Below are 43,139 nucleotides of genomic sequence, written 5' to 3'. Positions count from 1 at the left end.
TATTTCATCCATGATAGTCGACACCTTTCGTTTGTCTATCTCACACCAAGCGTTTTAGTCGGGTTGTCTATGGTGCGCGCACAGCCTTGCAGATGGCCGTGCCGGCGGTGATGATCGGTTCGTTTTCGGGGATCATCCTTGGTTTGCTGGCTGGTTACTATCGTGGCACGCTTGATCAGATCCTCTCGCGGATCATGGATGCCTGGTTGGCTTTGCCGGGCCTGCTGCTGGCGATTGTCTTTGTGGCCCTGCTCGGGCCCTCGTTGCAGACGACCGTGATTGCACTGGGGCTTGTTGGTATCCCTGGGTACTATCGTATGGTGCGAAACGGTACCCTCTCGACGCGCGAGATGCTCTATGTCGAGGCGGCTCGTACGATGGGGCTTGGTGATGGGCGTATTTTGCTGCGCCATATCTTGCCCAATCTTACCTCGCCACTGGTTGTGCTTATTACCCTGCGCCTGGGGACGGTCATTCTGGCGGGAGGCGCGCTGAGCTTTATCGGTCTCGGAGCGCAACCACCAACCTCCGAATGGGGTGCGTTATTGGCCTCCGGTCGGGATAGCATGGATCGGGCCTGGTGGGTGGCCTTCTTTCCGGGGATGGCGATTACGGCCAGTGTGATGGGGTTCAATCTGCTGGGCGATGGCTTGCGCGATCTGCTTGCCCCTGAAATGGCGCAAGACCATCGTACCCATGCCGGGGCGGATGAAGATGAATGTGGATCTTAGGGTGGAGTAGCAAGATGCATACCTATGATGCGGTCATTGTTGGCGGTGGAATTAGTGGTTTGAGTGCAGCGTATACGCTCTATAAGCGCGGCTTTGAGGTGCTGGTCATTGAAGCGCACGCTGAGGTTGGCGGCTCGATGCAGAGCATGACGACCCGTGATGGCTATGTGCTCGATTGTGGCCCCAATACGGTAACCACCAAAGATGCCCGTCTGTGGGCCGAGTTTGCTGATCTGGGGTTGCTCGATTCGTTGATCGCGGCTGATCGCAGTGGCACCAAGCGCTATATTCTGCTTGACGGCAAGCCGGCTATCATCCCCTCCTCGCCCCCCGCTCTCATCAAGACCCCGTTGCTCTCGACGGCGGCCAAGTTGCGTTTTGTTCGCGAGCCGTTTGTCTCGCGAAGTGGTGCGCCCGACGAGAGTGTCGCTGATTTCTTTACCCGTCGGCTTGGTCCTGAACCGACCGAACGCCTGATTGATCCGTTTGTTTCGGGCGTCTACTCGGGTGATCCGCGCAAAATGTCGGTCAAGGCAGCCTTTCCTTCCCTTTGGGAGGCCGAGCAGCGTGGTGGCAGCATTGTGCGTGGCATGCTGAAAGGGCGCCAGCGACCAGCCAAGGGTACCCCCAAAGGCCCAAAGATGCGCAGTGTGCTCTTTGGGTTCCCCGGCGGGATCGCCGATTGGCCGAAGGCGATTGCGCGGACGCTTGGGCCAAACCGGGTCTGGTCTTCAGCCAGGGCAACTGATCTCTTCCAGGAAGGCGCAAACTGGCGGCTGGTGGTCGAGCGCAATGGGCGTACCGAGCCGGTTGTGGCGCGGGCGGTGGTGCTCGCAACGTCGGCATTTGTTGCCGCCGACCTGATTGACGCTATTGCAAACTCGGCGGCGACGGCGTTGCGTGAAATTCCGTATGCCCCTGTCAATGTGGTGCATCTTGGCTATCGGCGTGATCAGGTCGCTCACCCGCTCGATGGCTTTGGTGTCCTGGCTCCTTCATGTGAGCAGCGCAACTTCCTCGGCATCCTCTGGTCCTCCACGCTCTTCCGTGGACGCGCCCCTGAGGGTAAGGTCTTGACGACGACGCTGGTTGGTGGCTCGTTGCGGCCTGATCTGACTGAACTGGACGATGCTAGTCTGGTCAAGACGATTGCCGCCGAGAATGCCGACGTGCTGGGCATCACTGGTCTCCCCGAGATGAGCAACGTCGCACGTTGGCCGCACGCGTTGCCGCAGTATACCTTTGGGCACACCGAGCGCATTGCTGCCCTCGAAGCGACCGAGCAACGCCTGCCAGGACTCTTCTTTGTGGGCAATTACCGGGGTGGGGTTGGCGTGCCGAAATGCTGGAAGAACGGGGCCACGATGGGCGAACGGGTCGCCGCAGCGCTGCACGCGCAGCCTGCCCAGGTGGCGGTAGAGAAATAAGTACTGAAGGGTCACGTATGGCCTACGATGAGACAAGGATAAGGATCGCAGGGAGAAGCGTATGAACATCGTAACGAACTTTCGCCTGGGGTTGCTTCATGTGGCTGTAGCTGTCTGTCTTGTGCCGATTACCGGCATTCTTAACCGGATTATGATCCACGAGATGCAGTTGATGGCGACTCTGGTGGCGGGCCTGATTGTTTTGCCCAACCTAATGTCGCCGTTGCAGCCCTTTCTCGGCCAATATTCTGATCACCATCCTCTTTTTGGCTATCGGCGCACGCCCTACATCGCGTTGGGCCTGTTGCTCTGCATTACCGGCTCGGTGCTGACCCCGATTGCCGCGCTAACGATGGATGCAACCTTCTGGCCGGGTCTGGCCTTTTCGGTTCTTGCCTTTGCGCTCTGGGGGTTAGGCTATAACCTTTCGGTGGTCTCATACCTTTCCCTCGCTAGTGATATGTCTGGCGAAAACGATCGCTCGCGTACGATTGCGGTCATGTGGTTTATGATGATCACCGCTGTCATTTTTACGGCGACTATCACCGGACGAGCGCTGGAAAACTATAGCTCTGAGGCGCTGGTTCGCGTCTTTATGGGATGTGGCCTGGTGGCGTTTGTGTTGAGTGCTATTGGCTTGATTGGCCTCGAACCACGCAATGCGGTGCTTGGTGAGCAGGCGCGGCATAGTGTGCGCGAAGCGGTCGGCGCGGTGGTGAGCAATCCCCAAGCCCAGGTCTTTTTTGTCTATCTGATGCTGTTGCTCGCCGCCATTCTTGGCCAGGATGTCTTGCTTGAGCCGTTTGGGGCGCAGGCGTTTGGTATGAGCGTCCGTGAAACGACGCAACTTACGGCGATCTGGGGAAGCGCGACGCTCTTCTCCCTGTTGCTGCAGGGGCTCTTGTTGAGTCGCTTTCTGGCCAAAAAGACGGCGGCAACGATCGGGGCAGCTGTGGCAGCCTGTGGCTTTATCCTGATCGCGTCAAGTGGTCTATTGCATATGCAACCTCTCTTCATTCTTGGTATCGTTGTGCTTGGCCTGGGAACGGGCATTGCAACGACGACCAACCTGGCCTTGATGCTCGATATGACTACCCCCGCGAATGTTGGTCTCTTTATTGGTGCCTGGGGCATGGCCGATGCTGCTGCACGCGGCGTCGGTAATGTGATGGCCGGGGCTGTACGTGATGTAATGAGTGTCACGCTCGGTAGTCCGGTTGGTGCGTATGTCACTGTCTTTACGCTGGAGGCGTTGATGCTCTGTGCGGCGCTGGTGTTGCTCCAGCGGATTGATGTATCGGCTTTCCGCGGGGAACAGCAGAAGATTACGACGCTGATTGCGGTGGCCGGTGATGCGTGAGGAGAGGCGTTGCTTGGTAACGTAGAGACGCCAAGGTCGGTTGATTGGTTGATTTGATTGGTGTCTAAGGTCTGGAGGAAGGCATGGATCCCAATGCCGAAAAGCTGAATGTGCTGCGGACGTTCAAGATTGGCTCGTTTCACATCGGGTCGGCCTTTGCCGATATGCTCACTTCAGCGGTCTGGATTGGAATAGCGCTCGGTGGCATTGTCTTTGACCTTGCTAATCTGATCACCCGCGTGCCCCATCTTGCCTATGGCTCGGTCTTTCTCCTCTCAGCGGCTGGTTTTGTCGTCTGTATCGGCATCCTGGCGCGGGTCGATGCTCCTGGTTTTGCCGCTGGATGTGTTGTGATGCAGGAGCCAGCGCTCGCGATGGCCGACGGATAAGCCTGTATACGCACATCGAGAAGCGAACGGATCACAAGGGAGTGATCGGCTCTCAGGGCCGTCGTGTGCTTCTCGCGTGCCTAGATTTGCCTAGATGTATTAAGGAATACTGAGGATCTCAGGTATGAAGCTTCTCCTTGCTGGGCTCGATCACACAACGGCACCGGTGGAGATTCGCGAACGGCTGGCTTTCAGCACGACGGACATTCCGGCGGCACTGATGCAACTGACAACCGCTCACGATGATTGCCCCGCACTGCTCTCTGAGGCGGTGATACTCTCGACTTGTAATCGGGTTGAGATCTATGGCGTCACACATGGCGCAACGACAGCGCAGAGTCTCGTGCGTTTCCTGGCTGATTTTCACGGTCTAGAGGAAGATCAGTTTGCCCAGGCGCTCTTCTTTTTTAGTGGCGAAAGTGTTGCGCGCCACCTCTGTGCGACGGCGTCTGGGTTGCGTTCACTCGTGCTGGGTGAGGCGCAGATCCAGGGTCAGGTACGAACGGCGTTTGAAGCCGCACAGTCAGCGGGGAGCATTGGGCCGATTCTGCACCGGCTCTTCCAGCATGCGTTGACGTCTGGCAAGCGTGTCCGCAGCGAGACGGCACTCGGGCAGGGGGCGGCCAGTGTGTCGCAGGCGGGGGTTGAACTCGCACGACATCGTCTGGGCAATCTGGCCGGATGTCGGATCTTGCTTGTCGGTGGCGGTGAGGTGAGTGAATTGGCTGCCCAGAATCTGCTCGCGAATGGGGCCGACTCGCTCATCATCGTGAACCGTACGTCGGCGCGTGCGCAGCAACTGGCCCGGCAGTACAACGCGATGGCGATGGGGTTCGACGATCTTCCCGAGGCATTGTCGATGGCTGATATCGTGATCAGTTCGACCGCCGCACCTGTGCCTATCATCCATCGTGAGCACGTTGCGAATGCGATGACGACCAAGGCGCAGGCGCGCGCCGTTGGTGTGTCGGGCCCACGCGAACAGCCCTGCATGCTCCTGATTGACCTGGCTGTCCCACGTGATATTGCCGGTGATGTCGCCACTGTGCCGGGTGTCCATCTCTGCACGGTTGATGATCTGCAAGAGGTGGTACGGGCGACGCTGGGCCATCGGGCCGGGGCTGTCAGTACTGCCGAGGCGATTGCAACCGCCGAGGTGGCGGCGTTTCAAGCCTGGTGTCAAACGCAGGATGCGGTGCCAGCCTTGACGCGCCTGCGCGAACGGGCCGAGACGGTGCGCAATGCCGAGCTTGATCGGGCCTTGCGTCGCCTGCGCGATCTCTCGCCCGAGCAACGCACCGTGATTGAGGGCCTTACGCGCAGCTTGGTCAACAAGTTGTTGCATCCACCTACCCGTTGCCTTCGTGATGCTGCGGCTCACGGTGATGGGCAGCGTTATGCGGCAATGGTGACGGAACTCTTTAATCTTGAGACGATGTAAGACCGTCTGGCAAGGACAGAATGCGTATGGAACGTCCGCTTATTCTTGGTACACGTGGTTCACGGCTCGCTCTGGCGCAGTCAGAGATGATGGCGGCAACGCTTCGGATGTTGCACCCGGGTCTGGTGATCGAGTTGAAGGTGATTTCAACCAAAGGCGATCGGGTGCTCGATGTGGCCCTCTCGGCAGTTGGCGATAAGGGTCTCTTTGTAAAAGAACTGGAGCAGGCATTACTCGATCACGAGGTGGATCTCTGTGTCCATAGTTGCAAAGATCTGCCTTCTCTGATTCCTGATGGGTTGACCCTTGCTGCTTTCCCCGAGCGGGTGTCGCCACTTGATGTGCTGGTGGTGCCTGACCGGGGGCAGAGCTCGCTTGATGGGGTGCTCGGGTTGGCGCGGGGCGCGGTGGTCGGTACGAGTTCGCTGCGGCGGGCCTGCCAGTTGCGGGCGATCCGGCCCGATCTGGATCTGCGTGATGTGCGGGGCAATGTTGATACGCGCCTGCGCAAATTGGCCGAGGGTCAGTATGATGCGTTGATCCTCGCGGCAGCAGGCCTGGCCCGTCTCGGTCTGCTCGAACCCGATGGTTCGCTCGAGAGCGATGGGGTGGCGTTTGTCGCCTACCCGATCCCCGCCGAGATGATGCTGCCAGCGGTGGCCCAGGGTACGCTCGCCATCGAGTGCCGCGCCGATGATCACGTCACCCTCGATCTGCTCGCGCCCCTTGATCATGCTGTCACCCGGGCGACGGCGCTGGCTGAACGCGCCTTCTTGCGTCGCCTCGAGGGCGGTTGTCAGGTGCCGATGGCTGCCTATGCCGAACGCGAGGCAGATGGCACGTTGTATCTGCGTGGTCTCGTTGGTTCGGTTGATGGCACCACCGTTGTGCAAGGCGTATGCTATGGGTCGCCTGATAAGGCTGAAGCCCTCGGCCTGGCGCTGGCCGATGATTTGCTGGCACAGGGGGCGGCGGCAATTTTGCAGCAGGTCGTCGGTAGCTAACCGGAAGAAGGGACGTCAACGATGAGCGTTGCACAACCGATGCCTCTGGACGGGGTGCGTGTGCTGGTGACGCGGGCGGCAGAACGCTCGGACGGTCTTGTTCAGCGTCTGCATAATCTGGGAGCCATCCCAGTGGTGCGTCCAACGATAGCCTATGGCCCTCCCGCCGAGCCCGCGCTGCTCGCCGATGCGCTGACCCGGTTGGTGGCAGGGGCCTATCACTGGCTGCTCTTGACCAGTGTGACCACGGTGGAGGCTGTTGCCTCTGGCCTCGGTGATCAGGTGGTTCAATTGCGTGCGCAGCCACTGTTGCAGATCGGGGCCGTTGGCCCAGCAACGGCTGAAGCGTGTCAGCGCTTCTTGGGGGTGACCCCGGCGGCTATGCCCGAGCGCTTTCTTGGGGAAGAACTGGCCGGGGTGATAGGGGAACTTGCTGGCCTCCACGTTCTCTTGCCCAACGCTGATCTGTCGCGCCCGGTGCTCGAAGAACGTCTTCGGGCCGCCGGCGCTATTGTTGACCGGGTGATTGCCTATCGCACTATCCCGGCTCCTGGTGGCGACGAATTGGCTGGGTTGCTTGAAGCAGGTCAACTTGACGTCATCCTTTTCACCAGTGGCTCGACGGCACGCTATTTTGTCCAACAGATCGGCACCAACGGGCTTGACGCCGCTCGCCATACGACGATTATCTGCATTGGCCCGGCGACCGCCGATGTCTGCCGCGAACTGACCCTCACCCCCGCCGCCGTCGCTGACCCATATACCGAAGAGGGTTTGATTACAGCGCTGCTTGACATAAAAAGCCGGGTGTTTCGCTAGTCGAACAAGCCCGCGTAGCTGATTTGTTCGACTAGCGAACAGTACCTCAAGAAAGGTTCACCGCATGGCTGGATATCCCCACATTCGCCCGCGCCGCTTACGGCGGACAGATGCCCTGCGCCGGATGGTGCGTGAGACGACTGTCCGGGTTGATCAGTTGATCGCGCCACTCTTTATTCGCCATGGGACAGGCGTGAGTCGCCCGATTGGTTCAATGCCCGGGCACGCGCAACTGTCGGTTGATCGGGCCGTCCGTGAAGCCGAGGCGCTTGCGGAACTTGGCTTGCCAGCAGTTTTGCTCTTTGGCATTCCAAACCACAAAGATGCATGTGGCAGCGAGAATTTTGATCCCGAGGGCATTGTTCCGCAGGCGGCTTATGCGATCAAGCAGGCCGTGCCGCAGCTGATCGTGATTTCGGATATGTGCTGCTGCGAGTATACCGACCACGGCCATTGCGGCCTCATCAACCAGCCGGGCGTCCCTGGGTATGACGAGCACGAGAGTGAAGGCTATCTGCTGAACGATGCAACGCTTGAGCTTCTCGCAAAGGCGTCGGTCGTTCATGCGCAGGCTGGGGCTGATGTCATCGCCCCCTCGGGCATGATCGACGGCATGATCCACACGATCCGTACGGCACTCGACGGGGCTGGCCTGATCAATACAGCGATCATGAGCTACGCCGCCAAATATGCCTCGGGCTTCTACGGTCCCTTCCGTGACGCCGCCGAGAGCCCTCCCGGCTTTGGCGATCGCAGCCAGTACCAGATGGATCCGGGCAATGCCCGCGAGGCGCTGCGCGAAGTGCGCCTTGATGTCGAGGAAGGGGCCGATATGCTCATGGTTAAACCGGCCCTCGCCTACCTCGATATTATCAGCAAAGTCCGTGCCAACTTTGATCTACCGCTGGCCGCCTACCAGGTGAGCGGCGAATACAGCATGGTCAAAGCCGCTGCCGAGCGTGGCTGGATTGACGAACGCCGCGTCGCTATGGAAAGCCTCACCTCGATCACACGGGCCGGGGCCGATATGATCATCACCTACTGGGCAAAAGATGCCGTAGGATGGCTCCGCGCCGGGGGCTAATCTTTCGTTTTTGCTTTCACTGGCGAAAACAGCCAGCTTCGCTGGCTGTTTTCGCCAGTGAAAGCATAGGTTTTGAGGGCGTCAGCCCTCAAAAAATAAAGGACACCACATGACCAGGCTACTCATTCGTGCGTGTCGGCGTGAGCCGGTCGAACGCACTCCAATCTGGCTGATGCGCCAAGCCGGACGCTATATGTCGGTCTATCGGGCGGTGCGCGAGCGCCACGGTTTTCTCCAGATGGTCAAGCAACCCGATGTGGCTGCTGAGGTGACGTTGCAGCCGATCGAGGCGTTTGGCATGGACGCCTCAATTATTTTTGCCGATATTCTCCCCCCCCTCGAGGGGTTGGGCTTGCAGTTGACTTTTGAGAAGGGTGAAGGCCCCGTTATCCATAATCCTATTCGGGTACCGGCTGATATTGCGGCGCTGCGACCGTACGAGCCCGAGGCGGCTTCTGGGTATACCCTCGAAGCGTTGCGGATCGTCCGGGCGGCGCTTCCCGAAACAACGGCGCTCTTTGGCTTCAGTGGCGCCCCCTTTACGCTGGCGAGCTATGCGATTGAGGGCGGTGGCAGCCGTGAGTATCGGCGTACCAAGATTATGATGTATCGCGACCCGGCCTCGTGGCAGACGCTGATGACGAAGTTGACCGATCTTGTGGTGGCCTATCTGATTGCGCAGGTTCGGGCTGGGGCCGATGTGGTGCAGATCTTTGACTCGTGGGCAGGCGCGTTGAGCCCCGACGATTTTGCCGAGTATGTGCTGCCCTATGTGCAACGGGCCGTCGCTGAAACCCGTGCAGCGACCGGCGTGCCGATCGTCTATTTTGGCACCGATATGAATGGCATGCTGCCCCTCCTGCGGGCGACCGGGGCCGATGTGCTTGGGCTTGACTGGCGCATCAGGCTCGCCGACGGATGGGCGCAGTATGGCTACGATGTTGCCGTCCAGGGCAATCTCGACCCGACGACGCTGCATGCCCCCTGGCCTGAAATCGAGCGACGAGCCAAAGCGATCCTCGATCAGGCCGCCGGCCGTCCAGGCCACATCTTCAATGTTGGTCACGGTATCATCACCGAGACCCCCGAAGAGCACGTCGCACGCCTCGTTGAGTTTGTGCAGAACTATCGTTATGCGGGAGAAGCCTGATCATGTCTGAACGCTACACGCGCTCGCAAGAGCTCTTTGCCGCCGCGCAGCAGGTGATTCCTGGTGGAGTCAATTCGCCCGTACGCGCCTTTCGCGGGGTTGGTGGCACCCCGATCTTCTTTGCCAGCGGCGCGGGCCCATGGCTCACCGATGTTGATGGTAATCGCTACCTCGACTATGTACTCTCGTGGGGGCCGCTCTTGCTGGGCCATGCCCACCCGGTTGTTGTCAAAGCGATTGCCATGCAGGCGGCGCACGGCACAAGTTTTGGTGCCCCGACCAAGCAGGAGACCGAGCTTGCCGAAGAGGTCATCAAGCTCATGCCAGGGATCGAGCAGGTACGCTTCGTCAATTCGGGCACCGAGGCGACGATGAGCGCCTTGCGGCTGGCGCGCGCCTATACCGGGCGCGAAAAGCTCCTCAAGTTTACCGGATGCTATCATGGCCATGCCGATATGCTGCTCGTTCAGGCTGGCTCAGGCGTCGTAACGCTGGGCCTCCCTGATAGCCCTGGCGTCACCGCAGGCGCCGCGGCGAACACGCTGACCGCCGAATACAACGATCTCGAGGCGGCCACCGCGATCTTCCGCGAACAGGGCAACGCGATCGCCGCCATCATCGTCGAGCCGATTGCGGCGAACATGGGCTTTGTCCTTCCCGAACCGGGCTACCTCGAAGGGTTGATTGAACTCGCCCACAGCTACGGTGCCTTGCTGATCCTCGATGAAGTAATGACCGGTTTCCGGGTGGCCCCCGGTGGTGCCCAGGGCCTTTGGGGCCTGAAACCGGATCTCACCTGTCTCGGCAAAGTGATTGGGGGCGGCTTGCCGGTCGGCGCCTATGCCGGGCGGCGCGAAATCATGCAGCAGGTTGCGCCGGCTGGCCCGATGTATCAGGCTGGCACCCTCTCGGGCAACCCGCTAGCGATGGCGGCGGGCCTGGCGACGTTGCAGACCGCGTTTGGCACCCACGGTGATGAACAGGCAAGCCCCTTTGCGCAGGCCGAGGAGCGGGCGCGGGCGCTCGCCGACGGTATGCGGAAGATCGGTGAAGAACTGGACGTTCCCTTGCAAGTCGGCCAGGTCGGCACCATGTTTGGTTTCTACTTCCTCAAAGAACCCGGCCTTCACGTGCGTTCATACGCCGACGCCAAGCAGATGGTCGATCCGGCCCGTTACGCCAGTTTCTTTTGGGCAATGTGCGAACGCGGTGTCTACCTGGCCCCCTCGCAATTCGAAGCGGGCTTCATCAGCGCCGCCCACACCGACGAAGATGTCGCACGTACACTCGACGCCGCCCGCGAGGTCTTGAAGGGTTAGGTTGCACCGCAGGCCTCCGCCTGCCAAGCCCTCGCTCTGTGCCGTAAAAAAAGCCAGCGTAGCTGGCTTTTTTTACGGCACAAAAGACTCCTTGGGCAGAGCTATGCCCCCAAAACCCCAGCCGGAGGCTAAATATAATACATAACATTGCCCGTGCGCTGGCGCTTGCGCTGACAGAGATCATCAAGCGTCGTTTCGCGGAGCATCCGTTCCATACGCGTGCGTAGATCGACCCACACTTCACTCACTACTTCGTGATCCTCAGGCATAGTAGGCGCCAGATCCTCACGTGTTGGTTCATCAGGCAACAGTGGGCCTTCAAGCGCGGTCAGGATCTCAAAGAGATTGATCGTCTCAGGGGCACGTGCGAGCATATGGCCGCCCTGTGGCCCGCGGAGGCTTTCGATCAAGCCGGCGCGTCGCATCGTGATCAGTAACTGATTCAAATAGTTGACCGGAATCCCCTGACGGGTGGCAATTTCTTCGCTCTGCACAAGACCTTTGCCATATTGCTGGGCCAGATCAAAGAGTGCCCGCAGGCCATAATCACCCTTGCTTGAAATACGCATTGTCTCACTTCTTGGCTCGATTTTTCCGTGTAGCTCTTTCTATGATAGCATAGCTACGGGATCTGGTCTTTGCGCAATTCATCTCAGGGTTAGCGCACCTACACGAAAACCTTTGCGCCTTTGCGCCTTTGCGTCAAAAAAAGGTTTTATTTGCAAGGTATGGCGCTTAGCTCTCGACTAGCGCAGCTACCTGGGTATTGATGGCCTCAATGATCGTGCCAAGGCGTGCGCTCGCCTTTTCGTGCGTTGTCCGCTGGTCATGATGGATCTGTTCCCACGTAGGCCGGTAGCGCTCGGGGATGTCATTTCTCAATTCATCAAGCACCGCCTCGTGCAAGTGCTCAAAATCGAGCAGCCACCAGCGAAGCAAACGCGGGCCTGGTTGTCGCCCCGGTGGGCCAAAGTCGGCCAGGATGCGCCGCAAGACGGCCTCTTCTAATTCATCAATCTGTGAGGCGAGATGTGCTGCTTCAAGGGCGAGACCCGCAAGGTTGCCCTGGGTTGGCCCTGGTACCTCGGGAATCTGCAATGCTGCCAGCGAGATTCCCTTGCGCAGCGCAGCCTGCCCGGTTGCCGATCCGATCCATGCCAGCCAGAAGGGGTCGGCATCCGCGATGATCTGGGTCGGCCCGGCGATCAGGGCCGTCGTGTCATCCCAGGCAACGGTTGCCTTATCCTCATGCACAAGAATGCGTGGTGCCGCAACTGGACGTACGGCCTCATCAGGAAGAATCCACCAGGGGGGCGCCGCGCCTGCCTCTTCTCGTGGCGGCGTCAGGCTATCCAGATGACGCGCCAGCGCCGTGTACTGGTGTATCGTTGTGGCCTGTGACGCTGGAATCGCGATGATCCAGCGCTGTTCTGCTCGAACCCGCCACGGCAACACCGCTTCAGCGCGTATCAGAGGCCGCAGCAGCGGTGCCGACGCTGGATCAAAGATAACCAGACGATCCCGTGTGGCCCGGTCGATACTGAGGCTTGCTGCGAGCGCTGGCTCAAGCCCATGATACAAGCGCTCTATGCCAGGCGTGTGACGTAACGTTTTATCATGCATAACAGATCTATCGCCTTCTTAAAGCATTTGTAAAGGTGCTGTGTGGTTGCGCGCAGCGTAGCCGTAAGCAAGCACACAAACACTTTTACAAACCCGTTGGGATGATTCTATTATACCAGTTTCGTTGTGCGCGACGCTTGCACCTTGGCGTAGATTGCTTCGATCTGCTGGGCGGCGCGATCCCAGGACAATGCCGCCACGGCACGTTCACGGGCCGCCTGGCCAAGCCTGGCAGCAAGCTCTGGCTCATCAAGCAATCGTTCAAGCTTGACCCCCAGATCTTCGGCGCTGCCGTGGCGCGCATAGATGCCTGTGTCGGCCAGGATTTCGCGAGCGACCGGTGTCTCAAATGCAACGGTTGGCAGGCCCATTGCCATATAGTTTGCGATCTTGCCATTGCCTTCGGTCAGACTCATCTTGGGTGCCACGGCAAGCTCACCAAGGGCCAGGTAGCTGTGCAGATCACGGTAGATAATCCGTCCAGGCAAGGTGACGTGGTGCTCGATGCCCAGACTCGCCGCGTAACGACGGTAACTCTGCGGATCAGGATGGCCCATAATCAAAAAATGAACATCGGGACGACGGGCAACGAGGAGGCGTGCGGCATCAATCAAGACGTTCGTTCCTTGATAGGGGGCAAGCAGTCCAATATAGACCACAATCCGTCGCCCGTCGGGAATGCCCAGTTGTTGCCGTAACTCATGCCGTTGAGCAGCCCAGGCCGACGAATGATCGTAGGGGCGAAATCGCTCGGTGTCAACCCCATCAGGAACGGCATGCAACCGGTCGTCGGTCAGGCTCCCATCGCGCCGCAACAGTTCAGCCGCATTATGGGTGGAGGTCAGGACGGCATCAGCCTGTTGATCAAGCAGTCGTTCGAGCCGTACGAGTGGCAGATAGAGGGGGCTCGTCTTCCGTAAAAAGCCGTGATCGAGCATCTCACTGGTCATGCTCCCCTGATAATCGAGGATCAGCGGAACCTTCAACAGCCGCTGCAGGGGCAAGCCAAGCGCGGCAGCCTCGTGTGTATGGGCGTGAATAATGGTCGGACGCTCTTGGAAAGCCACCCGCAGTGCGCGCCAGGCCAGACCAACATCAAGATAGAGTTTGTGGCGCGAAGAACCGACCACGGCGCGTTTGATCCAGGGCACATCCCACGAACGTCGAATATCAAGCCCGGGCATATTATCGCCGTTATGATAGGTTGCCAGGATTACCCGATGGCCGCGGCGTTGAATGGCCCGTACCTCTTCCCAGATGCGCACATGGTTGCCATAATCTGAGAAGAAACTCGTCGAGGCAAGCATAAGAATGGTCTGCAGCATAACAGGCTATCACGATTCCTACTATAGAGCGCTCGCATAGCGCCGCGCCATTGTACGGCAGCCACGCGCCCTCTGCAACTCGGATTATCCTGGGGTATACTATGGAAGGGGCAGCCCCGACCGTAATACGCAGAGCGTCTGCGGCCCCAGAAATCTCATAACCACGGGTTTTTACCGATGCAAGAGCTACGTAAAGAGTATACCCTGCGTGGGTTAGCCGAACATGAAGTTGCGGCTGATCCAATCATGCAGTTCCAACGCTGGTTCGATGATGCCATTGCCTCAGGTCTCCGTGAACCAAATGCGATGACGTTGGCGACGGTTGATCGTGATGGTCGCCCCTCGGCGCGCATTGTCTTGATGAAAAGCTTTGATCAGGCTGGTTTTACCTTTTTTACCAATTATGCCAGTCGTAAAGCACAGGCCCTCGATGCTTCCGGTCTGGCCGCACTCATCTTTTACTGGACTGACCTCGAGCGCCAAATTCGGATCGAAGGCACGGTCACCCGTCTTGACGCTGCTGAATCAGATGCTTATTTCGCCGAACGGCCCCTTGCTGCGCGCCTCGGGGCCTGGGCTTCACCCCAGAGCCAGGTAGTCGCTGATCGCGCTGAACTTGATGCCCGTTTCAATGCGGTGGCTCAACAATTCCACACCCAAGATCCGCCACGCCCTTCCTTCTGGGGTGGCTATCGAGTCACCCCCGATCAGTTGGAATTTTGGCAAGGCCGTCCGAGTCGCTTGCACGACCGGATCCTCTATCAACGCATGGCTCAGGGTTGGCAGATCGTTCGTCTTGCCCCATAGGGCGATGCATCAGACGTAATTGAGTTGCCGGTTAAAGCCAGGTAGATTATAATGGATCACGCTGCATACCATTGATCTGCAAATCCTCATTGCCCTCAGTGCTGATCGTATCCCCGAAGCATAGGTGACGAGTGTATGTAGCACCAGCGAGGAGGTTCCGTCTATTATGTTTGGCAGTTCGAAAAAAAATCAGTCGACGCCGTCAACAATGAATAGTAAGCCCGAAACCATTATCGGTGCCAATACCCGTTTTCAGGGTACGCTTACCTCTGATGGCAATGTGCGTATCGATGGCTCGGTTGAGGGTGATGTCGAGATCCTGGGTAACTTGATCGTTGGTGAGACCGGGCGGGTTGTGGCGATGATTAAAGCGCAAAACGTTCACGTCTCAGGTGCCGTTAAGGGCGAAATTACGGTGATCGAGCAACTCGAGATCTCACCAACGGGTAAAGTCTGGGGTGATATTACTGCAGGTGCGTTGCATATTGAACCCGGCGGTCTCTTCCGTGGGCAGAGTTCGATGGTCAGCAATATTGATGAGCCATTGATGCTCGAAGCGCCGCGCCCAAGCGAAACATAGGACGTGGATGAAGCGACGGTTACAGCATGCGCGTCGGCGCCTCTTTGCCCGTCCGCGCGTACGACGCCAAGCGACAGGCTTCCGCCTACGCGCTGACTCGATGCTTGGCATGTTGCACCTGAGTGGCAAAAGTGCGCTCACGGTTGGCCTCGCACTGGTGATGATGACCTTCATTGCCTTGCTCATCGTCAATTTTGTCGGTCAGGTGATGCAGAGTGGGCGCCTTGAAGCACAGCGCATCGAAAGTGAGGCTGAGCTTCAGCTGATCCATGTCGAAAACGCACGGCTCGAAGGAGCCGTTGCGTTTACTGAGTCTGATGTGTATGTGGAGCGAGCCGCCCGCGATCACCTGAGCTATGCCTATCCCCAAGATACGGTCATTTTACCGCGCCTTGTTACCCCTGTGCCTGCCGATGATCCAGTCTCAGAAGCACCTGAACCTTCTGTCCTCTCAGAAACGGTGCGTCGTGAAAACTGGCGCCTGTGGTGGGAGGCTTTCTTCCCGGCGGCATCCTAAGCTACGATTACGCACGCTACCTGGGGTACCTTGGCCCGCGCAATCGGCTCTCCGAGAGCTTCGTCATGCTCTCGTACTGGTAGCACCACAAGCTCGCCGCTGTACTGGTTGGCAACGATGAGAAAGTTGCCGTCTGGGCTTAGCGTGAAGTTGCGGGGCCAGTTGCCGCCGCATGGCTTGACTGTGGCTAGCTGCAAACTACCGTCACGTTCGACCGTAAAGATGGCAATGGTGTTGTCGCCCCGGTTTGAAACATACAGTCGCGAGGCTTGCTTGTCGAGGTGAAGATCCGCAACCCGGTTTGCGCCTGTCTTGACCGAAAGCGTGCTGATAATCTGGCGCTCAACCAGGGTGCCTCTGCCTGGATCATACCCGTAGACGGCAATGGTATTGTCCAGTTCATTCGCGACATAGAGGACGCGCCCGTTCGGGTGCCAGCAAAGGTGCCGTGGGCCAGCTCCGCGACGGGCTAGTGTATGGTTGTGCGGTGTGAGGCATCCGTGCGTTGTGTCAAGTGTATAGATCCGTAGCTGATCGATCCCGAGATCAGTCGCAATGACAAAACGTCCATCCGCACTCACGGTGCTGGCATGTGGATGCGGATGTTGTTGCCGCTCAGGATCAACACTGCGCCCCTCGTGTTGCGCTACATCACGCAGCGGCCCCAGGACGCCTTCGGCGGTGATGGGCAAGAGGCCAAGGCTGCCCCCTCCATAGTTGGCAACAACCGCCCATGTCCCACGCGGATCCAGCGTGATATGGCACGGCCAATCGCCCCCCGAGCGTTGCCATCCGAGGATCGTCAGGGTCTGTGTGGCCCGATCAAGCCGCAGGGTTGTCACCCCTCCCGGGTTGCCATCGCCTGCCCCGGTCTCACTTGTTGCCAGCACAAGGTCGCCCTCAGGGTGTAAGGCGAGAAACGAGGGATTTGTCACCCCGGCACACGCTCCCAGTGGGGTCAGTTCTCCTGTTGCGCTGGTAAGTGCGAAGAGATAGATCCCGGGCTGATCAGCTGCAGCATAGCTACCTGCGAGCAACAAGACCTGTTCTGATGCCATTCTTGTACTCCTTAGCGGGGTACCACCCCTGAAGGTGTTGCGACCGTGTTATCATACATGTGGGTTGTGCAGGCCCAATATAATACCAATGACGCTTGAAGGTACTGTATGGTCATGCTGAGCGGAGCATCTCGGCTGGTTTCCACCGCTATGACCCATTGCTTCACTCAGGACGACTATGCGCCATCCTCAACGGTCCATGGTATACGGTGTAGGTGCAAGTGTAGATGGAGTATGAACCAATGATGAAAGGACCGAGTGCAAACTGGTTGGAAGTCTTTCCTGGTGTACGGCGTCATCGTCTGCTTGCGACCGATCAGGCATATCTGATGGAGGTTGCGCTCGAAGTAGGGAGTACTGTCCCGGTACATCAGCACCCACAAGAGCAGATTAGCTATGTCGTACGCGGGCGGTTACGTTTCCAGGCCGGTGATACTATCACCGAAGCTGGACCCGGTGAAGCGGTTGCCGTGCCTGGCAACACACCCCATGCCGTCTGGGCCCTGGAAGATGCTCTGGTTATTGATACGTTTGTTCCACCACGAGCAGAGTATCTGGCGGCTGATGGTGATTAAAGCGCCATCAGGACAGGCTCATTCAGTTTGACTGGAACCAATCGGCCCTGACCTGGGGCCAGCGTACGATTAGCTTGTAAAAAAGCTCTGGCCTGTCATACAGGCCAGAGCTTGAACATGGCTCAACAGCGTAAAAGTGGATTGTAATGATGGAATAGTTTTCCTACAAAGCGTTATTCACTCGCAGTCGCATGCGCATCAAGATACATGAGCGCGTCTTCAACGGTCAGGATCTTCTCGGCCTCGGCATCACTAATCTCAACCCCGAACTCTTCTTCGATTGACATAATCAGTTCAACAAGATCCAACGAGTCGGCATTCAGATCTTTCGCAAACGAAGCACTGGGAACGATCTTGCTCTCGTCCACCCCCAACTGCTCAGCGATAATCTTCTTCAGACGGTCCTCAACTTCAGGCGAAGCCATAGATATGTCACCCTTTCTACAATTCGTCAGGTTCTGACCGATAGCGGTTGACCACAGTTCCAAGAACCCCATTCACAAAACGACTCGAATTATCGCTTCCAAACTGTTTGGCAAGTTCAACCGCTTCGTTGATCACTGCTTTTACAGGGGTCTGCTCAACCTCATCGAGCAGAAGTTCAAACAGTGCGATTCGTAAAATCGCTTTATCAACACCTGGCATCTGGAGCAAGGGCCAGTTGGGGGCCGCCTCTTCAATAATGCGATCAAGATACGAGCGATGTTCCCAGACACCAAAAACCAGACGATGCAGAAACTCCACCCCATCACCGGTTACGTGATCCTCTTCACGACGACGCTCATAAACCACATCGAGTGCATGATCCGTCGCATCAACCTCAAAAAGGATCTGGAGCGTGGCAACCCGCACGCGATGACGTAGACTACCCACAGGGAACCTCCCCGATCAGGGACAGACGTACCATCGGGCGTAGACCTGCCAGTTGATGCAACCATGTACGGTCACAGAGACTGGTGACAGTTGTTAAGCAACAGGTCACAATCACACCAGCGCTGCTGCGCGTTCTTCTTTCCACTGGCGCAACAGATCTGCGACGTAGCCAGTATGATGGCGGGCCGCCCGAAATTCCGGATCATCAATCAAGACCAGTTGGAACGGTATCGTTGTCTTGATCCCCGTAATAACACACTCGTGCAAGGCTCGCCGCATACGATTGAGCGCATCGTCACGGGTCTCGCCAAAGGTGATAATCTTGGCGAGCAACGAGTCGTAGTTGCCTGGAGGCGTATAACCCGCATAAAGATGCGAATCGACACGCACACCAGGACCGCCAGGCGGCAGATAAAACTCGATTTCACCGCCAGCTGGCAAAAAGTCGCGCTCAGGATCTTCGGCGTTGATGCGACATTCCACCGCATGCCGAGCTATTGTAATATCTTTCTGTTGGAGCGTCAAGCGTTCGCCTGCGGCAATCATCAACTGCCAGCGTACGAGATCGACCCCAGTGACCTGTTCCGTCACCGGATGCTCGACCTGGATGCGGGTATTCATCTCGATAAAATAGTAATTGCCCTCTTGATCCATCAGAAATTCCAGGGTACCTGCATTGACATACCCGATCGAGGTGATGCCGCTCAGCGCATCGCGGCCCATCCGCTCACGTACTTCGGGGCTCACAATTGGTGAAGGCGCTTCTTCGAGAATCTTCTGGTGGCGGCGCTGGGCTGAACAATCGCGTTCACCGAGATGAATCGCGTGGCCGTGCTTATCTGCAAGCACCTGGATCTCGACGTGGCGCACTTTGGTCAGAAACTTCTCGAGCAACAGATCGCCGCGACCAAAGGCCGCTTCAGCTTCAGCACGTGCTGTGGGAAACGCACGAACGAGGTCGCTCTCGTCATTGGCAACGCGCATGCCTCGTCCACCGCCACCAGCCGATGGTTTGAGCAGTACCGGATAGCCAATCTGACGGGCAAGCTCAACCGCTTCTTCGATACTCTTGAGTTCTCCCTCCGAGCCAGGTACGGTGGGGACGCCGGCTGTGCGCATTGTCTGGCGTCCAATCGACTTATCTCCCATCAGCCGCATTGTCTCGGCGGTCGGCCCGATAAATTCGAGGTTGCAGTCGGCACACATCTCGGCAAAATAGGGGTTCTCCGAGAGGAAGCCGTAGCCGGGATGCACCGCATCGCACCCGGTGATCAGGGCCGCACTGATCAGGGCCGGTGGATTAAGATACGAACGTGCAGGAGGCGGTGGCCCGATACAAACCGCCTCGTCGGCCATACGTACGGCCAGCGAGTCGCGATCAGCCTCACTAAAGGCCGCGACGCTCTTGATGCCCAGTTCCTGGCATGCCCGTATAATCCGAACTGCGATCTCGCCCCTGTTTGCTACCAGCACTTTGTTAAGCATTGTTCCGCCATTTCTGACAAGCTAGGAATGCATCACCATGCCGCCATCAATCGTTATTGTTTGCCCGGTCAGATAGGCTGCCGCATCAGAAGCCAAAAAACAGACGAGTTGTGCTACCTCACGGGCCTGACCAAAACGCCCGAGGGGAATTGTCTCGAGAATCGCTGTGCGCGTTTCGTCATTCAAGACATTGGTCATCTCAGTTTCGATAAAACCTGGTGCAACCGCATTGACCGTCACGTTGCGCCCAGCCATTTCACGGGCTGTTGCTTTGGTAAAGCCAATGATACCCGCTTTTGCGGCACTGTAGTTCGCCTGGCCGGCATTGCCTATTAACCCGATGACCGAGGCGAGGTTGATAATTCGCCCGCTGCGCTGCTTGCTCATCTGGCGCAACACGGCGCGTGTACAGACAAACACGCTGCGCAGGTTGGTGGCGATGACCTGGTCAAAGTCCTCATTCTTCATCCGCAAGAGCAGGCCATCACGTGTGATTCCCGCGTTGTTGACGAGAATGTCGAGCCGTTCATAGGTCACAAGCACCGTCTTGACCATCGCCTCAACACCGTCGCTCTCACTCACATCGGCCTGAAGCGCCATGGCTTTCCCACCGCTGGCCGTAATAGTCTCCACAACCTCGGCGGCTCCAACGGCACTCTCACGATAGTTTACCACGACTGTTGCCCCTGCTTCGGCCAGTTCAAGCGCAATCGCCCGCCCGATGCCACGGCCTGCGCCAGTCACCAGGGCAACTCGTCCTGTCAGGTCTACCTTCATCCGCGTTAACTCTCCGAGATATCAAAGAGGGTTTGCCCATCAATCAAGATGATATTTTTGCGATCACGCCCGCTCTTCATCGCATCGGGCGTGAATTCGGTCGATGTGAGCACCAGGCCTTTGTTGATCGAGCGTCGGCGCATATCCTGGATCAGACTCTCCAGCGTACCGGGGCGGACTTTGTCGGCAACGGTCAAACGTAAGATATACGCCTCACCTTCATACACCATGTCGAGATCGAGGTGTTTGTCTTTATCGGTAAACCGATAATCCGTAAATTCAAAGCCCTTCTTGCGATACAGGTTCAGCACAAAGGAGCCAAGTTGGGGCAACGAGAGCCCGCGCAGATCCTCCAACGTCCGCACAACGCCCGGTCGTTCGAGCCGCCCACCACGCTCGGCAACCTCTTGCTGCAACTGCCGATTGCGCTGCTCGGCTCGTCCAGACATGACGGTGCCGAACGCCGGAAACGGGATCAGGGCAAAGACCGAGAAGGTGGCATAGAAAAAGAGCAACTCTTGCATCGTGACCTGCGTGGGTTCACCCTCAGGATTAATTTGCAAGGCTGGCAATTCAACAAAGCCTGCTTCGCCGAGCCCACCGTAGATCAAAACAACAACCAGACCAAAGAAAAATCCGGCCACACCCAGCACCAGACCATGCGTCAACCAGTCACCTTTAACCCGACGACCAAGGTAGAGGCCCGCCATTACCGGCACAATCCCCGCAAGAATCTGCAAGATACTGCTTCCGAGGAAGAGCGCACACCAGCCGATTGCCATCATCAGGGCAATCAGGAGGGTTTGCTGCCACTCGACACGTTTGAACGAGCCGACAACGCGTTCACTCCAACTGAGCCGAGGGGTGCTTGCCTCGGGCGCACTCTGTTCGCGCTGCTCGGGCCTTGTATCAACACTCATCCGACATTGCTCCCAACATTATGAATTCTCTAAGAGTTCATCAACGGCTTCACGGAGTTTGCCAATATCGGCAAACGAGCGATAGACCGAAGCGAAACGGATATAGGCTACATCATCGAGTTCACGAAGGCGGCGCATCACCTCGTCACCGATAGCAGTACTGCTGATCTCCTGGTCGTCAATCGCCATGATCGCATTTTCCACATCGTTGACAAGTTGTTCCATCCGGGTTACGGCAATCGGGCGACGATAACAGGCGGTGCGTATCCCCCGCATCATCTTTTCGCGGTCGTACGGTTCACGTTTGCCGTCTTTTTTGACTATCGTCAAACTGACCGTCTCGACCCGTTCATAGGTCGTGAAACGTCGCCCACAGGCGCGACATTTGCGCCGACGACGTGTCATCTCACCGTCATTCAGCTTACGCGTGTCCAGAACTTCAGTTTCAGCATACGAGCATGAAGGGCAGCGCATAGGCTATCCATAAACCGCACAGTGTGTGCCATCCTGTGCATTATAGCACAGGCCCTGAGGTCACAACATCAGCCCTGCACAATCTCAACGTCGCGTTCGAACGCTTTGCGAAAGAGGCCGGTGCGCCGGTTGGCATCCCAGATGCCAACCGAGGCATCGCCATCAGCTTCAACCACGATACGGATGCTTTCGCCCAGTTCAACGCGCACCGCTCGGACGACCTGGCTTTTGCTGCGTTCCAGATACTCGGCAATGCGTAACAGCGAACTCAGCCGGGCAATGCGCTGACTATCATCGGCTGCGAAAATTTGGGCATACGGCGAGAGATCAGCCTGACCTTTGCGATGGTTGCGCACCAGCGCCCCAAGAATGGCAATCTCGCGATGGGTGAAGCCAAGCAAGGTTCCGTTATACACTAGATATTCGCTGTGTTTGTGATGGTCGTAATAGCCAACGGCTACGCCGATGTCATGAATGATCGCGGCATATCCAAGTAATTCACGTTCCCAGGCCCCGTAGCTGTGCAATGGGGCGAGTTGATCAAAGAGACTCTGGCTCAGCGAACCAACCTTGTCGCAGTGGGCCTCTTCATAGTTGCTCAGGCGGGCCAGGTTTTTGATGCTAAAAGTTCGGGGATTATTGAGCAGTGGCGGTTCAATGCCCTGCAGGAAATGGGCATAGAAAAGCCCCTCGCGCACGCCCTGACCGCTGACCGTCAGGCTCTCAAAGCGTCCACACATCATCAGTTGTTCAATGATGATCGCTCCGGCCAGGGTGACATCAGTGCGATCGGTTTTGAGCCCCGGAATCTGCTCGCGTTCGCGCCGATTCGAGCGACTTAAGACTTCAATGATGTTGCTCAGCGCTTCGCGACTCAACTGATATCCATGAACCCGGTCAAGTGGGTACTGTCGCTGTTTCTGGTCAATCCGGGCCAGGGTACGAATAGTTCCCCCCATCCCAGCCAGGCGATAATTGGGGTGAGCTTGCAACCATGTCAGGCCTGCGAATGATTCTTGCGCAGCCTGGCGGAGGTTGCGCAGATCGCGTTTGCTGATCGGATCACTGGTGACATAACGCTCGGTAAACCGCACTACGCCAGCCTGTACCGAATAGGTCTCGGTTGGTTGCCCATTGCGCACGGCCACAACTTGAGTCGAGCCGCCACCAGTGTCAAATGTGAAGCCATTGCGCAAGCCGAGCGCATTGGCCGTGCCGACAAAGCCGTAAAACGCTTCTTCCTGGGCGCTGATGATGCGTAAGTCAAGCGTTGTTTCAGCCCTCAGCGCATCCCAGAACTCGTGCTGATTCGCGGCTTCCCGGATGGCGCTGGTACCCACGGCAATGACCTGATCCACCCCCGTGCGGCGGCAGAGGGTTTCAAACATGCTGAGGGCAACCACGGCCCGCCGAATAGGTTTTGGTTGAAGCCTGCCCGTGGCGCCGACACCTTCGGCAAGGCGGACGACTTCGCTCACTTCGTCAACCAGGCGAAAGCATCGTTCTAGCTCATAGGCCATCACAATGAGACGGGTCGTGTTCGATCCAAGATCAATAATGCCGATCTTTTGCATCTGCGATCCGATTTCTATGATAGCACCGTCTGTAGCGCTGCGATGACCTGTTCGAGGTCGTCGTAACCAATGACCAGAGGGGGTAACAGGCGCAGTACATTGGGGCCTGCGGGCAAGGCGAGCACACCCTGATCAAGGAGTGCCTGGAGGTAGGGTTGCACCCGGGTTTTCAATTCAAGTCCAACCAGCAAGCCAAGGCCCCGGATTTCACGGACCGGCGGTAAGTGCAAAGCAGTCAGCCGATCAAGCAACCATGCCCCTTTCTCGGCTGCCTGGCGCGGCAGGTCTTCATCGTGGTAGGCCTGCAGGGCTGCGTGGGCCGCAGCACAGAGCAGCGGATTGCCCCCAAAGGTGGTGCCATGCGCCCCGCCCGGCAGACTCCCGTGGCGTTCGTGGATGGCGACGGCCCCCATCGGCAACCCTGCCGCAATGCTTTTGGCGAGCAACAGGATGTCGGGCACAACCCCACTATGTTCAAGCGCAAAGAGCCGCCCAGTTCGGCCAAAGCCTGTCTGCACTTCATCAATCAGTAACAAGGCCCCGTGACGATCACAGATCGTACGCGCTGCCTCAAGATAGCCTGCCGGGGCGGGGCGCACCCCCCCCTCTCCCTGGACTGGCTCAAGCAAGACCGCTGCGGTAGACGCATTGACCCGGTTGTCCAGGGCTTCGGCATCGCCATAGGGCACGTGGGCAAAGCCAGGCACGAGCGGCGCAAAAGGCTCGCGATACTTTGGTTCCCAGGTTGCACTGAGCGCACCCATCGTACGCCCATGGAACCCTCGCATCGTCGCGACCACCTCGTGGCGACCGCTCAGAAGGCGGGCAAACTTGAGGCCTGCCTCGATCGCTTCGGCCCCTGAATTGCAGAGGAAGATCCGTGCCGGAAAGGGCAGCACACCCGCGAGTGCCTGCAAGTACGCAGCGCGCTGGTCGTTGTAAAAGATCTCGGGACAACTCATCAGGGTTGCTGCCTGAGCCTGGATCGCAGCGACTACCGCCGGATGGCAATGGCCCAGATTGGCCGCCCCTTGCCCGCCAACACAATCAATGTAGACCCGGCCATCCGCATCATAAAGCCGCGCCCCTTCGCCACGTATCAGTGCTACGCCACGCTTGGGATAGAGCCCCGATGTGTGCTGCTGTTCGGTTGCGATTATCGTTGCATTGCTGATCATAGTGCTTCCCAGTATACCATATTCACTTGACAAAGCTCGCCTCTCCTGGTATATTAGTGTCGTATTTACACTAATTCAATTACATGAGGTTTGCCCAGCCTCAAGGAGAAGATACGATGCCAACAATGACCCATTTGACGGAACGGTCGGCCCAATTTCTCCGCTATCTCGAGCAGTGGTATGCGACCTTACCGACAGTTGCGTTGGCCGAGGTGATCGGGACACAGCCCGAGCGAGTGATGGTTCTTTCGGTTGATATGATCAACGGCTTTTGCAAAGCAGGCCCGTTGAGTGGGCCGCGGGTCGCCGCCTTGAGCGAACCAGTGGCGGCCTTGATGCAGCGTGTGCATGCGCTTGGGGTGCGCAACCTTGTCTTGACCCAGGACACCCACGATCCGCAGGCTCCCGAGTTTGCGGCCTACCCGCCGCATTGCATCGCTGGCACCGCAGAGAGCCAGACGATCGTCGAGCTCGCTGCGCTTCCTTTTGCCGATGAAATGACGGTCATTGCCAAAAATTCGCTCAGTTCGCACCTGGGCACGACATTTCAAGCGTGGCTCGACCAGCGTCCCGCGTTGGAAACCTTCATTATCGTGGGCGATTGCACCGATCTCTGTATCTACAGTGCCGCAATGCATTTGCGTTTAGAAGCGAATGCCTTGAATCGTCAGCGTCGCGTCTTGGTGGCTGCCGCCACGGTCGATACCTTTGATACCCCCGTAGAGGTGGCGCATGAACTCGGCATTATGGCGCATGATGGTGACTTGCACCATCTGCTCTTTTTGCACCATCTGGCGCAAAATGGCGTCGAAGTCGTGGGGTCGCTCTACTAGCCTCACCCAAAACTTGCCGAGAACGCAGACCCCGGCTATAGTGGTACTATTGAAAAAGAGCTTCATATCCTTAAAAGGAGTAGTTTCTGATGGCGGCTGGAACAACAACTGATTTGCGCAATGGTATGGTCATTCGTTACAACAATGACCTCTTTCAGGTGGTGGAATTTCAGCATGTCGCGCCAGGCAACTGGCGTGCCTTTGTGCGTGTCAAGCTGAAGAATCTTAATAATGGCAAGGTGATGGAAGATCGCTTGCGCGCCGGGGCTGATATTGATATTGTGCGGATTGAACGTCGGCCCATGCAGTATCTCTATCGCGAGGGCGAAAGTTTGATTTTTATGGATAACAGTACCTTCGATCAGATCCCTGTTACGGAAGCTATGATGGGTGATGCGGCTCGTTTCCTCAAAGAGAACGATAATGCTGATCTCGTCTATGATGCCGACCGTGAGGTCTTGCTGGGCGTTGAGTTGCCGATCTTTGTCGCACTGGAAGTCGTCGAGACGACGACTGCGGTGCGCGGTGATACGGCAACCAATGTGACCAAGGCGGCTACGCTCGAGACGGGGGCGGTGATCCAGGTGCCTGGGTTTGTCAATGAGGGCGATCGCTTGAAGATTGATACCCGGAGTGGTGAGTATATTGAGCGGGTCTAGGATCTAGAAGAAGGTTCACGATGAAGAGCTTGGTGCGCTCTCTGAGCGTTGTCTTGGTGCTGGGGTTGGCCCTTTTGCTGGCGGCCTGTGGTGGGCGTGAAAGTTCTACTGAGGGCAGTGGCGGTGGGCGTACGGGTACGGCAGGTGATGGTGTGACGATTGATCTTGCTTCTGATGGTGAAATGCTCGCCTTTGATAAAACCACGCTTACCGTCGAAGCAGGTCAAGTGGTGACGCTCAACTTCCAAAATACCTCTATTGCGCAACAGCACAACTGGGTACTCGTTGATGGCGGTGAAGATGTCTCGCGTCCGATTGCCGAGGCTGGGATTTTGGCTGGCTTGCAGGGCGAGTATTTGCCCGCCGATCGTTCAAAGATCATTGCTCATACGGGCGTGCTCAATGGTCGTGAGTCGGGTTCGGTCACCTTCACTGCCCCTTCGCCTGGTACATATCTCTATATCTGTACGGTTCCTGGACATTACCCAATCATGCAGGGGACGTTGATCGTCCAGTAGGCTTGGGGAACGATAATCCGACTTGGCTGTACGCACCAGAGGCCAGCAAAGCTGGCCTCTGGTGCGTACAGCCGATCATGTTCTGCGCGATACGGCTTCAGGTTTGTTCCTGTAGCTCCTTGCCGTAGGCGTGATAGAGCGCACGCAAAAAATGTTGCTCGGTTGTGATGATGATCGCCTGTTCGGCTTCGCTAAGTGGGAGTTGGCGCACTTCTTCGAAGAACCAGCGTACCATCGCATCTTGATGTTCAAAGGTAACGCCACGACGTGGCAAAACCCCCGAGGCCCACTCGAGTTCATTATCGGCCAGCGAGGGGAGATCAAAGAGCAAGACGGAACGCACCAGTTCATTTAACCGTTCAACAGCGACCTCCGAGAGTCGCTCGATAGGCGAGTAGTTCTCTTCGAGGCGCAGCGACCGTTTTAGTTCTGGAAACCTATCCAGCATACGTGTCGCAACACGCTGACAAATGAGGGCATGTTCTTGGCTTAGCCGATGGGCAAGCTGATCGGCAATGGTGGTGTCCATACATACATTACTTTCCAGGCATACACGAGCATGATGCTGATGCACATGTGGCTTGCCATTGGTGATCATAGTGATTATACCTCTTCACCTGTTCGCATGCCAGGGCAATCTCCTGGGGGCTGCGGATCTTTAGGGCTGACGCCCTCAACCCTGCTCTGCGCTGGTCGAATAAGCGAGCCTTGCTCGCTTGTTCGACCAGCGCAGTTAAGCTTTTTGCGCGCCGCATGCCCTCGGCTTTTACCGCCGTAGTAACGGCAGATAGGTTCGATATACGGGAAGCCCCGCTAATTCACGCAAGGCCCAGAAGGATGGCCGTCGGTAGGCTGGTTCCCCGCCAGGGAGGTAACATGCCCCTCCGGGACAACGGCTATCCTCGGTGAATGGGATATGCACGATACCCCATTGCTGGGCATTGGGCCCCTCGGCTGGCGGGAAATCTTCGTATTTGAACCAGAAGATGCGGGCCAGATCATCGCGCTGAGCCAGTTGCAGAAAGACCGTTCGGAGGAAGAGACTCTGGCCTGCGATGGTCTGGCGACTGTAGGCGACATTGTAGCCCACCTCGGTGATCCAGAAGGGCACGCTGGCACCTGCTGGGCTTGCGCCATTGGTGAGGGCTGTGCGTACCTCGTTCAGCCGCTGGTTCATGCGGGCCACATCACTTTCAATGGTGGCCAGGGTGGTGACGATTTCGACTGGATAGGGATGGTACCCTAGTCCATCAAGCGGATACCGCCCGTTGGCAAGAAAATAGTCGCGAAACGGTTCGGTGGCAAAGAGTTCGAGGAGATAGGCGATGTCGCTGATAGGCTTAGCGTCGATCTGGATGCGATTGCTGGGCAAGAGCCGTTCGCTGCCACGAGGATGCAAGCCGCCGGAAACGATGTCAAGGCCTTCACGCCAGGCCGGATCAAGTGAGGTGAAGGCGCATTCGTTGCGTTTGAAGCAACGGTAGAATTTGGTGTGCAGCCGCCCTATCAGTACCGGATCGAGCCCCTCACCACCGCCAAATTGCCCTGGCGAGACAGGCAGCCGATTTTGTTCGTTGAGGATCTGGTACGCATGAATCTGTCCTTCGTAACGCGTCGCAATCGTGAGCGCCCGATCAAGCCAGGTGCGCATGTAGCCATTGACGCCTCCGCCATAATTGGCATCAATGCTCCCCGCGACAACCAGGCCATACTCGGGGTGGCGCGGATCGACATTGATCACCAGGGCAAACCCGAGCAAGCCTAGTACCTTGAGATTGTAGCGTGGGGCTACCTGGGTAAGGAAATAGTCGTACCGGGCCAGATTCTCTTCAACACTCCCTACCTGTTCGTCAATAATGAATTCGAGGCGTACCCAGCGTACCCCCGCAGCGGCCAGTTCCTGTCCCATACGATCCTGGGCAACAGAATCGACCTCGTTGGGAAAAATCGGATTGGCGTTAAAGTCGTACCAGGGATCGCGTACGACCATTCCAATGAGTTCGCGGTCAATCAGGCCGGGCGCTTCTGCGACGTCACTGTAGACGCGGGATGGTTGGACGTACAGGCTTATCAGCATAACGACGATGAGCAGAATCATGCCTGGAATTGTTCTCTGAGCTGTCATACCTGTCTAACTTTCTCAAAACTTCGTTGACATATTCATTAAAATCTATGCTTGTGCTGGTGCAAACGGCCAGCGAAGCTGGCCGTTTGCACCAGCACAAGCGATCTTCTTGGGGGCCGCAGACCCCCGGATTTCAGCCAGAGGCAACGTCCTCCACTATTATAGCGATGAATGGCTTCCTCGTTGCGTTTTGACTTGCACAGACGCGCTACCAATGGTACGATCAGTCCTGTTCGACTCTACGTGTTGTGCGGTAGAGAGTGTATCAAGGAGGATACGATGAGTGATCTCAAGGCTCGCTTTGAGCAGGCAGCCCAGCAAGTACAGCAGTTGCCAAAGCGCCCCGATAATGATGCATTGCTGAAGTTGTATGCGCTCTACAAGCAGGGGACGCTTGGTGACGTAACCGGTTCTCGCCCGGGAATTCTTGATATGCAGGGGCGAATGAAGTATGACTCGTGGGCGAAATTGAAGGGCACCTCCAATGAGCAGGCTATGAACGATTATATTGCGCTGGTTGACCAACTGAAGTCTGCTGTCAAGTAGCGCATGTCCAGTCTGTTCGTCCGTGACCGGCCAGTGCGTCCTCAACCGTCAAAGCGCCGGTTACGTCTGGTGCTGGCCGGTTTGCTCTATCTCGCGCTCACGCTCGTGATGCTAAGCCCCTTTTTGCCTGCCTTTGGGAGGGCGATTCCTGGTGGGGCAATTGCTGCCGTTGATGGCTGGCAAAATGTCTGGCATCTCTGGTGGGTCGCCCATGCTCTGCGCAATGGGCTCGATCCGTTTTTTACGACGCTGCTCTACCATCCCGGAGGAGTGGCCCTCCATCTGCAGCCGCTTAATCTGAGCAATGGGTTGCTGGTTGCTCCAGCGACACTGCTCTGGGGATCGATCGCAGGCTATAATCTGGCGGTGGTCCTGGCTTTTGTCCTCTCGGGCCTCGCTGCCTATCTGCTCATCTTTCATCTGGTGGGTGATGTCCGCCTCGCTTTGATCGGCGGGGCGATCTTTGCGTTTTCTCCCTTTCATCTGACCCGCCTCTGGGATGGGCAACTCGAGTTGTTGACCCTCCAGTGGCTTGCTTTCTATGTGCTCGCGTTGCTCCAGTTTCTTCAGGTACCCTCATATCCCCGTGCCTTGCTGGCTGGAGCCTTGTTGGCTCTAACAACCTATACCAGTCTCTATTATGCGCTCGCAGCAGGTCTCTATAGCCTCTTTGCGGTGTTGCTCTGGTGGCCGCTGCGGGCGACGTATGCGCAGTGGTTCCAGCGGCTGATCGGTCTGCTGCTCGTTGGTGTAACGGCACTGCTCTTGCTCGTACCTTTGCTTGCTCCCGTGTTTGCGTCTCCTCAGGGTGCATACCTGACCCCCAATCCTGATGAGGTGCTCAATCGTTCGGCGAATCTGCTCGATTTTTTTCTGCCCAGCTACCTCCATCCGCTCTGGGGTGCATTCGCCTGGCAACGCGGTTCGGTCTGGCATCCCCTGACCGGCGATTGGAATGTGGCGCTGGGTTATCTTGTCTTGTCGCTGGCGTTCCTTGGTCTGGTGATGGCCTGGCGTGAAACCTGGCGCTGGGGTGCCCTGGCCGGGTTCTTCCTCTTGTTGACCCTGGGCCCAGTCCTTCAGGCTGGCCCCTGGCGGCTCAACCTGCCCTTGCCGTATTTGCTGATCGAGGCGCTCCCCGGGGCCGCCCTCGGGCGCCGTCCCCTCCTCTTTACCGCACTGATTACCCTCTTCCTGGCGATCCTGGCGGTCTATGGTCTGCGCTGGCTCTTGAGTCGGCTTGCCCCACGGATGCAGGTGCCGTTGCTGGTGGTTGTGGTTGGCTTGCTCACCCTGGAATATGCCCCGCCATTCTGGCCGCGGCTTGAGCCTGTAACCCACCCGGCTTATGCCCAACTAAATGCTTTGCCGGGGGCGGTGATGGATGTGCCACCGGCAAGTTTCAAACGCGTTGTCCCTCAACAGGTGCAGATGAGCCACGAACGGCCCATTCTCGGTGGCTATCTGGCCCGGATGCCCCTGGTGCCCCTGGTCGAGCAGATTCCGCTGATACGGCAGTTCTGGTATATGCAACCGGACGACGCCCGGCTCTTTGGTGATCCGGGTGAGGCGCTCGCGATCTTCCAGGCCTATGACGTCAAGAGCGTGGTGGTTCGCTGGGATCTTGTCCGCCCCGATCTTCGCCCCGGTGTGCGTGCGCTTTTGGCGACCTATCTGCCCGAGCTTGCCCCGACGTACCATGATGATCTGCTCTCGATCTACACCTTGCCCGACGGCCCTCGTCAGCCTTTTGGCCTCTATGGTGAAGGCTGGTATCCCCAGGAACGTGAGCCGGGACGCGCCTGGCGCTGGATGGAGGGTGAAGCAAGCCTGCGCCTGATCAATCCGTTGCCCATGGTGCAGCCGGTTGAACTTGACTTGACGATGGCGAGTTACGCTGAACCTCGTGACCTGCAACTGAGGCTTGCGGATACGCCAGCAATCTCGTACACTATTCCTGCCCAACCGCGCGAACAGCGTGTGACCTTGCATCTCCTCTTACCACCCGGCGAACAACACGTCTTTTTAACGGCACCAACAACGGTTGAGGCTGACTCACGTAGCCAGCGTGCCTTGAGCATTGTTTTGCTGAACCCGTCCCTGCGTCCGGCGAGCCGCCCCTAATGGAAAAGGAGCAAGCATGGCCTCGATCAAAGGATCGCACCGCCGTCTCAATCGTCTTACGGGCGAATGGGTGGTTGTTTCGCCCCATCGTACGGCCCGCCCCTGGCTCGGCCAGATCGAACCAGTTGCCGCGCCTCCGCAACGCTCCCATGACCCCGACTGCTACCTCTGCCCTGGCAATCGGCGGGCGAACGGCGAGCAGAATCCTCACTATACGACAACCTTTGTCTTTCAAAATGATTACAGTGCGTTGCGCCCAGATCCCCCTGAGGATCTGAGTGAACCCGTCGATCCGTTGTTGACGGCACAGCACGAGCGTGGCATCTGTCGGGTGATCTGCTTTTCACCGCGCCACGATCTGACCGTTGGCGAGATGGATCTCACGGCGATCCGGGCGATTGTTGATGCCTGGGCGGCGCAGTATGAAGAACTGAGTGCCATTGATTGGGTGCGCCATGTGCAGATTTTTGAAAATCGCGGGGCCATGATGGGGGCCAGTAATCCCCATCCCCACGGACAACTCTGGGGAACCGAGCATCTGCCGAATGAGGCGTTGAAAGAGTTGGCGCAGCAGCGGGCGTATCTGACGGCCCATAACTCGTGCCTGCTCTGTGATTATCTGGCGCTGGAACTTCAACAGCAAGAACGCATTGTCTGTGCCAACGACTATTTTGTGGCGCTTGTGCCCTTCTGGGCGATGTGGCCGTTCGAGACACTGGTCTTGCCGCGGCGTCACTGCGGGGCGCTGACCGATCTCTCGGCAGAAGAGCGTGACGGCCTGGCCTGGATGTTGCAGCACCTCAATCAACGCTATGATCGCCTTTTCCAGGTGACCTTTCCCTATTCGATGGGGTTTCATCAGCGCCCGACTGATGGCGACCCATACCCCGAATGCCATCTGCATGCCCACTTCTATCCGCCGCTCTTGCGTTCGGCAACGATTCGTAAATTTATGGTCGGTTACGAAATGCTTGGCGAACCTCAACGTGATTTGACCCCTGAGGAGGCGGCCGCACGGCTGCGCGCCCTATGAAGACTCTCAAGTGGTGGCAACAGGCGGTCTTTTATCAGATCTACCCACGGAGTTTTGCCGATGGCAATGGTGACGGCATTGGCGATTTTCCTGGCATGCTTGCTCGTCTTGACCACTTGGTCGAACTGGGGGTTGATGCGCTCTGGCTCTCGCCGCACTATCCTTCGCCCTTTCGCGATTGTGGCTATGATATTGCGAACTATACTGACGTAGCACCCGAATATGGCTCGCTCGATGATTTTCGCCGTTTTCTGACGGCAGCGCATGACCGTGGTCTACGGGTGATCATCGATCTGGTACTGAACCATACTTCTGATCAGCATCCCTGGTTTCAAGCCTCGCGTTCAAGCCGCACGCATCCGCAACGGGACTGGTATGTCTGGCGTGATGGCTCTCCCGATGGCCCGCCGAATAACTGGGTGTCGATCTTTGGTGGTTCAGCCTGGACCTATGATGAAGCGACTGGTCAATACTATTATCATGCGTTTTTGAAAGAACAGCCCGATCTCAACTGGCGTAATCCAGATGTCAAAGCGGCGATGTGGCACGTCGTGCGTTTCTGGCTTGACCTGGGGGTTGATGGGTTTCGCCTTGATGCTATTGGTACCATTTTTGAACATCCTGATCTGCTCGATCACCAGTTTCCCCTTACCCGCGAACCAATCATTGATATCGGGGTTCTTTCAGGCGAGGAAATTCGCCAGATCTTGCAGTTCCAGATCCATCAGGCTGGCCTCCACGAACTGATGCAGGAATTGCGCACGCTGGTTGATACCTATCCCGGCGAGCGCGTGCTGGTTGGTGAAGATGAGAATGTCACGTTTCACGGTGATGGTGATAACGAGTTGCATCTCGTCTTCAATTTTCCTCTGATGCAGACGCATGCGTTGACCCCGGCCCATATTCGTGACAATCAAGCCCTGCGCCTCACCGATCTTCCGTCTGGGGCATGGCCGTGCAATACCCTTGGCAATCACGATGTCTCGCGGATGTGGCACCGTTATGGCGATGGCTTGCACAATGATGCGTTGGCCCGCGTCCATCTGGCGCTGCTCTTGACCCTCAGGGGTACGCCGTTTCTCTACTATGGCGAAGAGTTGGGCATGATCGATCTGCAACTGAGCACCCTCAGTGACGTGCGTGATACGATCGCTCTGCACCAGTACCGTCTTTTGACCGAACAGGCTGACGTTGGGCATGCCGAGGCGCTCCAGCACGTCCTGGCCCGTACCCGTGACCGCTGCCGTACCCCAATGCAGTGGGATCGCTCGCGTCATGCCGGTTTCAGTCAGGCTTCATCGGCGACCTGGTTACCCGTGCATCCCAATTATTTGCAGGGGATTACCGTTGAAGATCAAACAAACGATCCTCAATCAACGCTGAGTTTCTATCGGCAGATCCTCGCGTTGCGCCGAAGAACACCCGCCCTTCTTGCCGGTGATTATCGCGTCTTGCACTCGCATAGCGAGCACTACCTTGCTTTTCTGCGTCATGACGCATCATCGGGCCAACTCTGTCTGGTTTTGCTCAACTTTTCCGCACATGTCCAGGAACTCACCCTCGCCTGCAACCGTCCTGAGGCACGGTTGCTCTTTTCCAGTGGTTCGCGCAGTGAGCCGCAGTTGCCTCTTCCCAGCGTGACGCTTGTTCCCTATGAAATTCTGATTGCTGAACTTGATCCATGCGCGCCTCATGCTTCGGGCTGAGCCTTGCGTACGGTAGCGTACAGTGCGAGCGCTCGTTCGCGCTGGACTTTATGCTCAACGATCGGTTGCGGATAGTCCCGTCCGATCTGGAGATCGGCCCGAATCTGGTCGGCTGATGCCATCCGGTGGGGTTCGTGGATGAATGTATTGGGGACATTGCGAAGTTCGGGGAGATAGCGCCGTACATAGATGCCTTCGGGGTCGAATTTTTGCCCCTGGCTGACTGGATTAAAGATCCGAAAAAAGGGCTGCGCGTCAGTGCCGGTACCTGCCGCCCACTGCCAGCCACCATTGTTCGCCGCTGGATCGCCATCAAGGAGCCAGTGCATAAAGTGACGTTCACCCCAACGCCAATCAACCAGCAAATCTTTAGTTAAAAACGAAGCTACAATCATCCGCGCCCGGTTATGCATCCAACCCTCCTGCCGCAACTGGCGCATCGCCGCGTCAACAATTGGGTAGCCCGTCTGTCCGGTTTGCCAGGCCTCGAAATGGGCTGGATCATTCGCCCAAGCCAGGGCATCGTAGGCCTGACGAAAAGCCCCGCGCAGGACATACGGATGATGATAGAGCACCTGCACATAAAAATCGCGCCAGATCAGTTCTCCAAGCCAGGTCTCGATGCCAGTGAGTGCGTTGCTACCGTCAGGATGTTCGCGTAGCGTCCGTGCTGCCGTCAGCAATTGACGTGGCGAAATGATGCCGAGCCGGAGATACGGCGAGAGGCGCGAGGTTCCATGCACCCCGGGCAGATTGCGTTGCTCAGCATATGCTGCAATGGGCGCGTCACGGTGCAGGGAGACGAAACGAGCCAGGCATGTGTTGGCGGAGTGTTCGCCAGCATCCGGCAGCGGATACGGCAATTGCATCCCAAATTGAGCGAGGGTGGGTATTGCTGATCCCCCAGGTGCAACCGGCAAAACTGCGCTCATAGTCGCCAGTTCTGGTGGGCATACATAGGGAATCAGGGCTGGTCTGGCAATAGTGTGTACTGGTTGTTCAGCGAGTAGTTGCCGCCAGCGTCGGGCATACGGCGTATAGACAGTGTAGGGACGGCCTTCTTTCGTCAGGACTTCGTGAAACTCAAAGATGACCGCGTCCTTGAAACTCTCAGCCTCGAACCCTGCCTCACGCAGCTGTGTTTTCAGCGCAGCATCACGCCGTACCGCATAGGGCGTATAATCGCGGTTCCAGTAGACCCCACGAGCGCCGGTTGCCCGCGCCAGGGCTGGCAGCACCTCAACTGGATTGCCGCGAGCCACCACAAGGGGCACCCCACATGTACGCAGATCGGCCTCGAGTTGCTGCAGATTCGCGAGCAACCAGGCCGTACGCCCCGGACTGGCAAAGCGGCTGTGGATGATCGTTTCATCAAAGATATAGACTGGCACGACAGCCCCGTCACTCGCCTTGGCTGCTGCCGTCAGCGCGGCATTGTCGGCAAGGCGCAAATCGCGCCGAAACCAGTGAATAATTGGATGCATAGATCTATTGTGACACAGGTCTTGCCTCTGTGCCAGTTCTTGACAAAAAGAACTTTTGTGCTACAATGAAAAATAAGGAGCGGACAATGCTTTTCAATGCTTTCAGTGTATTGCAATGATCACGAGAGGAACCAGGACATGATCGGGCGTAACAAAGTGCGGACGATCCACGACGCAGCCACCCTTCAGTATGCCAACGGCAAAAGTGTTGCTCGGCGTACCATCGGGAGCGGTCGCTTCAGCCCGTATATTGGTTTTCACATCGAAGCCGGGCGCGACGCGGCCCTTGATGAAGCGCTGCGCGACGCGGGCATTAGCCAGTGCGAGATCAAGCACCAGCGTCCCGGAGGGGCCGAGGTGATCAAGCACTGGGATTTCGGTGAGAGCATCGAGCTTTATCCCATTACCAGTGGGCCAGTTGCCACAACGGTGGCGGGCAGTCTTGCGGGGGGCAATGCACGTGAGACAGCATCTTCAGGTATTGGGTTGCGGTGGGCCAATGGTGAACGCAGCAAACTAGCGGTGCGAGGCTTTCTCCGCCCGCTCGTCAAGGTCGGCTATCTCCGTCTGGTGCAATTTTCGGTGCGTTCGCGGATGACCGACGAATTATTGAAAGCGCTGCTCGATCATGGTCGGGTGTGCGAACTCGCCGATCATCTGATTGACCGCACCACCCATGCCGAAGCGGTTACGTTCCATGAAATTGCGCTCCCCCTTGGTCCGGGCGAAGAGACCGAATGGGGCAAAGGCGATACGGCTACCGTTATCCCAGTGGTGAGTTACCACCCACCTGCGGTCGATCAGCCGTACATTCTAGAACGATGGCGCCCTGACATCGTTCACGAGGCGGCCTTGCGCGAATGGGAAGGCATTCAACTCTGGGCACGCGAATACGCGCTCCAGAGTGATGAACGCACTCCCCACGGCGATGAGGCTCCCAGTGCGATCGTTGCAGGGTAGGATCGTCTTCAGTCGATCCGTTGGCGCACCACACGGTAAAGCGGGGGGAGCAAGATGCGATCATAGGCGGGAAGATAGCGCACAATGCGCCCCCCAAACCCTTTTTTGAAGCGGTAGACACCGATCAATGGATCAGCCTGGGCCTCCTCTTCGAGCGCCACCCGGCTTATCTCGTCAGGCGCATTGATCATTTGACCGAATGCGTCTGGAATACCCCAGAGATCATAGTACTCACATCCGCGTGTACGCGCCCAGTTCAACGCATGCCAGGTGAGCAGATGATTGGCCCCACTCTTCATCCCAACACCGTTGGCTCCGCTGTAGAGATAATATCCGGCCCTGGCATCGGCAAAGACCATCTGTGCGGCAACTGGCTCACCGTCAACCTTGGCCACGAGCAGCAAGGCATCAGGTTGAAAGAGTTGCCAGGCGGTACTATAGTAGTCAGCACTATGCACGCTGAAATGTGCCCGTGTACCCGTCGCCTGCATGAGGGCAAAAAAGGAGATCAGGTCAGCTTCATCACCAATGCGTACTTCCACCCCATTGCGCTGCGCCCGGCGTATATCGGCCCGATGCCCCTTCGAGCAGGCAGCCCGCAGCGCCTCTTCGCTACAAGTCAGGGCAACATGAAGCGAACTACGTGGCTGAATGGTTGACACTGGTTGCAAGCCCTGGCGCAAAAACCATGTATGCCATTGCGCCGCAGCAGGATCATGCTCGGTGAGATTTGGTTCGAGCCGTAAAAAGACGGCACGTGCCCGCCGGGCGACCCGTTCGAGACCTTTGAGCAGCAGGTGATCGATCGCTGATTCGCCTGACCAGAGCGGGCCGCGTGGCGTATAGCCAATGCTCAAGCCATAGCGCGAACGGAACAACACCAACGCGCCGGCTTTCAAGCCGCCATCTGCACCTACAACAGCAAGGCGTTGCATGCGCCAACCGAACGAAGCCTTCAGTTGTCCCCAGTTGTGTTGCTGCAGCAGGCTTCCCTGGGGATGCTGCTTGACAAAAGCGTCCCACACCGAAGGTTCTGGTTCAAACAACGCCAGGCCCTGGCGTTGCTGAGGGCCTGGTGTACGCAGGGTTGGCGTTATCATCGTCGTACCCAGAGCCGTTCGGCGCCACTGCTCTCTTCACCAGCAAGCGAGGCTGTATAATGCGTCACCGTGGCTATCATTGCCGCGAGATCGCCAAAAACTGTTGCGATCTGGCTATGATACGCCTTGATCGCATCAAGCTTGCGCGCCAGGGTCACCGCATCAACTGGCATTAGGATCGGAGTAAATGCCTCTATTCCGCCCAGAACCGCCATCCGTGCTTCAAAGGCACCTGGTTTTGCCACATATGGCACATCCTCATAGAACGCAACGCTCACCCCGTTACGCGCCAACTCGGAGGCCACGCGATAGACAGCCTGATGATCAACATGATTACCCACGGCGAGAGGGGCATAGACGGTGGCATCAGGGAAGCGTTCGATCAGCTTCTCGATATGTGGCCGTACCTCACCCCCAAGCGGATCGTCTTGGGCAATCGTGCCAAAGAGGGTTGCATCATCAACATAGGCGTGAGGTACCCGATAGATCGCATCAAGCAGATCAAGCTGATAACTATCTACGCCGAGTATCTCGAGCGCTGCCTTATCTTCCTGCAAACGCAGCTGCATCGCCTCAGCCGCAGGCAACGCCCACTGTTTATGCAGCGCCTCGGCAAAACGGCTCCAGCGGGTTGTTGGGGGTGGGCTTCCACTACAAATATTGACGACCAGGGCTGGCTGTTTGCGGGCAGCAAAGCCAGCGAGCATGCTCCCGCACGATAGCGCCGCATCATCAAGGTGTGGTGAAAGCACCAGATGGCGATAGGCTTGCGTCAGTTGCTTCAGGCTCGTATAGTGGAGGGGCATGTCTCTTCCGTTGTGTGGTCAACCGAGTGCTTGCTACAATTCATCGAGACTCAACTCATCGAGCGCATCCGTCGCTGCTTCGCGACGGGCCGCATCACGCGAACGTACGAGTCGTTCAAGCACACGCTTGGCTCCTGGCCCACCAACCTGACCAAGTGCCCAGATTGCCATCAGGGCAATCTCGGTATCGTCATCCTCAACCAGGGGCAAGAGTGCTGGCAAAAGTGGGCGCCCATCCTCTGCACACTCACCGACGGCGCGTGCCGCCTCATAACGCAGGGCTGGCGAAGGACTCTGTAATTCACGCTCGATATAGGGAAGCCACGTTGGCCTCATCGAACGACCCATCGCGAGCACCGCACTCTCACGCATTGCCAGTTCGGTGTGGGCATAGGCGCGTCCAATCGCGGCCTGCGCCTCTTTTGATTCAGCAAAATACCCGAGGCCTTCAATGGCACGGCGCCGAACCTCTAGGGGTTGTTCTGGATCAATCGTGACGTTGAGCAACGCTGACAACAATCGTTGACCCACGGCTGGCTCAAGCTCCCCAACTTCAGCCTGATAGGCAAAACGGGCCAAGGCGATGGCTGCCGTTGCGCGTACAACCCCTGTGCGATCATCGGTCATGAGCATAATGAGCTGATCCATTGTTGTTTCATACTCATCTTCCCACAGCCCGACAATCGCTGTCGCACGGACATCAGCCTCGCTATCATGCAGGCATTCACGCATAATCGGACGAAAATCGAGGTCAAGATTATCTTCGCCGAGTTCGTTCAGGGCACGGAGAATCGCGATCCGGCGTTCGGCAGGGAACGTCGGCCAAGTCGCTTGGAAGAGCTTGAACCCTGCGGCATCAAGCTCTGCCAGCGACTTGAGTTCTGCATATGCGAGGGGGCGATCTTGATCGCCCAGATGACTCAATTGAAGCTCAAGAGTTGACGAACTACTCATCATCTTCATCATACCGCCCACCATAGCGGCGGCGGGTTGGCGGTACATCAGCGCGACTGACCTCTGGTTCGCGCTGCTCGTCATCCTCATCCTCATTCGCTTCAACATCCGTCCCGGTCATCGGGACATAGGTAAAGAGATCGGGCCTTGTCTCATCGGCGACAAACCCGGGGCTATGCTCGAGGAGCGAGCGGAGGAGCCTTTTTGAAGCGGGGCGTAGCACATTGTAAGCCACAAAGAAATCGTCAAGCGTAATGGCATACTGTGGTTCAGCGCGGCTCCCCACCTGTTCACCAATCACCTCGGCAACATGTTCCAGGATCATTTCGGCCTTGCGGCGCTCACCCATAGGGAAAGCCTTGAGACGATTCAAGCGACCGAGGCGACTCTGGCTAGGCAAGAGTTCCTCATCAATCGCGCAATAGAACGTCACATTGTTGAAGCCGAGCTTATTCTTCTTCTCATCGAAGGTCAGAATTCGCTCATCACTCTCACTGCCTTCCTCATAGGTCAGGGTAAAGATCCCCGGTTCATCGGTGCGCGTCAAAGTTACCCGCGCACTGGGCACGAGATGTTCGTGGAAGAACTCTTCGAGACCCTGTAGCCAGCCACCGCGGTTGCCTGTGGGATAACGCACCTCAACCAGAACCTGGCTATAGCGCTGAGGGGAGTCAAAGCGAAGCACGGCACTGCGTTGATCACTCAAGACTGGGCCAGGCAATAATGCTGCCAGGGCTGCATCAAGCGGAATAATCCCATACTCCCACTCAAAGAAGGTCAACTGATGCGTGACACTGGTCACTTCAGTTGCCGTTCCTTCATCGATGCTGTCGCGACTATCGTCAAAGCCTTCGACGAGATACGAGGTAATCTGTCCCATCTCAGCAGCCTTGATCCGTTTGCCGCCAATCACGGGTAAGCCTCGGGTTGACCAGAGGTTAGCACCCTCGACGCCAACAAATTCGAAGTCTTTTTCGCGATGCAACCGGTAATTGATCGAAAAGCGCAGCCCTTCGTAATCAGCCTGACGTGCATTATGATAAAACACGTCGTTGATCAACTCGGCATCAAGCAAGGGCTCATTCCGTTCAAGCATATACTCACGGATCTTGCGCAGGTCGTTCTTCCCCAGATTAACGACATTGGCTTCAGGGAAATAGTAGCGTCCAAAACTGACGATGCGGCGGAGGGGGTCCTGCTCGATCTTATCAGCCAACAGCTGCGCCATCGCGCTCCCATGCTCAGCCAACAAGGCCGCACTCGGTTGACGCAGATCGATCATCGTGCCATCAGGCAGCGTAAAGATCGTTGAACGATCGATGGTTTGTCGTCCTGCTGGCGGCATTTGCACTGACGGGACTGGTGCGACCGGTGCAACCGGTGCGACCGGTGTGACCGGTGCGTGCGTGATCGTCTCTCCCTCAACTGGTTCAACAACCGTCTGAGGCATGTCAGGGCGCAGCACCTCAGTTTCAACTGCCTCTTGTTGCCCTGTGGCCTGGGCGGTGATGGCTGGTTCCGTTTCAGCGAGCGTGACAACATTGGCTGTTGGCAGCCCCTCATCGAAGGGAACGACTGGTGAACTCACAAGGTCGATCGATGCAACTGATTCATGAATGGGCGCCACAAACTGCCCGGTCTCTGCTTCGTCTTCATCGCCCCCATCTTCAACTGGCGCGATGCCAACCTGAACCTGCCAGTAATCAGAGATATAGACCGGCTCAACCGAAGTAATCGCCGGGCGTGACGTTGAAACAACGACGCTAATATCATCAACTGGCAGCGGATGTTCAGGCTCGTGCAGGCGCTGACGAAAGGAATGGGTATCAATGTCCTGACGAGGCATATACGCCCCGTGGCGTGAGGTCACAAAACGCACCTCACCAGCAACTTCCTCACGGGTAAAGCGTGGATCGGCCTCAAGTGCCGTCTCAATGGCTACTGCCAGAGTTTCGTGGTCATACTGATGGCGTAGAGCAAGGAACTCCGTGAGATTGGTCAGGGTCTGTCGGATCGGTGCATGCAGGGCAAACAACGTCCCCTGGGCGATCAACAGTTGATAGATCTCATTAGCCAGATCGTGCTGCTCAACGGTGCCCATTGGTGGTGCGCCGGTCATTCGTTCTCCTCCATCACCAAGCTGCTCAGGATTTCGAGATACTGCCGCAAAAGATCATCTATATCTTTTGGTTCACCTACCGAGCGCAACCACTGCAGGAGTTTCTCCATCGCGGTATCGCCAAAGGTAATCATTTTTGCATCCATGCCTGCTCCATGTTAAGCCCTGCTCATCGGAGCGAGCAGGGCCCAGTGTGATTCATGATCCCGGTATTTTTGGCGTAACAGTCACCAATCCGCAATTATACCATGCGCATCATGGCCCTGCAACTTTAATCAGAGAGGCTATCAAGGGCATTGGCAATGGCACCGACGGTGACGCTTTCAGGCCCCAGTACTGAGGCCACGACCGGCAAGGGGCGTGCAAATTGTGGAGCGATGAAGGTGTTCACCTTCTCTGCAATAGCTTGCACAAAATCCTCGCCACCAATGCGAACAACGACACCCCCAAGCACGATCATCTCAGGATCAATCAGTGCCACCGTTTGTGCACAGCGCACAGCGATCAGATCGACTGTCTCTTGTACCACACGACGGCCGATCGTACTCTCTCCAAAGATCTGGTCAAGGTTATCAGTTTCGAGGCCATAGCGTCTCGCGCGCTGCAAGAGGCCAGTAATCGACACCAGTTCTTCGAGTGTTTCGGGGCGACCGGTACCGTCCCATCCTCGCCCAACCACAGCGTGGCCGATTTCGCCTGCCGTCGACGTTGCCCCATGGTACAGGCGGCCATTCAGCACCAACCCACCCCCGACACCACTACTTAGATGAAGATAGACAAGATGTTGACATCCGGCCCCAACGCCGAAGGTTGCTTCACCAAGGGCAATCACATTCGCATCATTATCAATCACGGTCACGGCGTCAAAGGCCTGTTCAAAGCGTTCCTGTAGGGGGTAATTTTCCCAGCCGGGTTGCCGTGGAGCCAGTCGAACCGTACCAAAACGCAAATCCACCGGGCCGCCAAAACCTACCCCAACCCGAACAAGATGATCAGGGGAGACCTCATGGGCGTTCAGTAACGCACGTGCCATTGCAATGACCCGTTCAACGACCTCATCAGGTGACTCATTGACCTCTTCGCTGGACATAGTATGGAAGGTATGGTGTTGCAGGTTGGCTAGGGCCACTCGGAGCCCATAGCTACCGAGATCGACCCCGAGCACATATCCCTGATTACCAAGGATACCCCAATGGTTATGGGCCAGACGGTCTCGGATCAACGTCTCTAACGTAGCCATGCGGCGACTCCTTTCTTGCACTCCCAAGCTGAACGCATCTGCATTGTAGCACATCTATTAATATCGTACGTCAATCCCGCTCACAAAGCTCTAAAATACATACTTGACAACTTCTTGCCACGGTGATATACTGTCAGGGCTGAAACGAACAAGGCCTCGCTTGCCGAAAGGCAATGCAGACCAGGACAAGTGGAGACAACAACCGAGCGAACCGCGCTGATGTATTGGTCAGAGACGTCGCCAGGAACTCAGAGCATTCTGAGGCTTCCTGGTTTTGTTTTCCCAGTCTGTTTTCAGCAGGCACCTTCACAACCAGATCACAGTAGCAAATACAGCAAGTCCACGTTTAATTCAATGGAGTGGGCCTGACCAATTGGTCAGTGCTTTACCATTCAACGCAGAGTTTGATCCTGGCTCAGGACGAACGCTGGCGGCGTGCCTA

At 57.2% G+C, this 43,139-nt stretch carries 43 protein-coding genes; 22 read left to right on the top strand and 21 right to left on the bottom strand.

Translation table 11 applies throughout. From position 1 onward, the window contains the following. Positions 1-92: 92 nt before the first annotated feature. The 10 genes from EYB53_RS18930 (at position 93) to hemL (ending at position 10,724) form a co-directional block, all read left to right on the top strand. Positions 93-731: an ABC transporter permease gene (locus EYB53_RS18930; RefSeq protein WP_254151141.1), complete on the top strand. Its 639-nt coding sequence runs from the start codon at positions 93-95 to the stop codon at positions 729-731. A gap of 14 nt (positions 732-745) precedes the next feature. After that, positions 746-2,158 (top strand): protoporphyrinogen oxidase, encoded by a 1,413-nt coding sequence (hemG, locus tag EYB53_RS18925; protein ID WP_135479958.1) that lies wholly within the window; start codon positions 746-748, stop codon positions 2,156-2,158. 61 nt (positions 2,159-2,219) lie between these two features. After that, positions 2,220-3,518 (top strand): BCD family MFS transporter, encoded by a 1,299-nt coding sequence (locus EYB53_RS18920; protein ID WP_135479957.1) that lies wholly within the window; start codon positions 2,220-2,222, stop codon positions 3,516-3,518. A gap of 83 nt (positions 3,519-3,601) precedes the next feature. Beyond that, positions 3,602-3,907 (top strand): hypothetical protein, encoded by a 306-nt coding sequence (locus EYB53_RS18915; RefSeq protein ID WP_135479956.1) that lies wholly within the window; start codon positions 3,602-3,604, stop codon positions 3,905-3,907. A 124-nt stretch (positions 3,908-4,031) separates the two neighbouring features. After that, complete coding sequence (gene hemA, locus EYB53_RS18910) at positions 4,032-5,348, top strand: glutamyl-tRNA reductase (RefSeq protein WP_135479955.1); 1,317 nt, start codon at positions 4,032-4,034, stop codon at positions 5,346-5,348. Between the two features lie 26 nt (positions 5,349-5,374). Further along, positions 5,375-6,352, top strand: a complete 978-nt coding sequence (gene hemC / locus EYB53_RS18905; RefSeq protein ID WP_135479954.1) for a hydroxymethylbilane synthase — start codon at positions 5,375-5,377, stop codon at positions 6,350-6,352. A gap of 21 nt (positions 6,353-6,373) precedes the next feature. After that, the gene (locus EYB53_RS18900) at positions 6,374-7,171 is read left to right on the top strand and encodes a uroporphyrinogen-III synthase (RefSeq protein WP_135479953.1); all 798 of its coding nucleotides are present in this window, start codon (positions 6,374-6,376) and stop codon (positions 7,169-7,171) included. A gap of 64 nt (positions 7,172-7,235) precedes the next feature. Further along, a complete protein-coding gene (gene hemB, locus EYB53_RS18895; protein ID WP_135479952.1) occupies positions 7,236-8,255 on the top strand; it encodes a porphobilinogen synthase in 1,020 nt (339 codons plus the stop codon). Between the two features lie 109 nt (positions 8,256-8,364). Further along, positions 8,365-9,405: a uroporphyrinogen decarboxylase gene (gene hemE / locus EYB53_RS18890; protein WP_135479951.1), complete on the top strand. Its 1,041-nt coding sequence runs from the start codon at positions 8,365-8,367 to the stop codon at positions 9,403-9,405. Between the two features lie 2 nt (positions 9,406-9,407). Next, positions 9,408-10,724 carry a glutamate-1-semialdehyde 2,1-aminomutase gene (hemL, locus tag EYB53_RS18885; RefSeq protein ID WP_135479950.1) on the top strand — a complete coding sequence of 439 codons (1,317 nt, stop codon included), beginning with the start codon at positions 9,408-9,410 and terminating at the stop codon, positions 10,722-10,724. A 128-nt stretch (positions 10,725-10,852) separates the two neighbouring features. Here the strand turns inward: hemL and EYB53_RS18880 are convergent, their stop codons facing one another. From EYB53_RS18880 to EYB53_RS18870, 3 genes are all read right to left on the bottom strand, one after another. Further along, positions 10,853-11,293 carry an RrF2 family transcriptional regulator gene (locus EYB53_RS18880; RefSeq protein ID WP_135479949.1) on the bottom strand — a complete coding sequence of 147 codons (441 nt, stop codon included), beginning with the start codon at positions 11,291-11,293 and terminating at the stop codon, positions 10,853-10,855. A 166-nt stretch (positions 11,294-11,459) separates the two neighbouring features. Further along, on the bottom strand, positions 11,460-12,347 hold the full coding sequence (locus EYB53_RS18875) for a DUF8810 domain-containing protein (RefSeq protein ID WP_135479948.1): 888 nt from the start codon (positions 12,345-12,347) through the stop codon (positions 11,460-11,462). Positions 12,348-12,457: 110 nt separating this feature from the next. Continuing rightward, on the bottom strand, positions 12,458-13,672 hold the full coding sequence (locus tag EYB53_RS18870; protein ID WP_135479947.1) for a glycosyltransferase family 4 protein: 1,215 nt from the start codon (positions 13,670-13,672) through the stop codon (positions 12,458-12,460). A gap of 177 nt (positions 13,673-13,849) precedes the next feature. Here EYB53_RS18870 and pdxH point away from each other — a divergent pair, with 177 nt between their 5' ends. The 3 genes from pdxH to EYB53_RS18855 all read left to right on the top strand — a co-directional run bounded on the left by pdxH (position 13,850) and on the right by EYB53_RS18855 (position 15,576). After that, positions 13,850-14,479, top strand: a complete 630-nt coding sequence (gene pdxH / locus EYB53_RS18865) for a pyridoxamine 5'-phosphate oxidase (protein ID WP_135479946.1) — start codon at positions 13,850-13,852, stop codon at positions 14,477-14,479. Positions 14,480-14,645: 166 nt separating this feature from the next. Further along, entirely contained in the window at positions 14,646-15,059 is a 414-nt protein-coding gene (locus EYB53_RS18860) for a bactofilin family protein (protein ID WP_135479945.1), read from the top strand. 7 nt (positions 15,060-15,066) lie between these two features. After that, entirely contained in the window at positions 15,067-15,576 is a 510-nt protein-coding gene (locus EYB53_RS18855; protein WP_135479944.1) for an FtsB family cell division protein, read from the top strand. Here the strand turns inward: EYB53_RS18855 and EYB53_RS18850 are convergent. Continuing rightward, on the bottom strand, positions 15,573-16,634 hold the full coding sequence (locus EYB53_RS18850; RefSeq protein ID WP_135479943.1) for a lactonase family protein: 1,062 nt from the start codon (positions 16,632-16,634) through the stop codon (positions 15,573-15,575). The genes EYB53_RS18855 and EYB53_RS18850 overlap by 4 nt on opposite strands. A gap of 242 nt (positions 16,635-16,876) precedes the next feature. On the opposite strand from EYB53_RS18850, the gene EYB53_RS18845 reads away from it, so the two are divergent. Further along, positions 16,877-17,209 (top strand): cupin domain-containing protein, encoded by a 333-nt coding sequence (locus tag EYB53_RS18845; RefSeq protein ID WP_254151140.1) that lies wholly within the window; start codon positions 16,877-16,879, stop codon positions 17,207-17,209. A 173-nt stretch (positions 17,210-17,382) separates the two neighbouring features. Here EYB53_RS18845 and EYB53_RS18840 read toward each other — a convergent pair whose 3' ends face one another. The 8 genes from EYB53_RS18840 to EYB53_RS18805 form a co-directional block, all read right to left on the bottom strand. Beyond that, on the bottom strand, positions 17,383-17,634 hold the full coding sequence (locus tag EYB53_RS18840; RefSeq protein ID WP_135479942.1) for an acyl carrier protein: 252 nt from the start codon (positions 17,632-17,634) through the stop codon (positions 17,383-17,385). Positions 17,635-17,650: 16 nt separating this feature from the next. Continuing rightward, positions 17,651-18,082 carry a transcription antitermination factor NusB gene (gene nusB, locus EYB53_RS18835; RefSeq protein ID WP_135479941.1) on the bottom strand — a complete coding sequence of 144 codons (432 nt, stop codon included), beginning with the start codon at positions 18,080-18,082 and terminating at the stop codon, positions 17,651-17,653. 111 nt (positions 18,083-18,193) lie between these two features. Next, positions 18,194-19,567, bottom strand: a complete 1,374-nt coding sequence (gene accC / locus EYB53_RS18830; protein WP_135479940.1) for an acetyl-CoA carboxylase biotin carboxylase subunit — start codon at positions 19,565-19,567, stop codon at positions 18,194-18,196. Between the two features lie 21 nt (positions 19,568-19,588). Next, positions 19,589-20,344: a 3-oxoacyl-[acyl-carrier-protein] reductase gene (gene fabG, locus EYB53_RS18825; RefSeq protein WP_135479939.1), complete on the bottom strand. Its 756-nt coding sequence runs from the start codon at positions 20,342-20,344 to the stop codon at positions 19,589-19,591. 5 nt (positions 20,345-20,349) lie between these two features. Then, positions 20,350-21,264, bottom strand: a complete 915-nt coding sequence (locus tag EYB53_RS18820) for a restriction endonuclease (RefSeq protein WP_135479938.1) — start codon at positions 21,262-21,264, stop codon at positions 20,350-20,352. Positions 21,265-21,282: 18 nt separating this feature from the next. Then, entirely contained in the window at positions 21,283-21,738 is a 456-nt protein-coding gene (nrdR, locus tag EYB53_RS18815; RefSeq protein ID WP_129674786.1) for a transcriptional regulator NrdR, read from the bottom strand. A gap of 68 nt (positions 21,739-21,806) precedes the next feature. Then, positions 21,807-23,312 carry a Ppx/GppA phosphatase family protein gene (locus tag EYB53_RS18810; protein WP_135479937.1) on the bottom strand — a complete coding sequence of 502 codons (1,506 nt, stop codon included), beginning with the start codon at positions 23,310-23,312 and terminating at the stop codon, positions 21,807-21,809. A 14-nt stretch (positions 23,313-23,326) separates the two neighbouring features. Continuing rightward, positions 23,327-24,490: an aspartate aminotransferase family protein gene (locus EYB53_RS18805; RefSeq protein WP_135479936.1), complete on the bottom strand. Its 1,164-nt coding sequence runs from the start codon at positions 24,488-24,490 to the stop codon at positions 23,327-23,329. A gap of 116 nt (positions 24,491-24,606) precedes the next feature. On the opposite strand from EYB53_RS18805, the gene EYB53_RS18800 reads away from it, so the two are divergent. The 3 genes from EYB53_RS18800 to EYB53_RS18790 all read left to right on the top strand — a co-directional run bounded on the left by EYB53_RS18800 (position 24,607) and on the right by EYB53_RS18790 (position 26,500). Continuing rightward, positions 24,607-25,323, top strand: coding sequence for a cysteine hydrolase family protein (locus EYB53_RS18800; protein WP_135479935.1), 717 nt, complete (start codon positions 24,607-24,609; stop codon positions 25,321-25,323). A gap of 89 nt (positions 25,324-25,412) precedes the next feature. Further along, positions 25,413-25,982 (top strand): elongation factor P, encoded by a 570-nt coding sequence (efp, locus tag EYB53_RS18795; protein ID WP_135479934.1) that lies wholly within the window; start codon positions 25,413-25,415, stop codon positions 25,980-25,982. A 20-nt stretch (positions 25,983-26,002) separates the two neighbouring features. Continuing rightward, the gene (locus EYB53_RS18790) at positions 26,003-26,500 is read left to right on the top strand and encodes a plastocyanin/azurin family copper-binding protein (RefSeq protein ID WP_135479933.1); all 498 of its coding nucleotides are present in this window, start codon (positions 26,003-26,005) and stop codon (positions 26,498-26,500) included. Positions 26,501-26,597: 97 nt separating this feature from the next. Here EYB53_RS18790 and EYB53_RS18785 read toward each other — a convergent pair whose 3' ends face one another. Continuing rightward, the gene (locus tag EYB53_RS18785; RefSeq protein WP_135479932.1) at positions 26,598-27,029 is read right to left on the bottom strand and encodes a hypothetical protein; all 432 of its coding nucleotides are present in this window, start codon (positions 27,027-27,029) and stop codon (positions 26,598-26,600) included. Positions 27,030-27,266: 237 nt separating this feature from the next. Further along, positions 27,267-28,625, bottom strand: a complete 1,359-nt coding sequence (locus EYB53_RS18780; protein ID WP_254151139.1) for a hypothetical protein — start codon at positions 28,623-28,625, stop codon at positions 27,267-27,269. A 279-nt stretch (positions 28,626-28,904) separates the two neighbouring features. Here EYB53_RS18780 and EYB53_RS18775 point away from each other — a divergent pair, with 279 nt between their 5' ends. From EYB53_RS18775 to EYB53_RS18760, 4 genes are read left to right on the top strand one after another with little or no spacing between them, the layout of a single operon-like run. Continuing rightward, complete coding sequence (locus EYB53_RS18775; protein ID WP_135479931.1) at positions 28,905-29,171, top strand: acyl-CoA-binding protein; 267 nt, start codon at positions 28,905-28,907, stop codon at positions 29,169-29,171. A 3-nt stretch (positions 29,172-29,174) separates the two neighbouring features. Next, positions 29,175-31,295, top strand: coding sequence for a hypothetical protein (locus EYB53_RS18770; RefSeq protein ID WP_135479930.1), 2,121 nt, complete (start codon positions 29,175-29,177; stop codon positions 31,293-31,295). 16 nt (positions 31,296-31,311) lie between these two features. Beyond that, a complete protein-coding gene (locus EYB53_RS18765; RefSeq protein ID WP_135479929.1) occupies positions 31,312-32,328 on the top strand; it encodes a UDP-glucose--hexose-1-phosphate uridylyltransferase in 1,017 nt (338 codons plus the stop codon). After that, entirely contained in the window at positions 32,325-34,034 is a 1,710-nt protein-coding gene (locus EYB53_RS18760) for a glycoside hydrolase family 13 protein (protein ID WP_135479928.1), read from the top strand. Before EYB53_RS18765 ends, EYB53_RS18760 begins: the two co-directional genes overlap by 4 nt. On the opposite strand, the gene EYB53_RS18755 is transcribed toward EYB53_RS18760, so the two are convergent. Continuing rightward, the gene (locus tag EYB53_RS18755; protein WP_135479927.1) at positions 34,019-35,518 is read right to left on the bottom strand and encodes a cryptochrome/photolyase family protein; all 1,500 of its coding nucleotides are present in this window, start codon (positions 35,516-35,518) and stop codon (positions 34,019-34,021) included. The genes EYB53_RS18760 and EYB53_RS18755 overlap by 16 nt on opposite strands. A 138-nt stretch (positions 35,519-35,656) precedes the next feature. On the opposite strand from EYB53_RS18755, the gene EYB53_RS18750 reads away from it, so the two are divergent. After that, the gene (locus EYB53_RS18750; protein WP_135479926.1) at positions 35,657-36,478 is read left to right on the top strand and encodes a hypothetical protein; all 822 of its coding nucleotides are present in this window, start codon (positions 35,657-35,659) and stop codon (positions 36,476-36,478) included. Between the two features lie 8 nt (positions 36,479-36,486). On the opposite strand, the gene EYB53_RS18745 is transcribed toward EYB53_RS18750, so the two are convergent. The 6 genes from EYB53_RS18745 to EYB53_RS18720 form a co-directional block, all read right to left on the bottom strand. After that, positions 36,487-37,578, bottom strand: a complete 1,092-nt coding sequence (locus EYB53_RS18745) for a lipid II:glycine glycyltransferase FemX (protein WP_135479925.1) — start codon at positions 37,576-37,578, stop codon at positions 36,487-36,489. Beyond that, positions 37,575-38,384 (bottom strand): PIG-L deacetylase family protein, encoded by an 810-nt coding sequence (locus EYB53_RS18740; protein WP_135479924.1) that lies wholly within the window; start codon positions 38,382-38,384, stop codon positions 37,575-37,577. The genes EYB53_RS18745 and EYB53_RS18740 overlap by 4 nt, the downstream gene beginning before the upstream one ends. 33 nt (positions 38,385-38,417) lie before the next feature. Next, a complete protein-coding gene (locus tag EYB53_RS18735) occupies positions 38,418-39,350 on the bottom strand; it encodes a HEAT repeat domain-containing protein (protein ID WP_254151138.1) in 933 nt (310 codons plus the stop codon). Next, positions 39,331-41,457 carry a hypothetical protein gene (locus EYB53_RS18730; protein ID WP_135479923.1) on the bottom strand — a complete coding sequence of 709 codons (2,127 nt, stop codon included), beginning with the start codon at positions 41,455-41,457 and terminating at the stop codon, positions 39,331-39,333. Before EYB53_RS18730 ends, EYB53_RS18735 begins: the two co-directional genes overlap by 20 nt. After that, on the bottom strand, positions 41,454-41,603 hold the full coding sequence (locus EYB53_RS18725; protein ID WP_097652883.1) for a hypothetical protein: 150 nt from the start codon (positions 41,601-41,603) through the stop codon (positions 41,454-41,456). The genes EYB53_RS18730 and EYB53_RS18725 overlap by 4 nt, the downstream gene beginning before the upstream one ends. Before the next feature lie 125 nt (positions 41,604-41,728). Beyond that, positions 41,729-42,697 (bottom strand): ROK family protein, encoded by a 969-nt coding sequence (locus tag EYB53_RS18720; RefSeq protein WP_135479922.1) that lies wholly within the window; start codon positions 42,695-42,697, stop codon positions 41,729-41,731. Between the last annotated feature and the right edge of the window lie 442 nt (positions 42,698-43,139).

It is taken from the genome of Candidatus Chloroploca mongolica (genome assembly GCF_004762035.2).
Lineage (GTDB): Bacteria > Chloroflexota > Chloroflexia > Chloroflexales > Chloroflexaceae > Chloroploca > Chloroploca mongolica.
Note: the sequence above shows the minus strand (reverse complement) of the source record. Positions and strands in the feature narration are given on the sequence as shown.

Excerpts from the sequence above, each read along its gene's own strand:
- EYB53_RS18930 (WP_254151141.1), top strand. The coding sequence starts at position 93 with ATGGCCGTGCCGGCGGTGATGATCGGTTCGTTTTCGGGGATCATCCTT.
- hemG (WP_135479958.1), top strand. The coding sequence starts at position 746 with ATGCATACCTATGATGCGGTCATTGTTGGCGGTGGAATTAGTGGTTTG.
- EYB53_RS18920 (WP_135479957.1), top strand. The coding sequence starts at position 2,220 with ATGAACATCGTAACGAACTTTCGCCTGGGGTTGCTTCATGTGGCTGTA.
- EYB53_RS18915 (WP_135479956.1), top strand. The coding sequence starts at position 3,602 with ATGGATCCCAATGCCGAAAAGCTGAATGTGCTGCGGACGTTCAAGATT.
- hemA (WP_135479955.1), top strand. The coding sequence starts at position 4,032 with ATGAAGCTTCTCCTTGCTGGGCTCGATCACACAACGGCACCGGTGGAG.
- hemC (WP_135479954.1), top strand. The coding sequence starts at position 5,375 with ATGGAACGTCCGCTTATTCTTGGTACACGTGGTTCACGGCTCGCTCTG.
- EYB53_RS18900 (WP_135479953.1), top strand. The coding sequence starts at position 6,374 with ATGAGCGTTGCACAACCGATGCCTCTGGACGGGGTGCGTGTGCTGGTG.
- hemB (WP_135479952.1), top strand. The coding sequence starts at position 7,236 with ATGGCTGGATATCCCCACATTCGCCCGCGCCGCTTACGGCGGACAGAT.
- hemE (WP_135479951.1), top strand. The coding sequence starts at position 8,365 with ATGACCAGGCTACTCATTCGTGCGTGTCGGCGTGAGCCGGTCGAACGC.
- hemL (WP_135479950.1), top strand. The coding sequence starts at position 9,408 with ATGTCTGAACGCTACACGCGCTCGCAAGAGCTCTTTGCCGCCGCGCAG.
- EYB53_RS18880 (WP_135479949.1), bottom strand. The coding sequence starts at position 11,293 with ATGCGTATTTCAAGCAAGGGTGATTATGGCCTGCGGGCACTCTTTGAT.
- EYB53_RS18875 (WP_135479948.1), bottom strand. The coding sequence starts at position 12,347 with ATGCATGATAAAACGTTACGTCACACGCCTGGCATAGAGCGCTTGTAT.
- EYB53_RS18870 (WP_135479947.1), bottom strand. The coding sequence starts at position 13,672 with ATGCTGCAGACCATTCTTATGCTTGCCTCGACGAGTTTCTTCTCAGAT.
- pdxH (WP_135479946.1), top strand. The coding sequence starts at position 13,850 with ATGCAAGAGCTACGTAAAGAGTATACCCTGCGTGGGTTAGCCGAACAT.
- EYB53_RS18860 (WP_135479945.1), top strand. The coding sequence starts at position 14,646 with ATGTTTGGCAGTTCGAAAAAAAATCAGTCGACGCCGTCAACAATGAAT.
- EYB53_RS18855 (WP_135479944.1), top strand. The coding sequence starts at position 15,067 with ATGAAGCGACGGTTACAGCATGCGCGTCGGCGCCTCTTTGCCCGTCCG.
- EYB53_RS18850 (WP_135479943.1), bottom strand. The coding sequence starts at position 16,634 with ATGGCATCAGAACAGGTCTTGTTGCTCGCAGGTAGCTATGCTGCAGCT.
- EYB53_RS18845 (WP_254151140.1), top strand. The coding sequence starts at position 16,877 with ATGATGAAAGGACCGAGTGCAAACTGGTTGGAAGTCTTTCCTGGTGTA.
- EYB53_RS18840 (WP_135479942.1), bottom strand. The coding sequence starts at position 17,634 with ATGGCTTCGCCTGAAGTTGAGGACCGTCTGAAGAAGATTATCGCTGAG.
- accC (WP_135479940.1), bottom strand. The coding sequence starts at position 19,567 with ATGCTTAACAAAGTGCTGGTAGCAAACAGGGGCGAGATCGCAGTTCGG.
- fabG (WP_135479939.1), bottom strand. The coding sequence starts at position 20,344 with ATGAAGGTAGACCTGACAGGACGAGTTGCCCTGGTGACTGGCGCAGGC.
- EYB53_RS18820 (WP_135479938.1), bottom strand. The coding sequence starts at position 21,264 with ATGAGTGTTGATACAAGGCCCGAGCAGCGCGAACAGAGTGCGCCCGAG.
- nrdR (WP_129674786.1), bottom strand. The coding sequence starts at position 21,738 with ATGCGCTGCCCTTCATGCTCGTATGCTGAAACTGAAGTTCTGGACACG.
- EYB53_RS18810 (WP_135479937.1), bottom strand. The coding sequence starts at position 23,312 with ATGCAAAAGATCGGCATTATTGATCTTGGATCGAACACGACCCGTCTC.
- EYB53_RS18805 (WP_135479936.1), bottom strand. The coding sequence starts at position 24,490 with ATGATCAGCAATGCAACGATAATCGCAACCGAACAGCAGCACACATCG.
- EYB53_RS18800 (WP_135479935.1), top strand. The coding sequence starts at position 24,607 with ATGCCAACAATGACCCATTTGACGGAACGGTCGGCCCAATTTCTCCGC.
- efp (WP_135479934.1), top strand. The coding sequence starts at position 25,413 with ATGGCGGCTGGAACAACAACTGATTTGCGCAATGGTATGGTCATTCGT.
- EYB53_RS18790 (WP_135479933.1), top strand. The coding sequence starts at position 26,003 with ATGAAGAGCTTGGTGCGCTCTCTGAGCGTTGTCTTGGTGCTGGGGTTG.
- EYB53_RS18785 (WP_135479932.1), bottom strand. The coding sequence starts at position 27,029 with ATGGACACCACCATTGCCGATCAGCTTGCCCATCGGCTAAGCCAAGAA.
- EYB53_RS18780 (WP_254151139.1), bottom strand. The coding sequence starts at position 28,625 with ATGACAGCTCAGAGAACAATTCCAGGCATGATTCTGCTCATCGTCGTT.
- EYB53_RS18775 (WP_135479931.1), top strand. The coding sequence starts at position 28,905 with ATGAGTGATCTCAAGGCTCGCTTTGAGCAGGCAGCCCAGCAAGTACAG.
- EYB53_RS18770 (WP_135479930.1), top strand. The coding sequence starts at position 29,175 with ATGTCCAGTCTGTTCGTCCGTGACCGGCCAGTGCGTCCTCAACCGTCA.
- EYB53_RS18765 (WP_135479929.1), top strand. The coding sequence starts at position 31,312 with ATGGCCTCGATCAAAGGATCGCACCGCCGTCTCAATCGTCTTACGGGC.
- EYB53_RS18760 (WP_135479928.1), top strand. The coding sequence starts at position 32,325 with ATGAAGACTCTCAAGTGGTGGCAACAGGCGGTCTTTTATCAGATCTAC.
- EYB53_RS18755 (WP_135479927.1), bottom strand. The coding sequence starts at position 35,518 with ATGCATCCAATTATTCACTGGTTTCGGCGCGATTTGCGCCTTGCCGAC.
- EYB53_RS18750 (WP_135479926.1), top strand. The coding sequence starts at position 35,657 with ATGATCGGGCGTAACAAAGTGCGGACGATCCACGACGCAGCCACCCTT.
- EYB53_RS18745 (WP_135479925.1), bottom strand. The coding sequence starts at position 37,578 with ATGATAACGCCAACCCTGCGTACACCAGGCCCTCAGCAACGCCAGGGC.
- EYB53_RS18740 (WP_135479924.1), bottom strand. The coding sequence starts at position 38,384 with ATGCCCCTCCACTATACGAGCCTGAAGCAACTGACGCAAGCCTATCGC.
- EYB53_RS18735 (WP_254151138.1), bottom strand. The coding sequence starts at position 39,350 with ATGATGAAGATGATGAGTAGTTCGTCAACTCTTGAGCTTCAATTGAGT.
- EYB53_RS18730 (WP_135479923.1), bottom strand. The coding sequence starts at position 41,457 with ATGACCGGCGCACCACCAATGGGCACCGTTGAGCAGCACGATCTGGCT.
- EYB53_RS18725 (WP_097652883.1), bottom strand. The coding sequence starts at position 41,603 with ATGGATGCAAAAATGATTACCTTTGGCGATACCGCGATGGAGAAACTC.
- EYB53_RS18720 (WP_135479922.1), bottom strand. The coding sequence starts at position 42,697 with ATGGCTACGTTAGAGACGTTGATCCGAGACCGTCTGGCCCATAACCAT.